Here is a 55,127-nt window from a genome sequence, read left to right as displayed (position 1 = left end):
ACTGGACGCCATCGCGAAGGCCACCGAGGCTGCGCCGAACGTCGATGTGGCGGTCGCGGTGCCCTTCACCCTGATCGCGCCCGCCGCCGAGCGCGTTCCCGGCCTCGCCATCGGAGCGGAGGATGTGCATGAGCGCGATGCGGGTGCGCATACCGGCTGCGTCTCGGCGGCGATGGTCCTGGAAGCAGGGGCCAGCTTCACCATCGTCGGCCATTCGGAACGCCGGGCCGATCAGGGCGAGACCAGTCAGGACGCCTGGGCCAAGGCGGCGGCGGCGCACCGCCAGGGGCTGAACGTCATCCTCTGCTGCGGCGAGACCGAGGCGGAGCGTAATGCCGGGCGCGCCGAGCGGGTGGTGCAGGCACAGATCGAGAAGTCGGTGCCCGACAATGCGGACGGCCGCTGGTTCACGCTCGCCTATGAGCCACGCTGGGCGATCGGGACGGGGCGGACGCCGACCGTGGACGAGATCGCCAGCATCCACGCCATCGCGCGCGCCAAGCTGCGCATGCTGATCGGCGATGCGGCGGACGGGGTGCGCATCCTGTACGGTGGTTCGGTGACGGGCGAAAATGCCGCGACGCTGTTGGCGGTCGAGAATGTCGACGGCGCGCTGGTCGGCGGAGCCAGCCTGACCGCCGCGAAGTTCGTGCCGATCATCGAGGCGGCGGCGGGGTTGTAACGGCGCGTTGGAGCGTGCGCTTCGACTTCGCTCAGCGTGAACGGCTGTCGGGTATAGTCCCCAACCCCCGTTCAGCCTGAGCGTAGTCGAAGGCCAAGCTACAACCTCAACGCCCCGAATACCGCCCCTTCAACATCGCAAACGCCGCGCGCAGCGCATAGGCATCGCCTCCCTTGGGCCGCCCCGGCTTGCCCGAGGGCCGCCATGCGAACACGTCGAGATGCGCCCAGGCCGTGTCCTTCGGCACGAAGCGGCGCAGGAACAGCGCGGCCGTGATCGCCCCGGCAAAGCCGCCGTCCGGCGCATTGACCATGTCGGCGATGTCGGACTTGAGCATGTCGTCATACCCGTCCCAGAGCGGCATCCGCCACACGGGATCGTCCTCGCTCGCCGCCGCCGCAAGCAGGTCCGCCGCCAGCGTCTCGTCATCGGTGAACAGCGGCGGCAGGTCGGGGCCCAGCGCCACGCGCGCCGCGCCGGTCAGGGTGGCGAAGTCCAGGATCAGTTCCGGCTTCTCCTCGCCCGCGCGGGTCAGCGCGTCGCCCAGGATCAAACGGCCTTCGGCATCGGTGTTTGTGTTCTCGACCGTCAGGCCTTTGCGGGTCTTGAGTACGTCGCCGGGGCGGAAAGCCGGGCCCGAAATGGCATTCTCGACCGCCGGGATTAGCAGGTGGAGCCGGACCGGCAGCTTCGCCGCCATGACCAACCCGGCCAGCGCCAGCGCATGCGCCGCACCGCCCATGTCCTTCTTCATCAGCCGCATGCCCGCAGAGGGCTTGATGTCCAGCCCGCCGGTGTCGAAGCACACGCCCTTGCCGACGATCGCGATGCGCGGATGGGCGGGATCGCCCCAGTGCAGCTCGATCAGCCGGGGTGCCCGTTCGCGGGTCGCGGCCTGGCCGACCGCGTGGATCATCGGATAGTCGCGGGCCAGCGTCTCGCCGCCGGTCACCATGATCTGCGCGTGATGGGTACGAGCCAGTGCCTCGACCTCTGCCTCCAGTTCGGCGGGACCGAGATCGCCAGCCCCCGTGTTGACCAGATCGCGGACCTGCGCGGTTGCGGCGGCGAGGCGGATCACCTCGTCCCGGTGCGCGACATCGCGGGTCAGCAGCACGCGAGGGCCGTTGTCATCGCCCTTGCGATAACGGGTGAAGCGATACTGGCCGAGCAGCCAGCCCAGCGCGTTCGCGCCGACCTCTGCGCCGTCGAGCCGATATTGGCCTTCCGGCAGGGTTTCGGACAGCTTGGCCAGCGCCCAAGGGCTGCTGGCCTCCGCAACGCCCGCGATCACCGCCACCTCGCCGTCCTGCGGCACGACCAGATGCGTGTCGGGCTTGGCGGTGAAACGGTGTGCCGTCGCCAGCGCGCGGGTGGCGACGGGCTGGCGTGCGAGCCAGTCGGCGAAGCCCTTGGGGGTCAGCAGGGTGATCGTCCGGGCGGGCTGGCCGCGATCGGGCTGGAGCAGGGGGGCGAAGTCCATCATTCGGCGGGGCTCACGAGGAATTGTTCGATCTTTCCGTTGGTGCCGGGCTCGGCATAGGTGCTGATCCGAAGCGTGCGACCGGGATAGGTGACGCGATAGGAGCGGTTGACGAACCCGCCGCGCAGGCGCGTGCGACCCGCCTGTTCGATCTTGGTCGGCGCACCCAGGGGCGACAGGCTGGTCCGGTAATCGGCCAGCGTCGTCGGCGTGAAATAATAGGCCGCATCCTCGGTCAGCAGCGAACGGTCGAGAGTACCCGCCTGAAGCTGGGCATAGACCCGCCTGGTCCGGTCGAGCGCGGCGGCGTCCTCGGCATTGGCCTGGGGCGCGGGCAGGACGATGTCGGAAATGCCCTTGGCGATCCGGCTCTGCGCATCGGCAAACCAGGCGTTGACCGCGACGACCACGGCGGCCTTGTCGTCCGGGTAGACGATATTCTCGGTCAGGAAGCCGACCGCCTCGCCGCTATGTTCGACGAAGCGGCGGCCATCGGCGGTGCCGACGCCCACGCCCAGTCCGTAATTGGTGTTCGAGCCATCGGCCAGCTTGACCGGCGTCTCCTGCTCGGCCCAGTCCTTTGCGGGGAGCAGCGTGCGGTTCATCCGCGCGACGTCCCATTTGGCGAGGTCCTGCGGCGACATGGACAACTCACCCGCCGCATAGAGCCAGCCGGGGGCAGCGGGCGTCTCGACCCGCACGGGGCCGAGCGCATGGCGCAGATAGCCCTGCGGGAAGCCCGGGCCGACCGCCTTGTCCTGATCCACCGCGCGGATATCCAACGGTTGGAAGACGCGGGTCTGAAGAAACTGGAGGAGCGGCTGGCCCGACACCTTCTCGACGATCATGCCCGCCACGACATAGCCGGTATTGGAATATTGCCACTGGGTGCCCGGCTTGAAGTCGAGCGGCGCCTTGGCCCAGCGGTCGACGATGCCCTGTGGGCCAGTCGGCGTCGCCATCGCCTTGAAGCTGTAATCCTGCGGCCAATAGTCGCGCAGGCCAGAGGTGTGGCTGAGCAGCTGGCGGATGGTGATCGTGTCGCCGTCGGTGATGCCGGGGATATATTTGGACACCGTGTCGTCGAGCGAGAGTTTGCCGTCGTCGGCCAGCAACTGGAGGGCGGTGGCGGTGAACTGCTTGGAGACCGAGGCGATCTGATAGGGCAGCTTGGCGTCGGCGGGGCCGGTCTGCCCCTCGAACTGTTTGCCATAAGCCTTGGTCAGCACGATCCTGCCGCCCCGCACCACCGCGATCGAGGCGGAGGGGACGCCGCTATCGGCCAGCGTCTTCGTCACCAGCGCGTCGATCTTCTGGGTTTCCGCCGGGGTCAGGGCCTGGGCGAGGAGCGGCGCAGGGGCGATGAACGCGATCGCCGCCAGCAAATGGGGGTATCTCATGGGCATCAAGGAAGCAGGTTTGCGGGGGCGGTGCAACGGTTGTGGTTGGGACCTGGCCTTCGACTCCGCTCAGGCCGAACGGGAGATGGGAGGCATCCGGCGCTTTTCTTACGCCACCCCGGCGAGGGCCGGGGTCCAGTTGTCCCGTCCGGCGTTGGGGAAAGCATCGCACGCCTCGGTGAGCGTCGCATCTGGACCCCGGCCTTCGCTTGGGCGGTATCGTAGAGGGAAAAGGGAATGACCACCGAACTGACCATCCTCGGCTGGTCGATCATCCTGCTGTTCGTGCACATCGCGCTGCAATCGCAGCTGGCGACGTTGGACCGGAGTATCGGTTGGAATGCCGGCCCGCGTGACGGGACACCAGCGCCGCTCGGGCGCTATGCGGGCCGGGCCGAACGGGCGTCCGCCAATTTCCGTGAGACCTGGCCGATATTCATCGCACTGGCGCTAGGCCTGGCGGTCACGGGACAGAGCGGCGGGATCGCGGCGACCGGCGCGTGGGTGTGGTTCCTCGCGCGGGTCGCCTATGTGCCGCTCTATATCTTCGGCGTCCGCTATGTGCGGTCGCTGGCCTATCTGGTGTCGATGGCCGGGCTGGTGATGATGCTTACCCGTTTCCTGTGACGGGAACGCCGTAAAGGTCGTGCTCGTCGGCATCCTCAATTGCAACCTTCACGATATCGCCGACCGACAGATGCCCGGCGTCGCGGAGGAAGACTTCGCCGTCGATCTCGGGCGCGTCGGCCTGGGAGCGACCGGTCGCGCCGCCCTCCTCGTCCACCGCGTCGATGATGACGGGCAGGGTGCGGCCGACCTTGGCCTCCAGCTTGGCGGCGGAGATGGCGGCGGTCTTTTCCATGATCCGCGCGTAACGCTCTTCCTTTACCTCCTCGGGGACGTGATCGGGCAGCGCATTGGCGGCGGCGCCCTCGACGGGCTCGAAGCGGAAGGCGCCGACGCGGTCGAGCTGGGCTTCATCCAGCCAGTCGAGCAGATATTCGAAATCCTCCTCCGTCTCGCCGGGGAAGCCAACGACGAAGGTCGAGCGGATCGCGATGTCGGGGCAGATGTCGCGCCACTGGTGGATGCGCTGAAGGACCTTGGCGTCGTTGCCGGGGCGCTTCATACGGCGAAGGGCCGAAGGCGCGGCATGCTGGAACGGGATGTCCAGATAGGGCAGCACCAGCCCCTCCGCCATCAGCGGGATCACCTGATCCACATGCGGATAGGGATAGACATAGTGCAGGCGAACCCAGGGCGCGATCTTGCCCAGTTCGCGGGCCAGGTCGGTCATGTGCGGCACGACCTCCTGCCCCTTCCACATCCGCGGTTCCTTGCGGATGTCGATGCCGTAAGCCGAGGTATCCTGGCTGATGACCAGCAGCTCGCGCGTGCCCGCCGCGACCAGCTTCTCTGCCTCGCGCAGGATCGCGTCGGGCCGACGGCTGACCAGGTCGCCACGAAGCGACGGGATGATGCAGAAGCTGCACCGATGGTTGCAGCCCTCCGAAATCTTCAGATAGCTGTAGTGACGCGGGGTCAGCTTTAGGCCCGCATCGGGGATCAGGTCGATATAGGGCGACAGGTTCGCGGGCGCGGCGGCATGGACCGCCTCCACCACCTGCTCATATTCATGCGCGCCGGTGATCGCGAGCACGTCCGGGAAGCGGGTGCGGATCGCCTCGGCTTCCTTGCCCATGCAGCCGGTCACGATGACGCGGCCATTTTCCTTGATCGCCTCGCCGATAGCCTCCAGGCTTTCCTCCTTGGCGGAGTCGAGAAAGCCGCAGGTGTTGACCAGCACGACATCGGCCCCGGCATAGTCGGGCGACATCTGATAGCCGTCTGCGCGAAGCTGGGTCAGGATGCGTTCGCTGTCGACCAGATTCTTGGGACAGCCGAGCGAGACCATGCCGACACGCGGCGGAGTTGGGAGTTTGGTTGCCATGGGATACGCGCGCACATAGGCCAAAACGCGACGCTTTTCCAGATGGCGCGCGAAGTCCGGTCGACAGGCGCGTGCGATGGCGGCATGGATGGACGTGGAAGCGAGAGGATAGGGCGCGATGCTGGCGATCGGATTGATGTCGGGAACGTCGCTGGACGGCGTGGACGCGGCGCTGATCGAAACCGATGGCGAGGCGCTGGTCCGGCCCATCGCCTTTCGCACCGAAGCCTATTCCGACACCGCCCGCGCCGAACTGGCGGAGGCGACGACGCTCGCCCTGACCTTCGACCGGCCGCGCGCCAGCCCGCCCATCGTCGCGGCGGGCGACCTGATCGTGCGGACCCATGCGATGGTCGTGCAGAAGCTGCTGCGCGACGCCGGAGTCGAGGCGAAGGCGGTCGACGTGATCGGCTTTCACGGCCAGACGGTCGCGCATCGCCCCGACCGTGGCTGGACCTGGCAGATCGGGGATGGACAGGCGTTGGCGGACGCGACCGGGATCGTCACGGTGTCCGACTTCCGCTCGGCCGATGTCGCGGCGGGCGGGCAGGGGGCGCCGCTGATCCCCGTCTATCACGCCGCGCTCGCCGCCGATCTGGAGAAGCCTGTTGCGATCCTGAACCTGGGCGGTGTCGCGAACATCACCTTCATCGGGACCGACGGCGCGTTGGTCGCCTTCGATACCGGACCGGCCAACGGCCTGATCGACAGCTGGATGGAGGCGGAAACCGGCCAGCGTTACGATGCAAACGGGGCGCTGGCGGCGAGCGGGCGGGTCGAGCCGACCGTGCTCGACACGATGATGGACAATGGCTGGTTCGACCTCGCCCCGCCCAAGTCGCTCGACCGCAACGACTTCACCATTCAGCCCGCGCGGGGCCTGTCGGCGGCGGATGGGGCGGCGACGCTGACCGCCTTTACCGCGCAGACCGTGGCGCGGGCGCTTGATCACCTGCCCGAGCGGCCCCGGCGGTTGCTGGTCGCGGGTGGCGGGCGGCACAACGCCACCATGCTGGCGATGATCGCGGCGGCAACAGGGCTGACGCCAGAGCCGACCGATGCGCTGGGCTGGGACGGCGACGCGCTGGAGGCGCAAGGGTTCGCCTATATGGCGGTGCGGCGGCTGGAAGAGCGGGCGATCAGCTTTCCAGGTACGACCGGCGTGCCGAATGCCATGACCGGCGGCCTAGTCCACCGGCCTTCCGTGAGCTGACCCATTGCTCCCCTGCAAGGGGAGGGGAAAATCAGCGCCGCCTGGCTTTCGTTCGCGCCATGGCTGGAACCGGGCAGCCGTCAATCTCGCGTATCACTGCGAACCGTGGCTCGGCGTCTGGCATTTCGTTCAGCTTGCGCAGACCGACGACGGGGGCGGACTGGCTCACCCGCGTTTCTTTCTGCACGCAGCGTTCGGGTAATTGGCCGATGCTGGGCATGGTCGGCGGGGGCGTTCCCCGATCGGTGGACAGCATCAACAGCGCGAGCAACATCATCGATCGTCTCCCGTGGCAGGAGATCAATCTATGTCAGTGGAACCGAGTCTGGCAATCAGCGCGCGACATAGGCGTCGATCAGCGCGCCGACATAATCGGGCTTGTCGCCAGTCAGTTCGGGCGCCGCTTGGCCCTTGCCATAGATGAAGCCGTAAATGGGATAGGTCGAACTGCCCAGGCCTTCGGAATCGCGGAACCAGACCTTTACCACGCTCCAATCATTGCCCGGCGAGACATCGAACAGCGTCACGTCCTGTTCGGCATGGCCGCGCTGGCCGTTCTGGATCGACCAGTTGGCATGGGTCAGCATCAGCACCCGGTCCTCGACCACGCGGCTGACCACCGCGACATGGCCCAGCGGCAGGCGGCTGGTCTTCTCGAACACGACGACTGCGCCGACGCGGGGGGTGCGGCCGCGGGGATATTTGCCCTCCGCCTTGGACCACCAGGTCCAGGCATCGCCATAGATCGCGATGCCCGAGGCCTGCCGAGCGAAGGGCACGCATTGCCCGACATAGTCGAGCAGCGAATGCGCCTCGGCCGCCGGAACGACCGTCAGCGCGCAGAGCGATACGATTGCCTTGGACACCATGCCTCTCATGCCGATCAAGCTATCCGATTTGCGCGAATACCCAACTGTTCAAAATGGTTAATACGGGGCCAGGGGGATCGACGGAGGCGCGGACGCGACCAGTCGAAGACCCAAGGGAGCGCATCAGCCGCGCCGCGCGCTTGCCCGCGCCTCCAGCAGATCCCACAGGCCGCGATGCTGGACGAGCAGCTGCGTCGCCCCGAACCCGCGTGCGCGCGCCAGGCCGATGCCCGACTCGTCGTCCTCCACGTCACATAGCGGCTCGGGCATCTGGCCGGGGGCGGGCGACAGGCCGAAGCGCCGCGCCGCCTGGTCGAGCACTTGCCGGATCGAGCGCCAGTCGAGGATCAGCGCCGAAACGGCGCCCGTTGCGCAGCCCCGCCGATCCGAATTGGCGAGCATTTCCAGCGTATGGCGAAGCTGGGTCAGCGCGGCATCGGTCTGGGCCTGGCCGGGGGTGGAGGGCAGCGGCCCCGCCGCCGAGGTCAGGTTGGCGAGAAAGGCGCGCTCCAGGGCAAAGGCATTGGAGGATCGGATCAGCCAGGGCAGGGTTTCGATCTGGATCCCACGCGCCATGGCGTAATCGATCATGCAGGGATGATTGCCATGGACCGCACAGACCGCATGAACCGCATCGGTCAGGTCATGCAGCAGAACCTGCGGCATCAGCAACGTCTGGACGTGCGGATGCCCGGCGCTGCCCCATCGCGCCAGGATCGCACGGATGTCGCCGCGCCGATCGTCCTGAAATTCCAAAGCGGTACTTGTCGCCATGTCCGTTCCGATAATGGGCCGGGCGCAGGCGACAGAACCGTCATTCGACCGTCGCACCCGAATGACGGCCCTAACGGAATTTCGTTAATGCCGGGTTTACGAAATCTGAAACGCCTCCGTTACGAGTTTAGTTGCTGATTCATTTCGGGAAAGCTGGCGTTGATCCGGCCCGTGCGGGATCGCGCTTGCGGGATGGCAGCGCCCCCGCGATAACGCGCGCCATGGCCGGGCAAGGACCCGGCAATGACAAGGTTCGGAGTGGTATGAATGCGCAAATGGGTGCTGGGTCTGGCGCTGGCGTCGGTCGGGGCGTCGATCGCCATGGGTTCGGGGGCCTCGGCCATGTCGGCTGATGGCCCGACCGGTCAGGAAGCCGAACAGGGCAAGCTGACCCTGCAGCGCGTCTTCGGCAGCCCCGACCTGTCGGGGTCGCAGCCGCGCGGCCTGCGCCTGTCTCCCGACGGCACCCTCCTGACCTCGCTGCGCCCGCGTGCCGACGAGCGTGAGCGGCTGGACCTCTGGGCCCGCGACACCCGCACCGGCGAGGAGCGGATGCTGGTCGACTCCAAGAAGGTCGGCTCGGGCGCGGAACTGTCCGAGGCCGAGAAGATGCAGCGGGAGCGTGCGCGGATCGGCGGGTCGAAGGGCATCGTCGCCTATGACTGGGCCCCTGACGGCAAGTCGATCCTGGTGCCGCTGGACGGCGACCTGTATCTCGCCGGTCTGGACGGGCAGGTCCGTCGCCTGACCAATACGCCCGGCGGCGAGTTGAACCCGATCGTCAGCCCCAAGGGCGGCTATGTCAGCTTCGTGCGCGACCAGAATTTGTGGGCCATGCCGCTGGGTGGCGGCGAGGCGCGCGCGTTGACCAAGGACGGCGGCGGCACCGTCCATTTCGGCGAGGCGGAGTTCGTCGCTCAGGAGGAAATGCACCGCTTCACCGGTTATTGGTGGAGCCCCGACGAACGCTATATCGCGGTCGAGCGGTTCGACGACGCGCCGGTCAAGGTCGCGGTCCGCGCGGCGATCGGCGCGGCGGGGACCAAGGTCTATGAACAGCGCTATCCGGCGGCGGGCACGCCCAATGCGCTGGTCGATCTGTACGTCATGAAGGCGGACGGATCGGGCCGGGTGAAGGTGGACCTGGGCACCAATCTCGACATTTATCTGGCGCGCGTCGACTGGACGCCGGACGGCTCGGCGATGCTGGTGCAGCGCGAGAGCCGCGACCAGAAGACGCTCGACATGCTGCGTGTCGATCCCAAGACCGGCAAGTCGACCGTCCTCTTCACCGAACGTTCGGGCGACCGCAGCTGGCTGAACCTGTCGGACGCCTATCGCCCGATGAAGGACGGCAGCCTGATCTGGCGGTCGGAGCGCGACGGCTATGGCCATCTCTACCGCTTTGCGAACGGCCAGTGGACCCAGTTGACCAAGGGGCCGTGGGTCGTCACCAATCTGGTCGGCGTCGACGAGGCGAAGGGAAGGCTCTATTTCACCGGGCTGAAGGACGATGTGCTCGAACAGCATCTCTACGCCGTCGACATCGCCCAGCCGAACGTCATCACCCGCCTGACCGAGCGCGGCTATACCAACAGCGCGACGATGGACTCCTCGGCCAGCCGCTTCATCGTCTCGCGCTCCAGCCCGAGCCAGCCGACCCAGGTCTATCTGACCGATACGACGGGCCAGCGGCTGAGCTGGATCAACGAGAATGCGATCGTCGCGGGCCACCCCTATGCGCCCTATCTCGCCAGCCACCGCGAGACGAAGTTCGGTACGATCAAGGCCGATGACGGCACGACGCTCTATTGGGAAATGATTACCCCCAAGCTGGTGCCGGGCAAGCGCTACCCCGTCTTCTTCCAGCATTATGGTGGCCCCGGCACCGGCCAGCAGGTCACGCGCGGCTGGCAGGGGGCGTTGCCGCAATATCTGGTCGATCAGGGCTGGATCTTCTTCCAGATCGACAATCGCGGCTCGTATAATCGCGGCAAGGCGTTCGAGGATGCCATCTACCACGCGATGGGCACCGTCGAGGTCGCCGACCAGCTGGCGGGGGCGAACTATCTGAAGACGCTGCCCTTCGTCGATCCGGCGCGGATCGCGACTTATGGCTGGTCGTACGGCGGCTATATGTCGATCAAGATGCTGGAGAAGACGCCGGGCGTCTATGCCGCCGCCGTGTCGGGGGCACCGGTCACCGACTGGCAGCTCTATGACACGCATTATACCGAGCGATATCTGGGCGATCCGCGCACCGACCCGCAGAGCTATGCGGGCTCGCAGGCGATTACCGATGCGGCCAAGATCCGCGATCCGCTGATGCTGATCCACGGCATGGCGGACGATAACGTCTTCCTCGACAACGCGACCGCCTTCGCCGCCGAGATGCAGAAGACCGACACGCCGTTCGAGATGATGCTCTACCCAGGTCAGACCCACCGCGTCGGCGGACCGGGCGTGTCCGAGCATCTGTGGCACACGATCCTGAACTTCCTCGACCGGACGGTGAAGGACAAGTCGAAGAAGAAATGATCCCGTCATTCCTCCCCTGTAAGGGGAGGGGGACCAGCGAAGCTGGTGGAGGGGTGTCCCCGCTGATGGTGACACCCCTCCGTCAGGGCTTCGCCCTGCCACCTCCCCTTGCAGGGGAGGAATAGGATGGGCACCCCATGGCATTCCTGAAGACCTTCCATCTCTGGCCGTTCCTCGACACGTTGGTCAGCTATCTGACCGCGTTCGTGCTGGGCACCGTGATCGGCGCGGAGCGGCAATATCGCCAGCGTACGGCGGGGCTGCGTACCAACGCCCTTGTCGCGATCGGCGCGGCGGCGTTTGTCGATCTCGGCCAACGGCTGGGCGGCGATGTCGAGTCGATCCGCATCATCGCCTATGTCGTCTCCGGCATCGGCTTCCTGGGCGCGGGCGTCATCATGAAGGAGGGGATGAACGTCCGTGGGCTGAACACCGCGGCGACCCTCTGGTGCTCGGCGGCGGTCGGTTCGATTGCCGGCAGCGACATGGTGGCCGAAGCGGTGCTGCTGACCGTCATGGTCCTGATCGCAAACACCGCGCTGCGCCCGCTGGTCGATGCGATCAACCGTATCCCGGTCGAAGGACGCCATGTCGAGGCGACCTATTCGGTCAGCCTGACGACCAGCGCCGCGCAGGCCGGGCCGGTCGGCGACATGCTGGTCGAACATCTGGAGCGTGCCGGGTTGCCCGTGGCCGAGCTCGAAACCGAGGAATTGGGCGAGGATCAGGTGACCGTCGCCGCGACCCTGACCAGCACCATCGTCGAGGCGGGCGAGCTCGACCGGATCACCGACCATTTCCAGTCGGTCCACGGCATCGCGCACGCCACCTGGGCCGCCAGCACGCACGATTGAGGCGGGCTGGATCGTACCGCTCCGGCGTGTGCCCGCAAGAGTCGAGATGCGTCCAAGGGGCTGCGGCCCAACCATGGCCGCCATCCCGGCCTTCGCCGGGATGGTCTAGGGGAGTTGTGGGGATGAGCGATCCCAAATCCCGATTCACCGAACCATCGCGAGGGGCGCCCCTATGCCAACACTATGCGAAACCGGGGAATCGCTCTCGCATTGCTATGGCCGCCGGGCATAGCCGCTGAACCGATCAAGGAGGCGGTATGGCGGTACGGTATCGGACATGGCGGCACGGACTGGCGCTGCGATTGCTGGGTGTCGGGCTTTGTATCCTCGCCTGGCGGGCGATCGCCTATCTGATGGCCATGGCGGGGCATGGCGGCCGTGCCGGGTTGCTGGGCTATGCGCTGGCGACGGCGGGCTTCCTCTTCGCCAGCCTGGGCAGCGCCTTGGCGATCATGGGCGAGCACCTGTTCGACGAGGTGCAGGTCAGTGCCCGCTGGCGGCGGATATGACCGACACTATGCGGGCGCTATGCGTTAGCGGGAAATCGATCTCGAAACCCTATGGGGCGAGGCGTAGCTGATGCGGGCGGGCGATCGAACGCCCGATCGGCAGAGGTTCCCACTATCCATGTGTACCGATTTTCCAATCGCACCCGACCCGCAGGCGCGGCTCATCTATGTCGGCCAGGACCGTGCGGGTCACTGGCTTGTGCAGGATAGCGCTGGCCAGTTGGAAGGGCGCTTCATCTCGCGTGGCGCGGCCATGCGCTATGCGGTCGAGGAAGCCGAAATCTATCATGCCAGTGTCGCGGTCGCGCAAGACGCACTGACCCCGCTGGTGTCGTTCGATCCGGTGGCGGCCGACGCCCCGGTCCTGTCGCGGGCAGCGTGAGGGAGGCGCGACCATGCAGATCGACAGCAGATATCGCCACGACCCCCGCTGGCCCGCCATCGAGGCGGCGCTGGGTTCTCTCCGCGAGCGGCATCGCCATGCGGTGCGGATCGTCGACGCCGATTGCGGCGCGGGCGGCTTCCTGATCGCGGTCGCCGAACAGGCGCGGGCAATGGGCTTTACCGCGATCGAGGCACGCGGACTGGGTGGTTCGCCCGCGATGATCGGCCGGGCACGGGCCGCGGCCAGGCGTCATCGCCATGCCGCGATGGGTCTGGTCTTCGAACGCGGCGACGCGGCCGACGCACTGGCCGGGGAGCGTGACTTTCCCGCCGACATTCTGGTCTGTCATCGGTGTGGCACCCAGATGCACGCCGCCGCGACCTGCGTGATCGGCGATCCGATCGAGGAGATGGCGGCATGAGCGGGCGGGATATGGCATGGCGGTCGCTGGGCGGCCTGATGACGTTGGGTGCGGTCGTCGCGACGCTGAGCGGGCCGTCGGAATCGCTGCTGGCGCTGTTCTGGTTCTTCGTGGCGCTGGGCGGGGTCGTGCTGATGCTGAACGGCAAGCATATGATCCAGGCGCTGCGGGCCGAGCGGCGGGGGCATTATCATACGGCCGAGGCCATTCATGCCGCGCGCCTACGCCGGACGCGTCGGTCATGAGCCGCAATTCAGGCTTTGTGCTGCGGGGCGAGGCGCTTCATGCCGAAGGCGTGGCGCTCAGCCGGATCGCGCGAGCGGTGGGTACGCCGACCTATGTCTATTCGGCAAACGCATTGCGCGCCGCCGCCCGGCGGTTCCGCGAAGCGCTGGCCCCGATTCCGCGCAAGTCGCTGGCCTTTGCGGTCAAGGCCAATCCGTCGCTGGCGGTCCTGTCGGTGCTGCGCGACGAGGGGTTCGGCGCCGATATCGTGTCGGGCGGCGAACTGACCGCTGCGCTGGCGGCGGGCATGGCCGCGGAGGACATCGTCTATTCGGGTGTCGGCAAGACCCCGGATGAACTCGCACAGGCGCTGCGGGCCGGGGTCGGCCATATCAACCTGGAGGGCGAGCGCGAGGGGGATGTGCTGGCGACGACCGCCGTCCGGATGGGCGTCGAGGCGACCGCGCTGCTGCGGGTCAATCCCGATGTCGATGCGGGCACCCATGCCAAGATCACCACCGGCACCATCGACAGCAAATTCGGCGTGGCTTTTGCAGATGCGATCGGCATCTTCGACCGGCTGGCCCGGCGTCCCGGCCTGACGCTGCAAGGCGTCGCGGTCCATATCGGCAGTCAGATCATGGACCTGGGGCCGCTGGAGGCCGCCTATCGCCGGCTCGGCGAACTGGTCGCGGCACTGAGGGCACGTGGGCATCGCATCACCCATGTCGATCTGGGCGGCGGGCTGGGCGTCGATTACCGCGGCGGCCCGGACGGCGATGTCGCCGCCTATGCCGCCATGGTCGCGCGGGTGACGCAGGATTGGGACGTGAGGCTGATGTTCGAGCCGGGGCGCTATATCGCCGCCCATGCCGGGGTGCTGCTGACCCGCGTGCTCTGGGTCAAGCCGGGCGAGGGTTGCCCGTTCGTCGTCATCGACGCGGGCATGAACGATCTGGCTCGGCCCGCGCTCTACGACGCCTGGCATGAGTTCGCAGCGGTCGCCCCGAACGGCGCGACGATGCGGGCGCATGTCGTCGGCCCCGTCTGCGAAAGCAGCGACCGCTTCGCCACGGGCCGGTTGATCGACCGGGTGAAGGAAGGCGACCTGGCCGTCCTGCGCGACGTCGGGGCCTATGGCGCCTCGATGGCGTCCTGCTACAACAGCCGGGCACTGGCGGCCGAGGTCATGGTCGAGGGCGATCGCTTTGCCGTCATCGCGCCACGGATCGATGCGGCGGCTCTCCGGCCGCAGAGCGTGCCCGACTGGCTAGAATCCCATAAGCTAGGCCACGCGGCCTGAGAGGCGGGCGGGGGCCGTTAAACCCCCGCTTGTCCCGGCGAAACGCGCACTTTTCGCAAAGTTGGTGGACGCGTCCACGCAATGACGCTACCGGCTCACGCTTCCGAGTGGAGGATATAATGGGTTATCGCGTGGTGGTCGCCGGGGCGACGGGCAATGTCGGCCGGGAAATGATCAACATTCTGGCGGAGCGGGAATTCCCGATCGACGAACTGGCGGTCGTCGCCTCGTCGCGCAGCCAGGGCGACCAGATCGAATACGGTGAGACGGGCAAGATGCTCACCATCAAGAATATTGAGCATTTCGATCCCACCGGCTGGGACATGGCTTTGTTCGCGATCGGATCGGACGCGACCAAAATCTACGCGCCCAAATTCGCCGCCGCGGGCTGCGTCGTGATCGACAATTCGTCGCTCTATCGCATGGACCCGGACGTGCCGCTGATCGTGCCGGAAGTGAACCCGGACGCCATCGACGGCTACACCGCCAAGAACATCATCGCGAACCCCAATTGCTCGACCGCGCAGATGGTCGTCGCGCTCAAGCCGCTGCACGACAAGGCGACGATCAAGCGCGTCGTCGTCGCCACCTATCAGTCGGTGTCGGGCGCGGGCAAAGCGGGCATGGACGAGCTGTTCGAGCAGAGCCGCAACATCTTCGTCGGCGACCCCGCCGAGCCCAAGAAGTTCACCAAGCAGATCGCCTTCAATGTGATCCCGCACATCGACAGCTTCCTCGACGACGGCTCGACCAAGGAAGAGTGGAAGATGGTCGCCGAGACCAAGAAGATCCTCGATCCCAAGGTCAAGGTGACGGCGACCTGCGTGCGCGTGCCGGTGTTCGTCGGCCATTCCGAGGCGCTGAACATCGAGTTCGAGGATGAGATCTCGGCCCAGGAAGCGCAGGACATCCTGCGCGAGGCGCCCGGCGTCATGCTGATCGACAAGCGCGAGGACGGCGGATACGTCACCCCGGTCGAATGCGTCGGCGACTATGCGACCTTCATCAGCCGCGTGCGCGAGGACTCGACGGTCGATAACGGCCTGTCGCTGTGGTGCGTATCGGACAATCTGCGGAAAGGTGCCGCACTGAACGCCGTGCAGATCGCCGAACTGCTCGGCCGCCGTCACCTGAAGAAGGGCGACTGACTTGTCCATTCCTCCCCTCGCAGGGGAGGTGGCAGGCCGTCAGGCCTGACGGAGGGGTGTCCCGCTCTCGATAGGGCGACACCCCTCCACCAGCTTCGCTGGTCCCCCTCCCCTTGCAGGGGAGGAAAAGGGTTCACCGCCCCATATACAGCCCCGGCCGGTGCCAGGCGAAGAGGATCAGGCTGATCGCCGCCGCGCTGATCGCGGACCACATCATCTGCACGCCCGAAACCACCGGGATCGCCATCGCCAGGATGACGACATCCAGCGCGACCTGGGTCATGCCCATATTCCACCCGCGCTTGCGATAGAGCCAGATGGTGATGACCCCGGTGCCGCCGACCCCCGCCTGATGCCGGGCGAGCGACAGGATGCCCATGCCGATCACCGTGCCGCCGACCAGCGCGGCAAAGGCCGGATGCACCCCGTCGACATGCACCGACACCCGCGTGATGGCCGAGGCCACGCCGATACCGACATTAACCAGCACCGTCTTCACCGCGAACCGTGCGCCCATCACCTTGTGCGCGAACAGAAAGAACGGGATGTTGACCAGCGTGAACAGCACGCCGGCCGGTAACGGCAACAGATAGGACAGCAGCAGCGCGACGCCCGCGATCCCGCCCGTCACCAGTCCCGCCGCTTTCAGGAACATCAGCCCGACGACCAGCAACGTCACACCGATGAAGATCGCATAGGCGTCTTCGAGCAGGCTGTGCGGACGCCCGATCGGGCTGGGCGGCAGGGTTTCGGCAGGGGAGGCGGTCGCTGCGGTCATCGAGGGTCCGGATCAAGGGTCCGGCATCCGCTCCCGATTGGCCTGCTTCTTGGCGGCAGAGAACGGTCCCATATCGCAATCGTGGCGAAACGCCAATCGCCTGGCTCAGCCCAGGAACAACCAGCCCAGCGCGATCATCACCACCAGCGCATAGAAGCCGCCCTTGGTCCTCAGCAAATAGCTGGCCCCCAGGACGCCCGTCGCGGCGAGCGCGCAGGCCGCCACCCGGTCGGCGGCGATCCATTCCAGGATGACGAACGCGCCGACCATGTTCGCCGCCGCATTGACCGCGATCCAGATATAGGACGGAAAGGCCCCGATCGATCCGATCAGCGGGATCTTGATCGTGGCGAAGCCGCGCATCGTGCCGGGAAACAGGTCCGCCGCCAGATGGAAGCCCACGCCGAACCCCAGCCCCGCCGCGACCGGCCAGGTGCGCAGGTCGAGCGTGGCGACGTAGAAGGGCAGGACGCTGTGCACCAGCGCGCTGCGATGCTGGAGCTGGAGCGGCGTATCGAGATCGGGCAGCCGCGTCCCCGCCGCCGTCGCCGCCGCGACCGTGGCGATCAGCATCCACGGCCCCCCTCCACCGGCGAACGCCAGGATCACCGCCAGAAGAAGGAATAGGGATGCTGCCATGGGCGGCGGCTAACCACTTGTACCCCTTTTGTCCATGCGTGCGACTCGCGTGGAATCACAAAAAAGCACGGATTCCCGCCATTTTGTCGCGGGCTGGTGAGAATGGGACTCAAGGCACCCCTTCGGCCCGTACCGACACGGTCAAGGTACAATTTTTTGAGGGTGGTCGGCGGGCCCGGCTCCGGCATAGTCGGCGCCATGACCATGCAGGCCAAAGCGGGTATCGGCGCGCTGACCGACCGGGAAAAACAGACGCTGCGACTGATCGTCCGAGGGCATGACGCCAAGTCGATCGCACGCGAGCTGAACCTGTCGGTCCACACCATCAACGAACGGCTGCGCGACGCCCGCCGCAAGCTGGCCGTGTCGAGCAGTCGCGAGGCTGCGCGGATGCTGCTGGAGGTGGAGGGCGACGCATCGCTGCCGACCCCCGATTATGTGGGGGACATGAGGATCGGGGAGGACCGATCCGAGCCGATGGCGGATGAAAGCCCGGCGCCGATCGTCGGCGTGGAGACCGGCATCCGCCGTCCCCGGATCATCATCGGAGCGATACTCATGACCCTCGCCCTCAGTCTGCTTGCCCTTGGCGGCCTGACCCATATGGCATCCGCGCCGCATTCAACAGCGTCGACCGTGGTGAGCGATCCCGCAGCGGTCGAAGCGGCACAGCGTTTCGTACAACTGATCGACCAGGGCCGCTGGGGCGAAAGCTACCGTCTAACCACGAGCAGCTTCCGCAAGCTCAATACCGAACAGGTCTGGGCCGCCACCTCGGAAAAGGTACGGATGCCGCTGGGCAGGATGGTGTCGCGGACCTTGCTCAGCCAGGACGATGTTCCCGCGCCGCCTGCCGGTTATCAGATGGTGCGGTTCAATACGCGCTTCGGCACCTCGGCGCCCATTGTCGAAACCGTCACGTTGGAGCGGGAAAATGGCGAGTGGCGGGTCGCCGGTATTTATGTCGGCTAGGAGGCCACCCTCACCCTTCCGGCGCTTCGCGCCTCCCTCCCTCTCCCGGCGGGAGAGGGAAGGGGCCCGCCCGCGTTAGTGGGTGGGAAGGGTGAGGGCCGCTTGGCCGGATGAGAGTTCCACATCCCGGGCGATCCGTATTAGGAGACGCTGCTACAGCTTGCCTTCTGGAGACCGAACCCTTGGCCGACACCGCCCCCGAAACCCGCTTCTTCGACAGCTTCGACGGCACCCCGATCGCGTGGCGTGAAATGGGGGAGGGGCGCGCCCTGGTGCTGATCCATGGCTATTTCTCCGATGCCTATACCAACTGGATCCGCTACGGCCATGCCGCCGCCATCGCGGCCAAGGGCTACCGCGTCATCATGCCCGACCTGCGCGCGCATGGGGAAAGCGGCAAGCCGCACGACCCCGCCGCCTACCCCAAGGACGCGCTGACCCGCGACGGCCATGCGCTGGTCGAGCATCTGGGGCTGACCGATTACGATCTCGGCGGCTATTCGCTGGGCGCGCGGACGGTCAGCCGGATGCTGGCGACGGGGGCGGAGCCGGGCAAGGCGATCTTTGCGGGCATGGGGCTGGAGGGACTGCTCCACACCGACCGCCGGGTCGCGCATTTCACCAATATCCTGACCCGGCTGGGCGAACATCAGCGCGGCACCCCCGAATGGATGGCCGAGGCGTTCCTGAAGACCACCGGCGGCGATCCGGTGGCGCTGCTCCACATCCTGCAGACCTTTGCCGACACGCCGCTCTCGGCGATTGAGGGTTTCGACCTGCCGACGCTGGTCGTGGCGGGCGTCGACGACTTCGACAATGGCGCAGCCGTCGAGCTGGCCGAGGCCTTGCCGCGTGGCCGCTATGTCGAGATTCCGGGCAACCATATGGCCTCGGTGACCAAGCCTGAGCTGGGCGCGGCGATCGCGCAATTCCTCACCGCTTGACGGCGGCGGCCAAAGCCGCGCAACTGCGCGCCATCCGCCCCGTTTCGAGGGCGTTTCAGAACGTTAGGGGGATAGCATGATCCGTTCCGCCGTTTCCGGCACCGTACTCGCCTTTGTATTGGCCGGTGCCGCACAGGCCCAGACTGCCGCGCCTGCTACGCCGGCGACCCAGCCGCCCGCGACCGTCGCCGGGGCGGATGCCTTCGTGGCCGAGGCCGAGAAGACGCTGGCCGAAAAATCGGTCGGGGCGCAGCAGGTGGCCTGGGTCAATGCGACCTATATCACCGACGATACCGATGCGCTCGCCGCCGCGTCGGGCGCGGAGATGACCGATCTCGCCGTCCGCTACGGCTTGGGGGCGGCCCGCTATCAGGCATTGCCGGGCCTGTCCTATGACACCAAGCGCAAACTCGACCTGTTGCGCGGCGGGATCACCTTGCCCGCGCCGACCACGCCGGGAGCCTCGGCGCAGCTGTCGATGCTGACCACGCGCATGTCCTCCTCCTATGGCAAGGGCAAGGGCGTGCTGAACGGCCAGCCGATGAACGGATCGGATATCGAGGCCGCCATGGGCAGCGAGCGCGATCCCGCCCGCTTGAAGGAGATGTGGGTCAGCTGGCATGACAATGTCGGCGCGCCGATGCGGGCGGATTATGCCCAGATGACCGCGCTGGCCAACCAGGGCGCCAAGGAACTGGGTTATGTCGATGCCGGATCGCTGTGGCGCTCGGGCTATGACATGTCGCCGGAGCAGTTCGCGCAGGTCACCGACCGTATCTGGGGCGAGCTGGAGCCGCTGTACAAGGCGCTCCACACTTATGTCCGCTGGAAGCTGAACGAAAAATATGGCGACGCGGTGCAGGCCAGGACCGGCCCGATCCGTGCCGACCTGCTCGGCAATATGTGGGCGCAGGAATGGGGCAATATCTATGACCTGGTCGCACCCAAGGGGGCGGGCGATGTCGGATACGACACCGGCGACTTGCTGAAGGCCAAGGGGTATGACCCGATCAAGATGGTGAAGGCGGGCGAGGGCTTCTACTCCTCGCTGGGCTTCGCGCCCCTGCCGCAGACCTTCTGGCAACGCTCGCAGATCGTGAAGCCCGCCGACCGCGAAGTAATCTGCCACGCCTCGGCCTGGGATATCGACAACAAGGACGATATCCGGATCAAGATGTGCACGAAGGTCAATGCCGACGACTTCGTGACCATCCATCACGAGCTGGGGCATAACTATTACCAGCGCGCGTACAAGGATCAGCCCTTCCTCTACAAGAACGGCGCGAATGACGGCTTCCACGAAGCGATCGGCGACACCGTCGCGCTGTCGATCACGCCCGATTATCTGGTGAAGATCGGCCTGCTCGACCCTGCCAAGGTGCCGAGCGCCGACAAGGATATCGGTCTGTTGCTGCGTCAGGCGATGGACAAGGTGGCGTTCCTGCCCTTCGGCCTGCTGATCGACAAGTGGCGTTGGGGCGTGTTCTCCGGCCAGATTCCGGCCAGCCAGTATCAGGCGGGCTGGGACGCGCTGCGCCTGAAATATCAGGGCGTGGTGCCGCCGGTCTCGCGTGACGAGACGAAGTTCGATCCGGGTGCGAAGTACCACATTCCGGCGGGCGTGCCCTATGCGCGCTATTTCCTGGCGCGGGTGCTGCAATTCCAGTTCTACAAGGCGGCGTGCCAGCAGGCCGGGTGGAAGGGGCCGCTCTACCGCTGCTCCTTCTATGGCAACAAGGAGGTCGGCAAGAAGCTGAACGCGATGCTGGCCATGGGCCAGTCCAAGCCCTGGCCGGACGCGCTTCAGGTGTTCACCGGCAGCCGCGAGATGTCGGGCAAGGCGCTGGTCGAATATTTCGCCCCGCTGAAAGTCTGGCTGGACCAGCAGAACAAGGGCAAGCCGCAGGGTTGGTGAGGCCGGGGAGGGGGCGCCCCTCCACCACTCGCTTTCGCGAGCGGTCCCCCTCCCCATCGGAGATGGGGAGGATTGATCGTGGGCTACCGCCATTCCTCCCCAAGCCGTGCTTGGGGAGGGGGACCGCCGCGAAGCGGTGGTGGAGGGGCAATTGAACCAACCTCCGTTCAGGCTGAGCGAAGTCGAGGCCTACGCTGGAAATGTGCCAAGAGCACATGCCTTCCCGTAGCCTTCGACTTCGCTCAGGCTGAACGGAGGAGGGGAATGGTGGCCACGCGTAACAACAGCCGTTCACGCTGACGCACGCCGGGACCTGCGCCACGGACACACTCTCTGCGCCCTCCGCGCCTCTGCGCGCAAAAAAAAGGCGGCAGGGTCCACCCCCGCCGCCCGGAAAATCACCGCGCCGCCACTGCGTACAGCGCGATCGCCGCCGCGTTGGAGACGTTCAGACTCTCCACCTTCGGGCTGATCGGCAGCTTGGCGAGTTCGTCGCAATGCGCCTCGGTATTCTGGCGCATGCCTTCGCCCTCGGCGCCCAGCACGATGCAGATGCGCTGCGTACCCATCGCCTGGGCCAGCGTCTGGTTCGCATGGCCGGTCAGGCCGATGCGCCAGAAGCCCGCTTCCGCGATCTCCTCCAGCGCGCGCGCCAGGTTCACCACGCGCACCCACGGCACCGTTTCCAGCGCGCCGCTGGCCGAGCGGGCGACCGTGCCCGATTCGGGCGGCGCATGGCGGTCCTGGGTCACGATGCCCACCGCGTCGAAGGCGGCGGCCGACCGCAGGATCGCGCCGACATTGTGCGGGTCGGTCACCTGGTCCAGCACCACCAGCGGCCGCTGGTTATCCTGTGCCTCATGCAGCAGGTCGCCCAGCCAGATATCCTCCAGCGGATCGACCTCGGCCACCAGCCCCTGGTGCGGCGCGTCGGCGGGGACCAGACGGCCCAGATCGGCGACATCGGCAAAGGTGACCGGCAGGACCGGCGGCAGGTTGAGCGCGGCCAGCGCCTCGCGCGTGCCCCAAATCTTGCGCACCGTCCGGTTCGGGTTGGCGAGCGCCGCCGTCACCGCATGCCGTCCCCAGAAGCGGGGGCGGTTGGATGAAGCCTGGCTGGGGCGATGTCCTCGGCGTGCCATCAGTCGTCGTTGTCCGTGTAGTCAAAGGGCTTGGTCGTCGCCGGTTGCGTCGGCACCGGCGGGCGCGGCAATGCCTTGTCCGCATTCGCCGCCGCGAGCAAGACCCCGGCGAGCACGACCGAGGCCTGGCGCATATCGTCGGCCTTCAGATGATCGAAGGTATCGGCCGAGCTGTGATGCGTGCGGCTGCCATAATCCAGCGGATCCTGGATGAACTGGAAGCCCTGCACGCCGACCGCCTGCATGAAGACATGGTCGGTGCCGCCCGTTGTCCGCTGCACGACGTTACCCGCGCCCAGCGACGCATAGGGCGACAGCCATTCCTTCAGCATCGGCACCGCCGCCGGGTTGTTCTCGGCATAGATCCCGCGCAGCTTGCCCGAGCCATTGTCGATGTTGAAATAGGCCGCCAGGTCGCCGTAACCCGGCTTCGGCGTGATCGGCCAGCGATTGGTCCAGCCATAATAACGCTTCAGGCCCGATTGCGGCGCGTCGTCGGGGCGACCGCGCGACGCCAGATGCTGCTCGACATAGGCCATGGAGCCCAGGATGCCCTGCTCCTCGCCCGACCAGAGCGCGAAGCGGATAGTGCGCTTGGGACGCTGGCCGGTGGCGGCCAGGATACGCGCGGCCTCCATGATCATCGCGCTGCCCGCCGCATTGTCGGAGGCGCCGTCGCCCGCGACCCAGCTGTCGAGATGCGCGCCCGCCATCACATAACCCGCCTTGGGGTCGGTGCCCGGGATTTCGGCGATGATGTTGTAGGCGTTGACGTCGCTGTCGTCGTAGCGGACGTCGCTCAGCACCTCGATCGTCGGCGCGGGGCCGGTCCTGGTCAGGCGCGCGAGCCGGCGATAATCCTCTGCGGCCAGCTCGATGCCGGGGACGGCGGGCGTCTCGCCACGCCCGAACAGATAGCCCTCGCCGTGGACCAGCTTGCCGTCGCGGTAGCTCTGGGTGACGTACGCCACCGCGCCCTCGGCCTTCAGGAAGGCGTCGAGCTTCTGCGCGAAGTCCAGCCGCTTCAACCGCCGGTCGGCGCTTTCCGGATCATGCTCGGGCTGTACATAGACGTCGAGCTTCGAGATGTCCTCGCCGGTCAGACGGCGGAAGGGGGCGCTGGTCTGCTCGTCGCCGGTGCCGGGCATCGACACCATGACGATCTTGCCGCGCAACTGGCCGCGCCATTTGTCGAAGTCGCGCTCGCGCTTCATCGGCGCGACGATGACGGGGGCGGTCACCGCGCCGTTGGTGCCGGGCGTCCAGGCGATGGGGATGGCGGTCAGCTGCAGCGGGCGGGGCGATACCATGCGCACGCTGGCCCGCTCGATCGACCAGCCGCGCCCGAAGGCGAAGCCTTCCTTGTGGACGTTCTTCAGCCCCCATTTCGCGAACTGCTCGGCGGTCCAGCCTTCGGCGGTGCGCATCGCCGGGCTATTGGTCATGCGCGGCCCGATCACGTCGGTCAGATGCTGCACGGTCTGCATGACCTGGCTGTGGTTCATACCCTCGTCGATCAGCCGGTTGGCGGCATTTCGGTCCTGCGCGTCCGCCATCGCGACAGGCAACAACGCGGCCGCCGCGACCGCGGCGAGCAAGGATGGGCGCATCATGATATTTTCCCCCGGTGTCTTCCTGAATGGGTCAAAGGCTATGTCCCGATTGCGCGACATGCAAGCAACCCGATCAGGCATGGCTGACGAAAATCGTACAAATCGGCGTTGACAGGCCGCGCGAGCTTCGGCATTGGGCGCGCCTCGCTCCGATGGAGTGACACCCCGGAAGGGTGGCCGAGTGGTTAAAGGCAGCAGACTGTAAATCTGCCCGCGTGAGCGTACACTGGTTCGAATCCAGTCCCTTCCACCATCCCCGCCAATCGGCTAGGGTCGATCAGCGGCGCTGGACTTGAGCGGGTATAGCACAATGGTAGTGCAGCAGCCTTCCAAGCTGAATACACGGGTTCGATTCCCGTTACCCGCTCCAACTTCCGACATATTCGGAATGTGCGAGTGATATAATATTTCGTCGCACGCTCTTGACCCCCATGGCAATCCCGGTCACTCGAACCTCATTCCCGAATGAGAAAGAGTTTCTACTGATGGCATCGGTCAATTTCGACATCCCCCACTCTCTGGGTCATGCCGAAGCGCGGCGCCGGATCGAGCAGGGGCTCCCCAAGCTGGAAGCGAAAATTCCCGGTGGCGGCCAGGTGTCGTCGGAATGGCCCGCCGAGGATCGCCTGATCCTGACCATCATCGCCATGGGCCAGACGGTGAAGGCGGATATGGAGATCGCCGACACGGCGCTTCGCGGCACGGTGGCGATCCCGATGATGCTGTCGATGATGGCGGGGCCGATCGGCGAATTCGTGAAGACCAGCGCCGAAAAGATGCTGAGCAAGGCGTAAGCCCGCTCGACTGGGCCTATGGCTGATCGCGACGGGGTAAATGCCGTGTCGCGACCCCGACGAGCACGGCCGTCGACAACAGAATCGAAGAGACGAGCCCGCCGACCGCCAGCAATCCGCCACTGGTGAGGTGCAGCTTCAGCCGCATGTCGACCGCGCGCCCGACGGACAGGCGCAGCGTTCCCCTCTGGTAAACGGGGCGTCGATGGGGCGGCGGCGGGGACATGGCGGATCAACGTCCCGATCGCCCGACGGTTCAGCGAAGGTCGGCGATCGGCCGAAGCGAAGGCGGGGGCGCGGAACTCGCCACGGCGATGCGACAAACACTGGCATCCCCGACCAAGCGTCCTTAAGTCCTGACCCATGCTGACCCCCGAACAGGCCCGCGACCGGGCCGCCGACATCGTTGCCCGTGCCCGCGCCGCCGGAGCCGACGCCGCCGACGCGGTCTTTGCCGCCGACGCCGCGCTGGAAGTTTCGGTGCGCCTGGGCGCATTGGAGGATGTCGGCCGGTCGGAGAGCGAGGAACTGGGGCTGCGCGTCTTTGTCGGGCGGCGCTCGGCCAGCGTCTCGACCTCGGACCTGTCGGGCGATGCGATGACCCTCGCCGTCGAGCGCGCCGTCGCCATGGCGCGGGAAGCGCCGGAGGACCGCTGGGCCGGACTGGCACCCGAAGAGCGGCTGATGCACGGTGCTCCGCCAATGCTCGACCTGGACGATGGCGGCGAGGTCGCGCCCGAGGCGTTGCGTGCCGCCGCGCTGGAGGCGGAGGAAGCGGCCCGTGCCGTAGCGGGCGTGACCAATTCGGAAGGGGCGGGGGCGTCGGCCTCGCGGGTCGTCTCGGCGCTGGCGACCAGCCATGGCTTCGCGGCGGGCTATGCCGCCACCGGCTACGGCGTGTCGGTCAGCGTGGTGGCGGGCGAGGGTGCGAACATGCAGCGCGACTATGCCCATCATGGCGCGCGCCTGCGCCGCCTGCTCGAAAGCCCCGAGGCGATCGGCATCCGTGCGGGCGAGCGGACCGTGGCGCGGCTCAACCCGGCCAAGCTGGCGAGCGGCGCGATGCCGGTCGTCTATGACCCGCGCGTCGGATCGTCGTTGGTCGGTCATCTCGTCTCGGCGATCGCGGGGGCGGCGATCACGCGGCGAACCAGCTTCCTGCTCGACTGTCTGGGCGAGCGGGTGATGGCGGCGGGCATCCGGATCGAGGACGATCCCCATCGCCCGCACGGCCTGCGCTCGCGCCCCTTCGATGGCGAAGGGCTGGCGGTGTCGCCGACCGCCATCGTCGAGGACGGGGTGCTGGAAACCTGGCTGCTCGACTCCGCCTCGGCCCGGCAGCTGGGGCTGGAGCCGACCGGCCATGCCGCACGTGGCACAGGCGGCGGGCCGGGCGTGTCGACCAGCAACCTGTTCATGGCGCCGGGCCGCGTACCGGTGGACACGCTGATCGCCGACATCGCCGACGGCGTCTATGTCACGGAACTGATCGGTAGCGGCGTGAACCCCGTCACCGGGGACTATAGCCGGGGCGCGGCGGGCTTTCGGATCGTGAACGGGCGGATCGCCGAGCCGGTTGCGGAGTTCACCGTGGCAGGCAATCTGAAGGATATGTTCCTCGGCATGACCCCGGCCAACGATCTGGAATTCCGCTACGGCGTCAATGTGCCGACCCTGCGCATCGATGGAATGACGGTTGCCAGCAGCTGAGCTGATCCCGCCGGACCTTATCTCGGCCGTCGTGGCGGCGGCGCGTGAGGCGGCGGCGATGGCGCTCGCCCGCTGGCGCACCGATTTCCGGCAATGGGAAAAGACGCCGGGAAGCCCGGTGTGCGAGGTCGACCTGGATGTCGACCGGATGCTTTATGCCCGGCTCCACGCGCTGCTCCCCGACGCGGGCTGGCTGTCGGAGGAGACGGCGGACAAGCCCGACCGGCTGGCGGCGCGGCGGGTCTGGGTGGTCGACCCCATCGACGGCACCCGCGACTATATCCGGGGGCGCGAGGGCTGGGCGGTGTCGGTGGCGCTGGTCGAGGACGGTGTGCCGGTGATCGGCGTGCTGGCCGCGCCCGCGCGCGGCGAGCTGTGGCTCGCGCAGGCGGGGCATGGCGCGACCCGCAACGGCAGTGCGCTGAGCGCGGGCTATTGCCACCAGATGCCGGGCGCGCGCGTGCCCGTCGATGCGCTGCCCAAGGCGGACCGCGATCTGGTCGCGGTGTTCAAGCCCAATTCGATCGCTTTGCGCATCGCCATGGTCGCCGCCGACGAGGCCGATCTGGTCGCGACGCTGCGCTGGGGCAATGAGTGGGATATCGCCGCCGCCGCGCTGATCGCGTCCGAAGCGGGGGCAGGGGTCGCCGATGCACTGGGCCAGCCCCTGCTGTTCAACAAGCCCGATCCGCGCGCGTTCGGCGTGCTGGTGACCGCGCGTGGTCTTCTGGGCCCGGCGGTCGAGCGGCTGGCGCCGCGTGCCCGCGAGGTCATCGTGCCGGTCACCGGCTGAGCATCTCCTCCACCCATTGGGGTACCAGCTGGCTGGCGGGGCCCAGGCGGCTCTCGTCGAACCAGCCGCTGCCCTCCGACCGTTCGAGATTAAGCTCCAGCGTCGCCGCGCCGTAAGCGCTCGCCAGCCGAACGAACCCGGCTGCCGGATAGACCGCACCCGAGGTGCCGATCGACACGAATAGATCGGCCTGCGCCAACGCCGCCTCGATCCGGTCCATATGGTACGGGATCTCGCCGAAGAACACGATGTCGGGCCGCAGGCGCGGCGCGGCACAGGCGGGACAGGATGTGCCGGGCGGCAGGTCGTCCGCCCAGTCGAACCGCGCGCCGCACGCCGCACACAGCGCCTGCTTCAGTGCACCATGCATATGCAGCATCCGCTGCGCCCCCGCCCGCTCGTGCAGGTCGTCGACATTCTGCGTGACGATCAGCAACGCGCCCGGCCATTCCCGGTCCAGCCGCGCCAGCGCCGCGTGTGCTGCGTTGGGCTCGACGCTGGCCAACCCCGCCCGCCGCAGATCGTAGAACTGGTGGACAAGCTCAGGATCGGCGGCAAGCGCCTCGGGCGTGCAGACATCCTCGACCCGGTGTCCCTCCCACAGGCCGCCCGGTCCGCGAAAGGTGGCGATACCGGACTCGGCGGAGATACCCGCGCCGGTCAGGATGACGATGTTGTGGGTGGCGCGTATCTGCATCGGCCTTTCGCTTTGCTTCTTCCCGATCATTCTCGTGCTTCGCGTATCGCATCCAACTCTGCCAGCCTTACAGGATCGTCTGCTGCGAGTACCTCTTCAAGATAGAAGCTGTACGGGATGTCGCGCACCACCTGTTGGGCTTCACCGCTATAATCGGCGGCAATGACCGCAAACGCGTCGACCAGCTGACGGAGAAAACCTCGATCCAGTTCTTCGAGTTGGCCGGCAAGGCTTTCCATCATCTTCACGGCGATATCCGGATCGAGTTCATCGTCATCGGTAAGGTCGAGGAACACGACGTAATCGGCTATGATATGGGCAATCTGCATGGCGATCATGGCTTCACCACCTTTACGCGAATGTTGGTCACATTCATCTTCTTGAGCAATGTGGCCTTAACAGCCGCAACTGTCCCATTCCTGACATCATAAATTCCTTCGTTAATACCTCCGATGAATTCCGTGACGGGGTTCGGCTTGCGAGGTTGGGGGTTGTGGTGATCCAGAAGCAGGGACCTTACTGGACATCTCGCGTTTTCGACAGTCGATGAGTGGCAGTGGACGCTTTTCATCACGGACCATCGGCTCGGCAGCGGGTTTGGCAATAAAAAGTTATCCGACCCGCAGCGCCAATGATCGCCGATCCGTTCCGCCATGGCTAACCGTCGGTTTCCCTTCGCCCGGACCTGTGCCAAGGAACGCCGCATGACGATCTTCTACCGCTTCGCCACCGGAATCCCCGCATGACCGCCATCGGTATCTACGGCAGCGCCGGGCGCATGGGCCGGGCGATCGCGGACCTGATCGAGGGTGAGGGCGCAACGCTGGCGGGTGGCTGCGATTCGCGTGACGACCCGGACGCGCTGGCCAAGGCCGCCGATGTGCTGGTCGACTTCTCGATCGCAGGCGCGCTCGACGTGCATCTGGCGGCCGCACGGGCGGCGCGGACCCCCATCGTGATCGGCACCACCGGCCTTTCCCCTACGCAGCATGCTGCGATCGACGCCGCGGCGACCGAGATCGCGGTGCTCCAGACCGGCAACACCTCGCTCGGCATCACGCTGCTCGCCAATCTGGTGCGCGAGGCGGCGGCGCGGCTGGGCACCGACTGGGATATCGAGATCACCGAGATGCATCATCGGCACAAGGTCGACGCGCCGTCGGGCACCGCACTGCTGCTGGGCGAGGCGGCGGCGGCGGGGCGGGGGCATCCGCTGTCCGAGCTGCGCGTCGATGGCCGCGCCGGACTGGTCGGCGCGCGCACCGAGGGCACGATCGGCCTGGCGGCTTTGCGCGGCGGCTCGGTGATCGGCGACCATGAGGTGATCTTCGCGGGCGAGGGCGAGCGGGTGACGCTCGGCCATTTCGCGCAGGACCGCACCATCTTCGCGCGCGGCGCGGTGCGCGCGGCGCTGTGGCTCGCGGGGCAGGCGCCGGGCCGCTATCGCATGGGCGACGTGCTGGGGCTGTAAGCGCCATGAAGAAGGCGGACATCGTCGAATTCTATCACCGGCTGGCGGAGGCGAACCCGCATCCCGAGACCGAGCTGGAGTATCGCAATCCCTACACGCTGGTCGTCGCGGTCGCGCTGTCGGCGCAGGCGACCGATATCGGGGTGAACAAGGCGACGCGCGCCCTGTTCGCTGAGGTCGATACGCCGCAGAAGATGCTCGACCTGGGCGAGGAAGGGCTCAAAGCACACATCAAGACGATCGGCCTGTTCAACACCAAGGCCAAGAACGTCATCGCCCTGTCCCAAATGCTGGTCGACGACTATGGCGGCGAAGTGCCCGAGGATCGCGCGGCGCTGGAGCGGCTTCCCGGCGTCGGACGCAAGACCGCCAATGTCGTGCTGAACACCGCCTTCGGGCACGAGACCTTTGCGGTCGACACCCATATCTTCCGCGTGTGCAACCGTACCGGCCTGGCCAAGGGAAAAACCGTGCTGGCGGTCGAACTGAAGCTGGACAAGGCGACGCCCGCTCCGTTCCGGCTCCACGCGCATCACTGGCTGATCCTGCACGGCCGCTATATCTGCAAGGCCCGGCGGCCCGAATGCTGGCGCTGTCCGGTCGAGGATCTGTGCGCCTACCGTCCCAAGACGCCTGCCCCTGTCGCCAAGAGCGGAAAAGCGGCCGCCGCATAAAAAGGACTGGCGCAGGGTAGCGGGCGATGCTAACCGGCCAGCCCACGCACCCGTAGCTCAGCTGGATAGAGCGCTGCCCTCCGAAGGCAGAGGCCACAGGTTCGAATCCTGTCGGGTGCGCCATCCCCCCTATCTTCGACGCTTCATCCCTCACAGGTCTGCCTGTTGCAGGTCGAGGAATAGCGGCGTCGGTACGGCGGGCAGCGGTCCGGGCAGCAGCTTGACGAAGGGGCGTTCGCGCTGATCGGGACACCCCTCCGTCAGTCCGTGCACCTCGCAGGCCTTCTCCCTGCCCCGACGGTGCCGCCTCAGCGCGGCATCTGTTGCAGCATCTGGATATGCTGCTGGACGATGGGCACCGCGGCCTGCGCACTGGCTTTCAGCGCGGGGCGGTCGCCGTTCGCGGCGAAGCTCTGGTGCAGATCGAGCGCGGCCTGATGCGCGGGCAGTTGCTGGCCGATATACAGGCGGTCGAATGCGTCGGCCGAGGCGCGACGAAGCTCGCTGATCGAGGCTTCCGCTCCGCCGAGCCTGGGCGGGGTCGGGGGCAGGCCGTCCTGGCGGGCGGCGCGAACGGTGGCCGCGGTCGTCCGGGTGTGATGGTCGATCATCATCTGGGCGAATCGCCGGACATCGTCGTTGCGCGACCTTTGCAGCGCCAATTTGCTGGAGGTGATCTCGTACAGGTCACTCATGCCCGCCGCCTTCGCATAGGCGGTCGCCTGCGCCTTGGCAGCGGCCGGAGGCGGGGGTGGTGGAGTCTGTGCGGCGACCGGCGTGGCGGCTATCCCCCGGACCAGGGCGACGGATAGGATTTTAGGCATGATGCTCTCCCGTGACGAACCTGGGAGGCAACCGACCATATGGTCCGCTGTTCCCGTTAAACTATTGATTTGTAATGCAGATCAGCGTGTTGGTCTGAACGGTCGCCATCAAAAGGCACGCACGTGCAATATTAGCGCATGACACCGCCGCATTCCGTCTGTTAGCCCTATGTCCATGCCCGTTTCGGCCGCCGCATCCGCCCGCGAGATCCTCGTTCGTCTGCACGACGTCATGGCGTCGCGCACCCCCGCCCAGGCCAAGCTGAATCAGGTGGTCCAGATCATCGGTGAGGCGATCGGGAGCGAGGTCTGCTCGATCTACCTGCTGCGCGAAGGCGTGCTCGAACTGTTCGCGACGCGCGGTCTGGCCGAGGAGGCGGTCCACGTCACCAAGCTGGCGATGGGTGAGGGGCTGGTGGGCACGATCGCCGAGGATGTCGAGGTGCTGAACCTCGACGAAGCGGCCAGCCATCCCGACTTCGCCTATAAGCCCGAGACGGGCGAGGACCGTTTCCACAGCTTTGCGGGCGTGCCGATCATCCGGCGCGAGCGGGCGGTGGGCGTGCTGGCGGTCCAGCACAGCGAACCGCGCAAATATGCCGATGTCGAGATCGAGGCGCTGCAGACCGTCGCGATGGTCCTGTCCGAATTGATCGCCAATGCCGGGCTGATCGACGCGGCGGGGGCGGCGGGCACGCGGCCGCAGATGACCGCGACGATCCGGCTGTCGGGCCAGAAGCTGGTCGAGGGCATGGGCAGCGGCTTTGCCGTCTATCACCAGCCACGCATCGTCGTCGAACATACCGTCGCCGAGGACATCGATGCCGAACGTCGCCGCGTCTATGCCGCGTTCGACAAGATGCGCGAACAGATCGACCGCATGGCGCGCGAGGCCGAGTTCGGCGTCGCGGGCGAGCATGTCGAGGTCATCGAGACCTATAAGATGTTCGCCTATGACGAGGGGTGGGCGCGTCGCATCAACGAGGCGATCGACAGCGGCCTGACCGCCGAGGCGGCGATCGAGCGTGTGCAGCAGCGGACGCGCCAGCGGATGCGCCAGATCGACGATCCGCTGCTCGCCGACCGGATGCACGACCTGGAGGACCTGTCCAACCGGCTGCTGCGCATCGTGTCGGGCCAGATGGGCACGGCGGCACAGCTGGGCCTGCGCCAGGACACCATCCTGATCGCGCGCAACCTGGGCCCGGCCGAGCTGCTGGAATATGACCGGCGGCGGCTGAAGGGCGTGATCCTGGAGGAAGGGTCGCTGACCGCGCATGTCATCATCGTCGCGCGGGCGATGGGTGTGCCGGTGCTGGGCCGGGTCAGCGACGTGCGTCGCCAGATCGCGGACGGCGACCAGTTGCTGCTCGACGTGTCGGAGGGCAGCGTGCTCGTCCGGCCCTCGTCGGCGATGGAAGAGGCGTTCGACGCCAAGCTGGAGCTGCGGCAGAAGCGCCGTGCGGCCTTTGCGGCGCTGCGCGACGTGCCGCCGGTGACGAAGGACGGCCACCGTGTCACCCTGATGGTCAATGCGGGCCTTCGCGACGATGCCGCCGCGCTCGACACGACGGGGGCGGACGGGATCGGCCTGTTCCGCACCGAGTTCCAGTTCCTGGTGTCCGCCACCCTGCCTCAGCGCGAGCGGCAGCAGCGGCTCTACCGCGACGTGATGGAGGCGGCGGGCGACCGGCCGGTCGTGTTCCGCACCATCGATATCGGCGGGGACAAGGCGTTGCCCTATCTCAACACCGATCCGGGCGACGAGGAGAACCCGGCGATGGGCTGGCGCGCGCTGCGCCTAGCGCTGGAGCGCGATGGCCTGATGAAGGCGCAGGCGCGCGCGCTGATCGAGGCGGGGGCGGGGCGCACCCTGCACGTCATGTTCCCGATGGTGTCCGAGGCCTGGGAATTCGACGAGGCCAAGGCCCTGTTCGAGGCGCAGCGGGCCTGGCTGGGTTCGCGCGGGCGCCGCCTTCCGCTGGAGGTGCGCTATGGCGCGATGCTGGAAGTGCCCGCGCTCGCCGAACAGCTCGACCTGATCCTGCCGAACGTCGATTTCCTGTCGATCGGCACCAACGACCTGACCCAGTTCCTGTTCGCCGCCGACCGTGCGAACCCCAAGCTCGCCGAGCGCTATGACTGGCTGAGCCCCTCGATCCTGCGCTTCCTGCGCCGGGTGGTCGAGCCTGCGCGTGCGGCGGGGGTGCGGGTCGGCGTGTGCGGCGAGATGGGCGGGCGTCCGCTGGAGGCGATGGCGCTGATCGGGCTCGGCATCGACCGGCTGTCGATCACCCCGGCGGCGGTCGGTCCGGTCAAGGCGATGATCCGCTCGCTCGACCGGGACGCGATCACGGCCGAGATGGCCCGGCTGCTCGCCCATCCGGTGCGTGACATGCGTGGGGCGCTTGGTGCCTGGGCTGCGACGAACGGTGTGGAATTGGCCTGATCCAGGTCAGGTGTCCGCGTTGACTTGATCCCAGCCGTCTGAAAGAACGACCGCGATCATGGGGTGGGCCATGGTCGCTTCGGAGTTGAGAATGGACGAGGTCAATCCCGGCCACGATGCCGCACCGGCGGCACCTGCCCGCGCCGGTGACGTCCTGCGCACGGCGCGCGAGGCGCAGGGGCTATCGCTGGGCGATATCGGTGCGCGCACGCGCATCCCCAGCCGCCATCTCGCGGCGATCGAGGCATCCGATTATCAGAGCCTGCCGTCGGCCACCTATGCGGTCGGCTTCGCCAAGGCCTATGCCCGCGCGGTCGGTGCGGACGAGGTCGCGATCGCGCAGGCGGTGCGCGCCGATGTCGACAGGCTGGGCCGCCGCGTGACCGAATATGTGCCGCAGGACATCGCCGATCCGGCGCGCGTGCCGTCGCGCGGACTGGCAATCGTCGGGGTCGGCCTGGCGCTGGCGCTGCTCGTCATTGCGGGGCTGTGGTACGGAACCGATCTGTTCCGCCGCGACCGCACCGCGCAGGAGGTGCCCGCCGCGACCCCGCTGACCAATACCTCCGCGCCCGCCCCCACGCCGGCACCCAGCCCAACTCCGGTGACGACGGGCAAGGTCGTACTGACCGCCAATGGCGAGGTGTGGCTGCGCGTCTATGACGCCGACAATGTCACGCTGAAGATGGGCACGCTGAAGCCCGGCGAAAGCTATGAGGTGCCCGCCACCGCCAAGGGGCCGCTGCTGAATGTCGGTCGCCCCGACAAGCTGAGCGTGACGCTGGACGGCAAGCCGATCCCGCCGCTGGGTGACGGCTCGCGCGCGATCAAGGATGTGCGGCTCGATCCGCAGGCGATCGGTGCGCGGCTGTCGGGTGCTCCCGCACCGGCCGCCGTGCCGACGCCGACCGTGCTTGCCCCGCTGCGCGAACGGACGGAGCGTCGTTCGACGCGCAGCACGAGCGGCGAGACGGGCGGCAATGCCCTGACGGCACCTGCGCCGTCGCCTTCGCCGGCCGCCACGGCACCGGCGGATCTGTAAGAAGCGGAAATCTTCAGGCTGGAGACAGCCGGGGCAGGGCAGGGTGGCCCTGTCCCTTTCATAATCAGCCCACCGGGGGGTGAAACCGATGCGTAACCTGTTGCTGGCCGGGGTCGCGGCCGTGATGATCCTGCCGACCGCCGCCATCGCCCAATCCAATGTCGAGGGCCGGGTCGGCAAGCTGGAAAGCGAGATGCGCGCGGTCCAGCGCAAGGTCTTCCCGAACGGCGCGGGCGGCTATGTCCAGCCGGAGATCACCGCGCCGCAGACCCAGGCCCAGGCGCCGGGCGTTCCCGCCTCCAGCGCGCTGTCGGACCTGACCTCCCGGGTCACGTCGCTGGAGGAGCAGATGGCCGGACTGACCGGCCAGATCGAGCAGAACGGGTATCGCACCCGCCAGCTTCAGGATCAGTTCGACGCCTATAAGCGCGCGACCGAAGCACGGTTGAAGGCGCTGGAGTCCGGCCCCGCGCCGATCGCCCCGGCCGGGCAGAGCGCACCGCTCGACGCGACCGCGCCTGCCGCGGCCAGCGGATCGACGCGCCCGACCAAGACCCCGGCGGCACCCTCGGTCGTCACGGGCGATACTGCGACCTCGACCCCGGCGGCGGCGGTCGACAAACCCTCGACCGGCGATCCGGCGGAAGACGCCTATCTCTATGGCTATCGTCTGTGGCAGGCCAAGCGCTATCCGGAAGCGGAAGCCGCGCTGAAGAAGATGGTCGCCGACTATCCCAAGAGCCGCCGCGCCAGCTTTGCCCAGAACCTGCTGGGTCGCACCTATCTCGACTCCGGCAAGCCCAGCCTGGCGTCGATGGCCTTTTACGAGAATTACAAGAAATTCCCGGACGGCGAGCGCGCGCCCGACAGCCTGCTCTATCTGGGTCAGGCGCTGACCAAGCTCAACAAGGCGGCCGATGCCTGCAAGGTCTATGACGAGTTGAGCGACGTGTACGGCGCGAAGCTGTCCGCCGCGATGAAGAGCCAGATCGCCAGCGGGCGCAGCGCGGCGAAGTGTCAGTAATGTATAGTCCTCCCCTGCGAGGGGGGGACATCGTCTTGAACCAATGCGAGCCCTTCCCCTGCGAGGGGAGGAAAGCACAAAGCCACGAAACCTCTTGCACTGGTGCGGCGGAAGGGCCAGAGCGCGCGCATCCCTGACCAGTTTTGAGAGCATCATGGCCACCGATGCCACGGCCGACGATCAGATTGCGCGCTTCGTCGCCGATCTGACGCTTCTTCACGATCCCCATGCCGATGCGGCACCGCTGTTGCTGGCGGTGTCCGGCGGGCCCGACAGCATGGCGATGCTGACGCTGGCAGCGGCAGCCTTTCCCGGGCGGATCGCGGTCGCGACGGTCGACCATGGACTGCGGCCCGAGGCGGCGGACGAAGTGCGGATGGTGGCCGATCATTGCGCCAGATTGGGCGTGCCGCATCACGCCCTTTACCCCGAAACGCCGATCGCCGGGGCGAGCATCCAGTCCCAGGCACGCGAGGTCCGCTATGCCCTGCTTGCCGCACAGGCCCGCGCGATCGGGGCGGCGGCCATCCTGACGGCGCACCATGCCGACGATCAGGCCGAGACCTTCCTGATGCGCGCCGCGCGTGGGGCAGGGCTGTCGGGCCTGTCGGGCGTGCGGGCGCGGACGGTGATCGCCGATATGGCCGTGCTGCGCCCGCTGCTCGACTGGCGGCGTGCCGAGCTGCGCCGGATCGTGCGCCGTGCCGAGGCTCCGTTCGTCGACGATCCCGCCAATCACGACCCGCGCCACGACCGCACGCGCTTCCGGCAGTTGCTCGACGGCCATGAATGGCTGGGCGTCGCGCAGCTGGCCCGGGCGGCCGCGCAATTGGCTGAGGCGGATACCGACCTGCGCGCGACGGTCGACTGGCTCTGGCAGGACCGGGCGCAGATCGATGGCGACAATGTCCGCATCCAGGCGGCCGACCTGCCGCGCGAGCTGGGCCGCCGTCTGGCCCGCCGCGCGATTGGCACGGTCCGTGCCGCCGCCGGGATCGAAAGCCCGGCATGGAGCGAGGGCAGCAATATCGAAAAGCTGCTCGAATCGCTTTCGCAGGGCAGCCGCGCGACCCAGGCCGGCGTGATCGCCAGCGTTCGTTCCGGCGTCTGGCGCTTCCGCCCGGCCCCGCCGCGCAAGACGGGCTGACCCCATTCCTCCCAAGCATAGCTTGGGGAGGAATGCATCCACCGCGATCACATTGATCGGTCTTGTTCCATTGCCATTAACCTCGCCATGCCTATCTTGGCAGCGAAAGGTATCCGGCACCGATGAACGACAACGACAAGCAGCAGAGCCCCGATCCCAATGGGGGCGGCAACCCCTGGATGAAGAGCCTGTTGATCTGGGTGGGCATCCTGATGGCGCTCGCCCTGTTCGTCAGCCTGTCGGGCGCGGGGTCCTCGGCCCAGAGCGGCAACCAGATCGAATATTCGACCTTCCTGGACAAGGTGGACGAAGGCACGGTGAAGACCGCGACGATTTCGCGTGAGTCGATCACCGGTACGCTGTCCTCGGGCGAGAAGTTCCGCACCACCCCGGTTCCCGACTCGCAGCTGATTCCGCGTCTGCGCGAAAAGGGCGTGACCTTCACGGCGAAGACCGAGGAAGGGCCGTCCATCTGGATGCTGATGCTCTATAATTCGCTGCCGTTCCTGCTGTTCATCGGCATCGCCTTCTTCGTGCTGCGCCAGATGCAGAAGGGCGGCGGCGCCAGCGGCGCGATGGGCTTCGGCAAGAGCCGCGCGCGCATGCTGACCCAGAAGGAAGGCAAGGTGACGTTCGACGATGTGGCCGGCATCGACGAAGCGCGCGAAGAGCTGCAGGAAATCGTCGAATTCCTGAAGGACCCGTCGAAGTTCGCCCGGCTGGGCGGCAAGATCCCGAAGGGCGCGCTGCTGGTCGGCTCGCCCGGTACCGGCAAGACGCTGCTCGCCCGCGCGATCGCGGGTGAGGCGGGCGTGCCCTTCTTCACAATTTCGGGTTCGGACTTCGTCGAGATGTTCGTCGGCGTCGGCGCCAGCCGCGTGCGCGACATGTTCGAGCAGGCCAAGAAGTCGGCGCCGTGCATCGTCTTCATCGACGAAATCGACGCTGTCGGCCGTCATCGCGGTGCGGGCCTGGGCAATGGCAATGACGAGCGCGAGCAGACGCTGAACCAGCTTCTGGTCGAGATGGATGGTTTCGAGGCCAATGAAGGCATCATCATCATCGCCGCGACCAACCGTCCCGACGTGCTTGACCCGGCGCTGCTTCGTCCGGGCCGCTTCGACCGCCAGGTCGTGGTGCCGCGTCCCGATATCGACGGCCGCGTGAAGATCCTCGAAGTCCATATGAAGAAAGTACCGCTGGCCCCCGACGTCGACGCCCGTGTCATAGCGCGCGGCACGCCGGGCTTCTCGGGCGCCGATCTGGCCAACCTCGTCAACGAGGCTGCGCTGATGGCGGCGCGCAAGGGCAAGCGCCTGGTCGCCAATGCCGAGTTCGAGGAAGCCAAGGACAAGGTCATGATGGGCGCGGAACGCCGCTCCATGGTCATGACCGAGGACGAAAAGCGGATGACCGCCTATCACGAGGCGGGCCATGCGATCATCGCACTCCACGAACCGGCATCGGACCCGATCCACAAGGCGACGATCATCCCGCGCGGTCGTGCGCTGGGCATGGTGATGCGCCTGCCGGAGCGTGACTCGTATAGCTATCACCGTGACAAGATGTACGCGAACCTGGCGGTGGCCATGGGCGGCCGCGTCGCCGAGGAGATCATCTTCGGCTATGACAAGGTGTCGAGCGGCGCGAGCGGCGACATCCAGTACGCCACGGGTCTGGCCCGCGACATGGTCACCAAATGGGGTATGTCGGACAAGGTCGGCCCGGTCGAATATGCCCAGCCGGAGGGCGAGAGCTTCCTGGGCTATTCGTCCAGCCAGCCGGTGCGCATGTCCAACCAGACCGCGCAGCTGATCGACGACGAGATCAAGTCGATCGTCGAGGGCGGTCTGCACCGCGCCAAGCATGTGCTGACCGAGCATGTCGACCAGCTTCATCTGCTGGCCGGGGCGCTGCTCGAATATGAGACGCTGTCGGGCGACGAGATCAAGAAGCTGATCGCGGGCGACGATATCGGTCGCGACGACCCGAAAGCCAAGGCGACGCCGATCGCCAAGGCGGGGACTTCGATCCCCAAGACGCGGCGCGGCAGCGGGCCGTTCGGCTCGCCGAGCCCGCTGGGGGCGTGATCGCGTCGATAGGCTGATAACAGGGCCGCTCCCGGTGAGGGGGCGGCCCTTTTGTTTGAGTGTCGTCCCGTGGCCCCGAAAGCCTAGCCGCAAGCGCCACGCCCCGTTAATCTCCTCGCCTGGATCGCAAAAAATACCGGCATCCGTGCCGGACCCGCGACCATGAGTGGAGGATGCCTGCATGTCCGATTCGTTGCGCGACCGCGCAGTCCAGATTTACGACGCCTTTACTCATGAGCATCACGACCGCCGCACCCTGTTGCGCCAGATGACCGCACTGGCCGGATCGGTTGCCGCCGCCGAAGCGCTGATTCTGGGTATCGCCGCCAGTCCCGCCGCTGCCGCACGGACAGATCCCCATGACACCCGGCTGCGCATCGACCGTCGCGAGGGGATGGAGGCGGGGGCGCGCTCGGCCGCCTATCTCGCCAGTCCGAAGGGCGTGAAGAAGCGCCTCGGCACGGTGCTGGTCATCCATGAAAATCGTGGGCTGACGCCGCATATCGAGGATGTGGCGCGCCGCGTGGCGCTGGCCGGGTTCCACGCGATCGCGCCCGATCTGCTCGCCCCGCAGGGTGGAACTCCGGCGGACGAGGACCGTGCGCGGACGCTGATCGGGACGCTCGACTATGATCTGGCACTGGCCCAGGCGCGCGCGATGATGGCCCATGCCGCCACCGACAAGTCCGGCACCGGCCGTGTCGGCGCGGTCGGCTTTTGCTGGGGCGGGGCGTTCGTCAACCGGCTGGCGGTGGCGGCAGGCCCGGCGCTGTCGGCGGGCGTGGCCTATTACGGCCCCGCACCCAGCCCCGGCGAAGCGGCGAAGGTCCGGTCGCCGCTGATGCTGCATTATGCGGGCAAGGATGCGCGCGTGAACGCGACCGGCGAGCCCTGGGTCGCGGCGCTGAAGGCGGCGGGGCGGCCGGTCGAGGCCTTTACCTATCCGGGCGTCGACCATGCCTTCAACAATGACAGCTCGGCGGAGCGCTATAATGCAGCGGCAGCGGCCCAGGCCTGGTCGCGGACCATCGCCTTTCTGCACCGCCATCTCGACCACGCCTGATCGCGCCCCTCGCACCGCCATGGAGAGCCTGATGACCGCCGACCTGACGCTGTATACCAACCCCCAGTCGCGCGGCCGCATCGCGCGCTGGATGCTGGAGGAAACGGGGGCGACCTACGACACGGTCGTACTGGATTACGGAACGACGATGATCGCGCCCGACTATCGCGCGATCAATCCGATGATGAAGGTGCCCGCCATCGTCCATCGCGGTCAGGTGGTGACGGAGACGGCGGCGATCTGCGCCTATCTCGCCGAGGCCTTTCCCGATGCCGAATTGTCGCCCTTGCCGCAGGAGCAGGCGCGCTATTATCGCTGGCTGTTCTTTGCGGCGGGACCGCTAGAGGCCGCGATCACCAATCGTGCGATGGGCGTGGAGCCGACCGCCGAGCAGCAGCGTATGGCGGGCTATGGCGATTTCGATCGGGCCGTGGGCGTCATCGGCGCGGCGGTGGCCGAGCATTCCTATATCGCCGGCGAGCGCTTTACGGCGGCGGATGTCTATCTGGGATCGCAGTTGATGTGGTCCACCCAGTTCGGGCTGATCGCGAAAACCGATGCGATCATGGCCTATATCGGCCGTTTGCAGGATCGTCCCGCCCATCGGCGTGCCACCGCACTGGATGACGGCAAGAGCGCGGACGACGCCTGACGATCAGGCCGAGGCGGTGCCCCCGGCCTGCTGATGGGCGTTGCGGAGCATTTCAAGCCCGGCGGCAATGTGGTTGCCCGCCAGCGGCTGGTTCAGCGCATCCGCGCCGTCCATCGCGGCCTTTGCGAAGGCGATGACCTGCTCGAACGTAACGCTATGTTCACTCATCTTCGGTTCCATTTTCACCGCAACGCCTCTGTTCCCACGCCCTAGCGACTCGACGTGAACACAATCCTAAGCCGCAATAACGTTTAGCGCGATATGCAATAAGCCCTGTTATCTCTCCGGATGCCCCCCGGTGGGACACCGGGGGGCATTCTAGCCTTCAGCGCATCAGAACCAGTTCCTCCGACATGGTCGGATGCAGAGCGACGGTGGCGTCGAACTGCGCCTTGGTCAGCCCGGCCTTTACCGCGATCGCGGCGGCCTGAAGGATTTCGGGCACGTCAGGACCGATCATGTGCAGGCCGACCACGCGGCCTGTGTCCCCGTCGCACACCATCTTGTAGAGCGCGCGCTCCTCGCGGCCGGCCAGCACGTTCTTCATCGGGCGGAAATCGGAGGTATAGACCTGCACCGAACCCAGGGTCTGCCGCGCCTGCGCCTCGGTCATGCCGACGCCCGCCATCGGCGGATGGCTGAAAACGGCGGCGGGTATGCAGTCGTAATCGACGCGGGTCGGCTTGCCGCCGAACACGGTGTCGGCAAAGGCCTGTCCCTCGCGGATCGCGACGGGGGTCAATTGGACCCGGTTGGTGACGTCGCCGACCGCATAGATGCTGGGGCAGGTCGAGCGGTTGTCCTCATCCACCTTGATCGCACCATGATCGTCCAGCTCGACGCCCGCCGTTTCCAGCCCCAGGCCATGGGTATTGGGCAGGCGGCCGGTCGCGAACATCACCAGGTCGACGATCATCGGCTCGTGGTTGGACATGGATACCTTCAGGCAGCCATCGTCCATCTTCTCGATCCCTTCGAACGTCGCGTCGAAGCGGAACTCGATGCCCTTCATCATCGAAATCTGGAGTAGCCGGTCGCGGATCGTCAGGTCATAGCCGCGCAGGATATCCTTGCTGCGGTTGATCAGCGTGACGTGCGCGCCGAACTGGTGGAACACGCCCGCAAATTCATTGGCGATATAGCCCGCACCCGCGATCAGCACGCGTCTGGGGATCGCGTCGAGATGGAACGCCTCGTTGGAGGTGATGCCATGCTCATGGCCGGGGCAGGACGGGACGGCCGGATGCGCGCCGACCGCGATCAGGATACGCTCGGCGGTCTTTTCGGTCCCGTCGGCCAGGCGGACGCTGTTCGGGCCGGTGACGACGGCACGCTGGTCGATGATCTCGACATTGTGGCTTTCCAGCGTCTTCTTGTACGCACCGTTCAGCCGGTCAACCTCCGACAGGACATTGTCGCGCAGCGTCTCCCACGAAAACTCGCAGTCGCTCGGCACCTGCCAGCCGAAGCGGCGGGCGTCCTTCAGATCCTCGGCGAAATGCGCGCCGTAGACGAGCAGCTTCTTCGGGACACAGCCGCGAATGACGCAGGTGCCGCCGACGCGATATTCTTCGGCCACCGCCACGCGCGCACCATGCGCCGCCGCGACCCGCGAGGCGCGCGTACCGCCTGAACCCGCCCCGATGACGAACAGGTCATAGTCATAGTCAGCCATGGGATCGGTTTCTCCGGGAAGTCAGAAAGCGCGGGTGTGCAGCCCGCCTAAAAGCACAACGGGGGACGCCGAGCCAAGTTCAGCGTCCCCCTGACAGTGATCGGAAATTCAAAATTCCTCCCCTTGCAGGGGAGGGTTGTTATTCGCCAAAGGCCCGCTTGATCAGATCCTCGGTCGAGGGATCGAAATCCTGCCCGCCCTGGTCGGCGGCCTTGGCCATTTCCTTGCCCAGCTCGACGCCGAACTGGTCGAAGCTGTTGATGCCCAGCAGCACGCCGTTCACGAACACGCGGTGCTCGTAGAAGGCGATCAGCGCGCCCAGCGTGCGCGGGTCGAGCGTGTCGAGCAGGATGGTCGAGGACGGACGATCGCCCGAATAGCTGCGCGCCGGGTCATCGACCGTCTTGCCCTTCATCAGCGCCGCACCCTGCGCAAAGGCATTGAGCAGCAGCTGGCGGTGATGATCGTCGCTCAGCACATCGCCCGGCTCGATCACCGCGATGAACTCGACCGGGACGAGGTGCGTGCCCTGGTGAAGCAGCTGGAACACGGCATGCTGCGCATCGGTGCCGACGCCGCCCCAGGTGATGGCGGCGGTCGGGCGGCCGACCGGCTGGCCGTCGACGGTCACGCCCTTGCCGTTCGACTCCATCTCCAGCTGCTGGAGATAGGAGGGGAGCAGGCGCAGCCGCTCGTCATAGGCGAAGGGCGCACGCGTCTCGGCATGGCGGACCTGGGTGTAATAGAGGTCGGCAAAGGCGGCGAGCGCGGGGGCGTTCTGCGCCAGATCGGTCAGGCGGAAATGGCGGTCCATCTCGGCCGCACCTTCCAGCAGTTCCTCGAACGCGTCCCAGCCCAGGCCTAGCGCCGCCGGGAAACCGATCGTCGACCAGAGCGAATAACGGCCGCCGACCGACTCGGCGAAGGGCAGGATGCGCGTCTCGTCCACGCCCCACTCGACCGCCTTTTCGGGATTGGCGGTCAGCGCGATGACCTTGCCATAAGGGTCCTCGACACCGCTCTCGGTCATCCACTGGAGCGCCGAGGTGGCGTTCAGCATCGTCTCGGTGGTGGTGAAGGTCTTGGACGCGACGACCAGCAGCGTGGCGGCCGGGTCGAAGCGCTTGAACACCTCCTCCAGCGCGACGCCGTCGACGTTCGACACGATCGCCACGTCATAACGGTCGCTGTCGCGGCCCAGTGCGTCGACCAGCAGATCGGGGCCGAGCGCCGAGCCGCCGATGCCGATGTGCAGGACATGGCGGATCGGCCCCAGCGCTTCCGCCTCGATCGCGTCGATCAGCGCGCGCATCCGGGCGTGCGACTGGCGCGCCACCGCGACGCTCTCGGGATTGCCCTCGCCGCGCTCGGCGGTGTGCTCGACCGCGCGACCCTCGGTGACGTTGACGACCTCACCGCCGAACAGCGCATCGCGCTTGGCGGCCAGCCCGCTCGCCTTGGCGAGGTCGGCAAAGGCGGCGACGGCCTCGCGCGTCAGATGGGTCTTGGACCAGTCGAAATGGATACCCGCCACGTCCAGGCTGAGCGAGGCCAGCCGGTTGGGATCATTCGCGAAAAGATCGAGAAGCGGGGTCTGCGGGAGCGATTCGATCGTCGACCAGTCGGCAGCCATGATGCCTGTTCCTTCCTTGCGCGTGCCCCGGGGGGCTTCCCTTACGGCGTTAGCCAAAGCGGGTACGCAAAGCCAAGCCTTAGATTGGTATTGTATGTTGGGCCGCTCAACTATGGCACGGAGAGGCCGGCTCGGTGGCTACGATCCATTGCCCATAGAGGCGCAGCCCGCACGCGGTCGCCAGCGCGACGGACGCGCTATTGCCGACCTGACAGCGATATTGCGGTTCGAGGCCCTGTCCTCGTATGAAGTCGAGCATCGCCATAACGACCGCGCGGGCAGCGCCTTTGCCCCGCGCGTCGGGCAGGGTCAGAACGCCCAGATCGGCAAACGGGCTGTTCTCCCACAGGATCGCGCTGGCCGCGCTGATCAGCCGATCGCCGTCGAAGCAGCCGAAGACGGCCCAATGATCCCATTCGACGAACGCATCCTCGTGGTCAGCCTCGGGCGCTTCATAATGAAAGATATCGAAGGCGCTGCGGTCGTCCGGCGTCAGCTTGCGTGCCGACCGCGCGGGCGTGGGGATGGGCTCGTCCTCGGGCAGGTAGAACAGATGGTCGGGATCGTGGAAGGCGATGCCGGACCGGATCAGCGCTGCTCTCCGGTCTTCGATCGACGGGGACTTCGGCGTGAGTTGTCCAAGACACGCTGCAAGTTCGGGACGGACCGTCATCTGCGAGGGGGCACCATCCCTTGTCAGGATCATGGCAGGCCGCTTGTGCGACAGGGAAGGATTGACCGTACAGCTTTTCGGACCCAGCGCATCGCCTGCGAACTGGGCCTGCCAATATTCCGGGATACGTGGCGAAAAGTCCGTCATTCTGTCAGCTTCCGCGCAGGCGTAGGTCGGCCCTACCGATGCTTCACCGCCACCGGATCGCGCACGACGCCAACATCGGCGAAGCGCTTCGGTTCGGCGGGGTGGGGGGCGGGTTCGGCGAGTTCGCGCTGCCAGTAACCGACATCGATCCAGCGGCCATGCTTGTGGCCGACCTCGCGGAAGACGCCCGCGCGGCGGAAGCCGACCGCTTCGTGCAGCTTGATCGATCCATCATTGGGCAGGGCGATCACGCCCATCGCCTGGGTGAAGCCTTGCGCGGTCAGCGTGTCGACCAGCGCCTCGTAAAGCAGCCGTCCGATGCCCGAACGCTGCGACACGTCGGCGACATAGATGGTCGTCTCCACCACCCAGCGATAGGCCTCGCGCTCGCGGAAGCGCGCGGCATAGGCATAGCCGATGACGGCGTCTTCGCGGCCTTCTTCATCGGCCAGCGTCGCGACGATCCAGGGATAGAGGCCATCCGCCCCCTCCATTCGCGCGCGCATCGTGTCGGCGTCGGGGGCCTGAGTCTCGAAGGAGACGACGCCCGCCAGGACGTGCGGCGCATAGATGGCGGCGATGGCGGCGGCGTCATCGGGGCGGGCGGCGCGGATGGCGATCATGGGGGCAGCGTCTCCTGAAGCGATAGGCTTGGGTAGCGCGGCGATGCGCGGTTCGGAAGGGGCCAACGTTCCCCCTGTCGGTTTGCACCACCTCCCGCCCTCCGTTCGCACTGAGCGAAGTCGAAGTACACGCCCCACGCTTTGCGGCGAGGGGATTCCCTTGGCCTTCGACTTCGCTCAGGCTGAACGGGCGATGGGGATCAGTTCAATGGAGATCTGATCAGAGCCCCAACCGCGCGATCAGCAGGTCGAGCAGCCGCTCGTCGCTGGCCGTACCGACCGGGCCCAGCGCCCCGCATTCCAGACACCTCGCCTGCACAGACCCGCCCCGCGCCAGTCGCGCGACATCGCCCAGCGCGCGGGCCGCCACCGCGCGGCGTTCGGCCGCCGCGATGGCGAAGACGTCGCCGCCCTGCTGGCTGTCGTCGTCGCTGTCGAACCCTTCGGCCAGCATTGCCGCGAAGCCCGGCTTCTTTTCCAGATATTCCGGATAGACCTTCGCCGGGTCCAGCTTAGCGCGGCGGGCGGCTTCGGCAATGGCGTCGGACAGGGTGCCGAAACGGTCGACCAGCCCGATCTGGCGCGCGGTGCCGCCGTCCCACACACGGCCCTGCGCGATGGTGTCGACCTTTTCCGGGGTCATATGGCGCGCTTCGGCGACGCGGGTCAGGAACTGACGATAACCATTCTCGATCCCCGCCTGAAGGATGGTGTCGAGCATCGGCGTCGTCCCGCCCAGCACGTCGGGCTGGCCGGTCAGCGGCGTGGTCTTCACCCCGTCGGTGGTCACGCCGATCTTGGCCAGCGTGTTCTCGAAGGTCGGGATGATGCCGAAAATGCCGATCGAGCCGGTGATCGTGCCCGGCTCGGCAAAGATCAGGTCGGCCGGGGTCGAGACCCAATAGCCGCCCGACGCCGCCAGACCGCCCATCGAGACGATCACGGGCAGCTTCTGCCGCTTGGCCTCCAGGATCGCCTGGCGGATTTGCTCCGAGGCCAGCACCGAGCCGCCCGGCGAGTCGACGCGTACGACCAGCGCCTTCAGGTTCTTCTTGGCCAGGCCGTCGAGCAGCGCCTTGGACACCGTCTCGCCCGCCGCCGTGCCGGGCCCGGCCTCGCCGTCGACGATATTGCCCGCGATGGTCAGCACGCCGATCGCATCGCCCTTGGTCGGCAGCGGGTTGGCGCGCACCCAGGACGCATAGGAGATGGTACGGAACGAGCCCGCAGGCTTGTTCGCCTCGGCCCCGGCAATCTCGGCCACGCGCTTGCCGAAGGCCAGCTTGTCGCCCAGCTTGTCGACCAGTCCGGCCTTCAGATTGGCGTCGGCGATACTGCCGTTCGCGGCCAGCACGGCGCGGTCGGGCTGGGTCAGGAAGGTATCGATCTGTGCCTTGGGTCGTGCCTTGGCCACGGCCTCGCGCCACTGGGCGAACAGCGTGCCGTAGAGCGCCTGCGACGCGGCGCGGGCATCGGGGCTCTGGTCGCTGCGGATATAGGGCTCGACGAAGGATTTGAACTTGCCGACGCGATAGACATGGGTGGTGACGCCCAGCTTGTCGATCAGGCCCTTGTAATAGAGCTGGTTGCCGCCCGGCCCGGTGAACAGCGTGCCGCCCAGCGGATTGACCCAGATTTCGCTGGCATTGGCGGCCAGGCGATAGGCGCCATCGGTATAGGCGGTGGCATAGGCCAGCACCGGCTTGCCGCCCTTGCGGAAACGCTGGATCGCGTCGCCGACCTCCTGAAGGGTCGCGGGGTAAGCGCCGCCGAACGCGTCCAGGTCGAGGACCAGCAGCTTGACCCGGCCGTCATCCTTGGCGGCATCGATCGCGCGAACGAGATCGCGGAGGCGATATTCGTGCGGCACGCTGCGCCCCGACAGCATGGCGAGCGGGGCGATCGCTTCGGGCTGTTCGACGATCGGGCCGTCCAGCTTCAGCAGCAGCGCCCCGTCGGTGATCGCCTTGGTCCCCGGCCGGGCGTTGAGCGCCGCGAAGATCAGGCCGAAGAACAACAGCATCGCGGCCAGCACCAGGAAATCCTTGATACCGACCAGCAGTCGCCAGGCGCCGCGCACCAGCCGCCAGCCGCTACGCCGTCCGGGCTTGCGCCCCGGTCGGCTGAAATCCTGATCGAGCGGGGAGGCGGGGGGGATTGCGTCGGCGCGGGCGTCGGTCATCCCCTATCGCTAGCCCAGCGACGGATGCTCGGCAATGGTCCGTATTACCGGGCCAATACGCAGCAGGGTTGCCGGGATTTGTTCCCGCCCGCGCCACGGTCCGTCGAAATTTTTTGCGCGCGGGCGTTGACTGCCTGAATGCCGGTTCACATATCCGGGGCGTTGGCACTCGCATGGCTCGAGTGCCAGAAAAGTGTAACACGCCAGATTAAAGGGACATGGCAATGAACTTTCGTCCGTTGCACGACCGCGTTCTCGTCCGTCGCGTCGAGGCCGAGGAAAAGACGGCCGGCGGGATCATCATCCCGGATACCGCCAAGGAAAAGCCCCAGGAGGGCGAGGTCGTCGCTGCCGGCACCGGCGCCAAGGCCGAAGACGGCAAGGTGACGCCGCTCGACGTGAAGGCGGGCGACCGCATTCTGTTCGGCAAGTGGTCGGGCACCGAGGTCAAGGTGAACGGTGAAGACCTGCTCATCATGAAGGAATCGGACATCCTCGGCATCATCGGCTGAGACTGATCCTTCTCCCGTTTTTCTGACAATTCCAGATCGAAAGGGTAGCCACCATGGCAGCCAAGGAAGTCAAGTTTTCGCGCGACGCGCGTGAGCGCATCATGAAGGGCGTCGACATCCTCGCCGATGCCGTCAAGGTCACGCTGGGCCCCAAGGGCCGCAACGTCGTGATCGACAAGTCATTCGGTGCCCCGCGCATCACCAAGGACGGCGTTTCGGTCGCCAAGGAAATCGAACTGAAGGACAAGTTCGAGAACATGGGCGCCCAGATGGTGCGCGAAGTGGCGTCGAAGACCAACGACATCGCCGGTGACGGCACCACCACCGCGACCGTCCTGGCCCAGGCGATCGTCCGCGAGGGCATGAAGTCGGTCGCGGCCGGCATGAACCCGATGGACCTGAAGCGCGGCATCGACATCGCCGTCGCCAAGGTGACCGAGGACATCAAGTCGCGCTCGAAGCCCGTGTCGGGTTCGTCGGAAGTGGCGCAGGTCGGCATCATCTCGGCCAATGGCGACCGTGAAGTCGGCGAGAAGATCGCCGAAGCCATGGAAAAGGTCGGCAAGGAAGGCGTGATCACCGTCGAGGAAGCGAAGGGCCTCGATTTCGAGCTCGACGTCGTCGAAGGCATGCAGTTCGACCGTGGTTACCTGTCGCCCTACTTCATCACCAACCCGGAAAAGATGACGGTCGAACTGAACGACCCGTACATCCTGATCCACGAGAAGAAGCTGTCGAATCTGCAGGCGATGCTCCCGATCCTGGAAGCCGTCGTCCAGTCGGGCCGTCCGCTCCTGATCATCGCCGAGGACATCGAGGGTGAGGCTCTGGCCACGCTCGTCGTCAACAAGCTGCGCGGCGGCCTGAAGGTCGCAGCGGTCAAGGCTCCGGGCTTCGGCGATCGTCGCAAGGCGATGCTGGAAGACATCGCCATCCTGACCGCGGGCGAGCTGATCTCGGAAGACCTGGGCATCAAGCTCGAAACCGTCACCGTCGGCATGCTGGGCACCGCCAAGCGCGTCACGATCGACAAGGACAACACCACCATCGTCGATGGTGCGGGTGAAGCCGACGCGATCAAGGGCCGTACCGAGGCGATCCGTGCGCAGATCGAGAACACCACCAGCGACTACGACCGCGAGAAGCTCCAGGAGCGTCTGGCCAAGCTCGCTGGCGGCGTGGCCGTGATCAAGGTCGGCGGTGCGACCGAGGTCGAGGTCAAGGAGCGCAAGGACCGCGTCGACGACGCGCTGCACGCGACCCGCGCGGCTGTCGAAGAGGGCATCGTCCCCGGCGGTGGTACGGCGCTGCTGTACGCGACCAAGGCGCTGGACGGCGTCAAGGGCGTCAACGACGACCAGACCCGTGGTATCGACATTGTTCGCAAGTCGCTGACCGCGCTGGTTCGCCAGATCGCTCAGAACGCGGGTCATGACGGTGCCGTCGTGTCGGGCAAGCTGCTCGACCAGGACGACACCTCGTTCGGCTTCAACGCGTCGACCGACACCTATGAGAACCTGGTGGCCGCCGGCGTCATCGACCCGACCAAGGTCGTGCGCACCGCGCTCCAGAACGCGGCGTCGGTCGCAGGGCTCCTGATCACCACGGAAGCCACCGTGGCCGAGCTGCCCGAAGACAAGCCCGCCATGCCCGCCGGTGGCGGCATGGGCGGCATGGGCGGCATGGACTTCTAAGTCGGATCGGGGACCGGCGGGGCTTGCCCGCCGGGAACCGGACCGGCCTTGTCCTTGCGGCACAGCCAAAAGAGGCCCGGGGAGCGATCCCCGGGCCTTTTTCGTGTGCGCTTTACCTTCCCCAACCGCCGTTCAGCCTGAGCGAGGTCGAAGGCCATGAACCTCGCTCGGGGTTGCAGGCGGGGCATGCACTTCGACTTCGCTCAGTGCGAACGAATGTGGGGTGGGGAGGCTATGAAAACTCCCGTGCCCCGGCGGAGGCCGGGGCCCAGTTTCGATGTGCTGGAGAGCGAATGGAACATCGCGTGGGAGGCCCGACGGCCCGCTTCGTCATTGCCTCCCCGCATCCGCCCCGCGTGCCATCGGCCACACGGTAACTGGGCCCCGGCCTCCGCCGGGGTACAGAAGGGGCATGAAAAAAGGCGGCCGAGCCTTCGTCCGACCGCCTTTCCCGTAATCCGAAAACGCCCCGCTTACGCGCCGGCGTTCTTCAACGCCGCCTGCACGTCCGGCCAGCTGACCGCGCCCTTCAGCGGCTTGCCGTTCAGGATGAAGGTCGGGGTGCCCGTCACGGTGCCGTCGGCACCGCGATCCTGGGTCTGCTTGGTCAGGCGGTCGATCTGCGTCATGTCGCTCAGGCACTGACGCGCCTTGGCTTCGGGGATGCCGCGCTGCTTGACGAAGTTGACCAGGTCCATCTGGTCGGCCAGCGCCTTGATGACGTCGACCGGCTTGGCGGTCTGCAGCGCCTTTTGCTGCTCGGGGCTCATCGCCTGGAGCTTGTCGTTGAAGCCCTGCTGCGACTGGTACATCTGCTCCAGCACTGGGAAGAAGGTCGCCTCGCCTGCGCAGATGCCGAGCAGCGCCGGGGGAAGATCGGGCGCGCCGTGGATCAGGAATTCGCGGAATTCCCAGCTGACCTTGCCCGACTTGACGTAATTGTTGGTCAGCGGCTCATAGCCCTCCCGCGCGAACGCGCCGCAGGCCGGGCACAGGCGCGAGCCATATTCGACCAGCTTGATGGGCGCATTGGGGTTGCCCATCACATAACCCTCGGCGGTCTTGCTGACGACCTGGGTCCAGTCCTGGCCCGCAGGTGCAGGCACCGCGGCCACCGGCGAGGCGGCGGGGGCGCTGCTGTTGGCGTCGCCGTTGCCGCCGCCGCAGGCGGCCAGCGCGAGCGGAAGGGCGAGGAGGAGGAGACGAGACTTCATCGACATATGCTCCGAGGGAAAAGAAGGATTTAGCGGGCGCCGCCTGCGCGCAACAGCGGCAGCAGCTTGTCCCAGGAAAACACGCCCATGGCCTGTTTGCCGTTGATGAAGAAGCCTGGCGTGCCCTCGATCGAGTCGGGGGCGGCGGTGGTCATCGCGACGATCCGGTCGGTGGCGGCGCGGTCCGACAGGCAGGCGGTGATCTGCGCATCGCTCAAGCCAGCGCTCTTGCCGATCGCAGTCAGCCCCGATCCGTCCGCTTCCGCCCGCATCTGCGCGGCGGCGGGATAGGCGGCGATCCGCTGGCCATTGGCTTGGTCGAACTCCATGCCGCGCTTCAACCAGTCGCGCTGCTGTGCAAAGATCGTGTCGCTCAGCCCGGCGAACTTGGCCGCTCCGCCACACCGCGCGATGAGGGCGGCGGCCAGGTCCAGCCGGTCACGGATGAAATGGCGAATCTCGATGCTGGTCGAACCCGACCGGACCATCTGTCCTTTCAGCACGGGGGCGGATTCGGTGGTGAAGACGGCGCAATGGGGACAGGTATAGCTGACATATTCGACCAGCTTCACCCGTGCCGCCGGATTGCCGATGACATAGGCCCCGGCGGGCGTCTGGGTGACATGGTTGGCCCAGTTCACGCCCTTGCGCTGGGCCTGGGCGGCCTGGACCGAACCGGCAGACACCGCGAGGCCGAGCGCGGCCAGCGACAGGAAAAGACGCATCACGACACCTTGGGAAGGCCGCGCGTCGCAGCGACGCCCGCGGCAAGCGATTCGAGCACGGCGCGAAGCTCCGGATCGGCGATCTGCCGCAAACCGTCGCCCATTTCCGGCGGCACCGGCTGCGGCTTGCGCGGCGCGGCCCGTCGGGGCGCGGCCATGGGCAGTTCACCCTGCCGGATCTGGAGCCGGGCGACCGCCGGATAGCCGAAGAAGCGATTCACCCGTTCGATGATCTCGGGCGCAATATGCTGCATCATCGGCGCGTGGGCGCCGCGCACGACCAGGGTCAGTACGCCGTTCTGCTTCTCGCCCTGGGGAAAGCGAATCGATTCGGGCGCACTGGCGGTCGACAGGCGCGGGCCGACGATATCGGGCCAGCGGCTGACGATTGCGCTCTGCACGAAGCCGAAGCGGCGAAAGGCCGCGCCGCCGATGGCGGGCAGCAGTTCGGATACCGCGCGGGGGCGGTTGGAACGGGGGGGCGGCTCCTGGGGGGCGCGGACGCGCTTGCTCATATCCATCCCCATGCCATAGCGGGCGGGTGGACGCCAAGTATTCATCATCGCCAGATAATCCCGCCGCCCGGCTGCTCGCCTGGTACGACCGGCACGCCCGTGACCTGCCGTGGCGCAGCAAGCCTGGCGAAGTCGCCGATCCGTACCGGGTCTGGCTGTCCGAGGTGATGCTGCAACAGACGACGGTGGCGGCGGTCGCGCCCCGCTTCACCACGTGGGTGGCGCGCTGGCCCGATGTCGCCAGCCTGGCGGCGGCATCGGACGAGGACATCATGGCCGCCTGGGCGGGGCTGGGCTATTATGCCCGCGCCCGCAACCTGGTGAAGGCCGCGCGCGCGGTGGTCGCCGAGCATGGCGGGCGCTTTCCCCGGACCGAGGCGGGTTTGCGCGCGCTGCCGGGGCTGGGCGCCTATACGGCGGCGGCGGTGGCGGCGATCGCGTTCGGCGAGCGGGCGGTGGTGGTCGACGCGAATGTCGAGCGGGTCGTCGCCCGGCTGTTCGCCATCACAACCCCGCTGCCCGCCGCGCGACCCGCGATCCGCGAGGCCACCGACCGGATTACCCCCGACACCCGCGCGGGCGATTTCGCGCAAGGAATGATGGATCTGGGCTCCTCCATCTGCACGGTGAAGAAGCCGCAATGCCTGCTCTGTCCCATCGCGGTGGATTGCCGGGCGCGGGCAGAGGGGATCGCCGAGATGCTACCCGCCAAGGCGCCCAAGAAAGCGCGGCCCTATCGTCACGGCACCGTCTTCTGGATCGAGCAGGAGGGGCGCGTCTGGCTGGTCCGCCGCCCGGACAAGGGAATGCTGGGCGGCATGCGCGCACTGCCGACCGGGCCCTGGGCCGATGAGCGGCCCGGGCTGGCCGGTGCGCCGGGGCAGGGGCCGTGGACGATGCTGAACGAGACGGTCGTGCATGGCTTCACCCATTTCGAGCTCGAACTCGCGCTGGCCCGTACCGATGGTCAGCCAGATGATGGCAGCGCGGGGGAATGGTGGCCGATCGCCGATCTGGGAACCGCAGGGCTGCCCACCTTGTTCGCGCGGGCAGCCGATCTGTTGAAAAGGGTCTGATAGTGATGAAGCGTCGAGTGATGATGACGGGCGGGGCGATGCTGGCCCTGCTAAGTGCCGCCGCCCCCGCGCAGGTGGCGCAGGCCCCGAGGGCGCAAGCCACGCGCGCGCTGCCCGCCACCCAAGCGCTGTTCGATGGCTATGTGAAGTCGGGGAAGATGCCCGGCATCGTCGCCGCCATCGGGCTGCCGGGACGACCGCCCATGTTCGTCGCGGCAGGCCGGACCGCGATCGAGCCCAACGCACCCGCCGTCACCCCCGATACGCTGTGGCGGGTCTATTCGATGACCAAGCCGATCACCGCCATGGCCGCGATGATCCTGGTCGAGGAGGGCAAGCTGACGCTCGACCAGCCGCTGTCCGATATCTATCCGGCCTATAAGACCATGCGGGTGCTGACCAATCCACAGGCTTCGCTCGACAGCCGCCCGGCCACCAACCCGATCACCATCCGCGAGCTGATGACCCACACGGCGGGGCTGGGGTACAGCTTCACCGCCAAGGGGCCGCTGCTTCAGGAATATGAGCGGCTGGGTCTGGTGCCCTTCGCCGCGAATGCGCAGGTCGAGGCCAAGGTCCGCCCGACCCGTCCCGCGACGCTCCAGCAGTTCGCCGAACGCGCTGCGACCGCGCCGCTGATCGCCGAGCCGGGCACGCGGTGGAGCTATTCGATGGGCCTCGACGTGCTGGCGGCGGTGGTCGAGAAAGTGTCGGGCATGCCGTTCGAGCGGTTCGTCCAGACGCGTCTCTTCACGCCGCTGAAGATGAACAGCAGCTATTGGCAGGTGCCCGCTTCGGCCGCGAACCGGCTGGTCACCAACTACACTTTCCTCGGCGACCGGATGGTGCCGGTGGACCCGGCGGCGACCTCGGTCTTTCGCCAGGCCCCCAGCTTTCCCTATGGCGGCGCGGGGCTGGTCATGTCGGCGCGCGATTATGACCGTTTCCTCCAGATGCTCCAGAATGAGGGGCAGGTCGACGGCGTCCGGGTGATGAAGCCCGAGACCGTGCGGCTGGCCATGTCCAACCTGCTGCCCGCCGGTGTCACCTATGGTTCGGTGACGGGCGCGAGCGGCGGCAGCGGGGGCGAAGTGCCGACGGGTTATGGCGCGGGCGGATCGGTGACGCTGGCCGATACGCCGGGCGGGCCGGGCAAGGGCACCTATGGCTGGGGCGGGGCGGCGGGCACCATCGCCTATGTCGATCCGACCCGGCATGTGCGGGGCACGGTGATGGTCAATTACTTCCCCGCCGACCGCTATCCGTTGCGCAGCGATCTGGCGGCGGCGCTTTACAAGGATCTGGGACGGATGACGAAGTGACGACCCTGGGTTTTACCGGCGGGCGGCTGGATCGTGCCGACCCGCTGCGCCACGATCCGGCGGGTTTCGCAGCGGCGCTGGTCGATCCGGCGGCACGGCTGCTGGTGCTGAACGACTATCAGCCGGTAATGGACGGCGGACGGCTGGGCTGGACGGCGATCGATACGGACGCGGCCTCCGAAGACCATGTGCTGCTCGGCATCGAGGACGGCGTGCCGCATTTCGCGCGCTTGACCGGTGAACCGGCAGTCGGCCGGTCGTTCGAGATGATCGCGGCGCTCCATGCGTTGGAGGCGGGCGAGGCGGCGACCTATGCGGCGGCGCGTTCGGTGCTCGACTGGCATGCGCGGCACGGCTTCTGCGCGAAATGCGGGGCGGCGACAGCACCGTTCCGGGCTGGCTGGGGGCGGCATTGCCCCGCATGCGGGACCGAGCATTTCCCGCGCGTCGATCCGGTCGTGATCATGATCGCCGAACATGACGGCCGTGCGCTGCTGGGCCGCCAGCCCGCCTTCCCGCCGGGGCGTTATTCGGCGCTGGCGGGATTTCTGGAGCCGGGCGAATCGATCGAGGAAGCGGTGGCGCGCGAACTGTTCGAGGAAGCGGGCGTGCGGGTGAGGAATGTCCGCTACATCGCCAGCCAGCCCTGGCCGTTCCCCTCGTCGCTGATGATCGCCTGCGTGGCGGAGGCGGTGGACGACCGGCTGACCATCGACACGACCGAGTTGGAGGACGCGATCTGGGTGTCGCGTGATGAGGTTCGCGCGGCGCTGGCCGGGGACGGATCGCGGTTCGGCGTGCCGCCATCTTACGCGATCGCGCATACGCTGCTGGAGGCGTGGGCGAAATAATCCTCCCCGCTCGCGGGGAGGTGGCAGGCCGAAGGCCTGACGGAGGGGGGCTTCGGCGAGGGATGTCCCTCGGGGCAATCCCCCTCCACCACCGCTT

54 protein-coding genes and 3 tRNA genes (1 of these 57 running past the window's edge) are annotated in these 55,127 nt (G+C 67.0%); 34 read left to right on the top strand and 23 right to left on the bottom strand.

Annotated elements, in window-relative coordinates:
• On the top strand, positions 1–682 hold the 3' portion of the coding sequence (gene tpiA / locus NS355_RS11905; RefSeq protein WP_058745907.1) for a triose-phosphate isomerase. It extends 65 nt beyond the left edge of the window; only the last 682 of its 747 coding nucleotides appear in the window; its start codon lies off the left edge, out of view; it ends in the stop codon at positions 680–682.
• A gap of 106 nt (positions 683–788) precedes the next feature.
• On the opposite strand, the gene NS355_RS11900 is transcribed toward tpiA, so the two are convergent.
• Positions 789–2,168 carry a leucyl aminopeptidase family protein gene (locus NS355_RS11900; RefSeq protein WP_058745906.1) on the bottom strand — a complete coding sequence of 460 codons (1,380 nt, stop codon included), beginning with the start codon at positions 2,166–2,168 and terminating at the stop codon, positions 789–791.
• On the bottom strand, positions 2,165–3,565 hold the full coding sequence (locus tag NS355_RS11895) for a serine hydrolase domain-containing protein (protein ID WP_058745905.1): 1,401 nt from the start codon (positions 3,563–3,565) through the stop codon (positions 2,165–2,167). The genes NS355_RS11900 and NS355_RS11895 overlap by 4 nt, the downstream gene beginning before the upstream one ends.
• Positions 3,566–3,802: 237 nt before the next feature.
• Here NS355_RS11895 and NS355_RS11890 point away from each other — a divergent pair, with 237 nt between their 5' ends.
• Positions 3,803–4,192 carry an MAPEG family protein gene (locus NS355_RS11890; RefSeq protein ID WP_058745904.1) on the top strand — a complete coding sequence of 130 codons (390 nt, stop codon included), beginning with the start codon at positions 3,803–3,805 and terminating at the stop codon, positions 4,190–4,192.
• Here NS355_RS11890 and rimO read toward each other — a convergent pair.
• Positions 4,176–5,516, bottom strand: a complete 1,341-nt coding sequence (rimO, locus tag NS355_RS11885) for a 30S ribosomal protein S12 methylthiotransferase RimO (RefSeq protein WP_058745929.1) — start codon at positions 5,514–5,516, stop codon at positions 4,176–4,178. The genes NS355_RS11890 and rimO overlap by 17 nt on opposite strands.
• Before the next feature lie 118 nt (positions 5,517–5,634).
• On the opposite strand from rimO, the gene NS355_RS11880 reads away from it, so the two are divergent.
• Positions 5,635–6,729 carry an anhydro-N-acetylmuramic acid kinase gene (locus NS355_RS11880; protein ID WP_084787879.1) on the top strand — a complete coding sequence of 365 codons (1,095 nt, stop codon included), beginning with the start codon at positions 5,635–5,637 and terminating at the stop codon, positions 6,727–6,729.
• Between the two features lie 31 nt (positions 6,730–6,760).
• Here NS355_RS11880 and NS355_RS11875 read toward each other — a convergent pair whose 3' ends face one another.
• The 3 genes from NS355_RS11875 to NS355_RS11865 all read right to left on the bottom strand — a co-directional run bounded on the left by NS355_RS11875 (position 6,761) and on the right by NS355_RS11865 (position 8,372).
• The gene (locus tag NS355_RS11875; protein WP_058745903.1) at positions 6,761–7,006 is read right to left on the bottom strand and encodes a hypothetical protein; all 246 of its coding nucleotides are present in this window, start codon (positions 7,004–7,006) and stop codon (positions 6,761–6,763) included.
• 55 nt (positions 7,007–7,061) lie between these two features.
• Positions 7,062–7,598, bottom strand: coding sequence for a CHAP domain-containing protein (locus NS355_RS11870; protein WP_244489664.1), 537 nt, complete (start codon positions 7,596–7,598; stop codon positions 7,062–7,064).
• A 123-nt stretch (positions 7,599–7,721) separates the two neighbouring features.
• The gene (locus NS355_RS11865; RefSeq protein ID WP_058745902.1) at positions 7,722–8,372 is read right to left on the bottom strand and encodes a DUF6975 family protein; all 651 of its coding nucleotides are present in this window, start codon (positions 8,370–8,372) and stop codon (positions 7,722–7,724) included.
• A 267-nt stretch (positions 8,373–8,639) separates the two neighbouring features.
• Between NS355_RS11865 and NS355_RS11860 the strand changes: the two genes are divergently transcribed.
• From NS355_RS11860 to NS355_RS11825, 8 genes are all read left to right on the top strand, one after another.
• Entirely contained in the window at positions 8,640–10,910 is a 2,271-nt protein-coding gene (locus tag NS355_RS11860) for a S9 family peptidase (RefSeq protein WP_153008205.1), read from the top strand.
• 137 nt (positions 10,911–11,047) lie between these two features.
• Positions 11,048–11,764, top strand: coding sequence for an MgtC/SapB family protein (locus tag NS355_RS11855; protein WP_058745901.1), 717 nt, complete (start codon positions 11,048–11,050; stop codon positions 11,762–11,764).
• A 257-nt stretch (positions 11,765–12,021) separates the two neighbouring features.
• A complete protein-coding gene (locus NS355_RS11850) occupies positions 12,022–12,273 on the top strand; it encodes a hypothetical protein (RefSeq protein WP_058745900.1) in 252 nt (83 codons plus the stop codon).
• Positions 12,274–12,391: 118 nt separating this feature from the next.
• Positions 12,392–12,655: a hypothetical protein gene (locus NS355_RS11845; RefSeq protein ID WP_058745899.1), complete on the top strand. Its 264-nt coding sequence runs from the start codon at positions 12,392–12,394 to the stop codon at positions 12,653–12,655.
• 13 nt (positions 12,656–12,668) lie between these two features.
• Complete coding sequence (locus NS355_RS11840; protein ID WP_058745898.1) at positions 12,669–13,079, top strand: hypothetical protein; 411 nt, start codon at positions 12,669–12,671, stop codon at positions 13,077–13,079.
• Positions 13,076–13,324 (top strand): hypothetical protein, encoded by a 249-nt coding sequence (locus NS355_RS11835; protein ID WP_153008204.1) that lies wholly within the window; start codon positions 13,076–13,078, stop codon positions 13,322–13,324. Before NS355_RS11840 ends, NS355_RS11835 begins: the two co-directional genes overlap by 4 nt.
• Positions 13,321–14,607: a diaminopimelate decarboxylase gene (lysA, locus tag NS355_RS11830; protein ID WP_058745896.1), complete on the top strand. Its 1,287-nt coding sequence runs from the start codon at positions 13,321–13,323 to the stop codon at positions 14,605–14,607. Before NS355_RS11835 ends, lysA begins: the two co-directional genes overlap by 4 nt.
• Before the next feature lie 119 nt (positions 14,608–14,726).
• Positions 14,727–15,755, top strand: coding sequence for an aspartate-semialdehyde dehydrogenase (locus NS355_RS11825; protein ID WP_056437978.1), 1,029 nt, complete (start codon positions 14,727–14,729; stop codon positions 15,753–15,755).
• Between the two features lie 133 nt (positions 15,756–15,888).
• On the opposite strand, the gene NS355_RS11820 is transcribed toward NS355_RS11825, so the two are convergent.
• Together NS355_RS11820 and NS355_RS11815 are read right to left on the bottom strand one after the other, a co-directional pair.
• Positions 15,889–16,533, bottom strand: coding sequence for a YitT family protein (locus NS355_RS11820; protein ID WP_058745895.1), 645 nt, complete (start codon positions 16,531–16,533; stop codon positions 15,889–15,891).
• Between the two features lie 105 nt (positions 16,534–16,638).
• On the bottom strand, positions 16,639–17,172 hold the full coding sequence (locus NS355_RS11815; protein ID WP_153008203.1) for a hypothetical protein: 534 nt from the start codon (positions 17,170–17,172) through the stop codon (positions 16,639–16,641).
• A gap of 198 nt (positions 17,173–17,370) precedes the next feature.
• Here NS355_RS11815 and NS355_RS11810 point away from each other — a divergent pair, with 198 nt between their 5' ends.
• From NS355_RS11810 to NS355_RS11800, 3 genes are all read left to right on the top strand, one after another.
• Entirely contained in the window at positions 17,371–18,144 is a 774-nt protein-coding gene (locus tag NS355_RS11810) for a helix-turn-helix domain-containing protein (RefSeq protein WP_058745893.1), read from the top strand.
• A gap of 182 nt (positions 18,145–18,326) precedes the next feature.
• Positions 18,327–19,088, top strand: a complete 762-nt coding sequence (locus tag NS355_RS11805; protein ID WP_058745892.1) for an alpha/beta fold hydrolase — start codon at positions 18,327–18,329, stop codon at positions 19,086–19,088.
• Positions 19,089–19,164: 76 nt separating this feature from the next.
• On the top strand, positions 19,165–21,003 hold the full coding sequence (locus tag NS355_RS11800) for a M2 family metallopeptidase (protein ID WP_058745891.1): 1,839 nt from the start codon (positions 19,165–19,167) through the stop codon (positions 21,001–21,003).
• A 398-nt stretch (positions 21,004–21,401) separates the two neighbouring features.
• Here NS355_RS11800 and rlmB read toward each other — a convergent pair whose 3' ends face one another.
• Positions 21,402–22,145 (bottom strand): 23S rRNA (guanosine(2251)-2'-O)-methyltransferase RlmB, encoded by a 744-nt coding sequence (gene rlmB, locus NS355_RS11795; RefSeq protein ID WP_058745890.1) that lies wholly within the window; start codon positions 22,143–22,145, stop codon positions 21,402–21,404.
• Positions 22,145–23,755, bottom strand: coding sequence for a M20/M25/M40 family metallo-hydrolase (locus tag NS355_RS11790; RefSeq protein WP_058745925.1), 1,611 nt, complete (start codon positions 23,753–23,755; stop codon positions 22,145–22,147). The genes rlmB and NS355_RS11790 overlap by 1 nt, the downstream gene beginning before the upstream one ends.
• Before the next feature lie 170 nt (positions 23,756–23,925).
• On the opposite strand from NS355_RS11790, the gene NS355_RS11785 reads away from it, so the two are divergent.
• From NS355_RS11785 to NS355_RS11765, 5 genes are all read left to right on the top strand, one after another.
• Positions 23,926–24,011 (top strand) — tRNA-Tyr (locus NS355_RS11785).
• A 43-nt stretch (positions 24,012–24,054) separates the two neighbouring features.
• Positions 24,055–24,128 (top strand) — tRNA-Gly (locus NS355_RS11780).
• A 115-nt stretch (positions 24,129–24,243) separates the two neighbouring features.
• Positions 24,244–24,552, top strand: coding sequence for a polyhydroxyalkanoic acid system family protein (locus NS355_RS11775; RefSeq protein ID WP_042484120.1), 309 nt, complete (start codon positions 24,244–24,246; stop codon positions 24,550–24,552).
• Between the two features lie 363 nt (positions 24,553–24,915).
• Positions 24,916–26,262 (top strand): TldD/PmbA family protein, encoded by a 1,347-nt coding sequence (locus NS355_RS11770; RefSeq protein WP_058745889.1) that lies wholly within the window; start codon positions 24,916–24,918, stop codon positions 26,260–26,262.
• Positions 26,249–27,055, top strand: a complete 807-nt coding sequence (locus tag NS355_RS11765; RefSeq protein WP_058745888.1) for a 3'(2'),5'-bisphosphate nucleotidase CysQ — start codon at positions 26,249–26,251, stop codon at positions 27,053–27,055. Before NS355_RS11770 ends, NS355_RS11765 begins: the two co-directional genes overlap by 14 nt.
• Here NS355_RS11765 and NS355_RS11760 read toward each other — a convergent pair.
• Positions 27,045–27,746: an NAD-dependent deacylase gene (locus NS355_RS11760; RefSeq protein WP_058745924.1), complete on the bottom strand. Its 702-nt coding sequence runs from the start codon at positions 27,744–27,746 to the stop codon at positions 27,045–27,047. The two genes, NS355_RS11765 and NS355_RS11760, sit on opposite strands and share 11 nt — an antisense overlap.
• A gap of 32 nt (positions 27,747–27,778) precedes the next feature.
• Positions 27,779–28,090, bottom strand: coding sequence for a hypothetical protein (locus NS355_RS11755; RefSeq protein WP_058745887.1), 312 nt, complete (start codon positions 28,088–28,090; stop codon positions 27,779–27,781).
• 404 nt (positions 28,091–28,494) lie between these two features.
• Between NS355_RS11755 and dapB the strand changes: the two genes are divergently transcribed.
• The 3 genes from dapB (at position 28,495) to NS355_RS11740 (ending at position 30,020) form a co-directional block, all read left to right on the top strand.
• On the top strand, positions 28,495–29,223 hold the full coding sequence (gene dapB, locus NS355_RS11750) for a 4-hydroxy-tetrahydrodipicolinate reductase (RefSeq protein WP_058745886.1): 729 nt from the start codon (positions 28,495–28,497) through the stop codon (positions 29,221–29,223).
• 5 nt (positions 29,224–29,228) lie between these two features.
• A complete protein-coding gene (gene nth, locus NS355_RS11745; RefSeq protein WP_058745885.1) occupies positions 29,229–29,897 on the top strand; it encodes an endonuclease III in 669 nt (222 codons plus the stop codon).
• 46 nt (positions 29,898–29,943) lie between these two features.
• A tRNA-Arg gene (locus NS355_RS11740) sits at positions 29,944–30,020 on the top strand.
• Between the two features lie 27 nt (positions 30,021–30,047).
• On the opposite strand, the gene NS355_RS19420 is transcribed toward NS355_RS11740, so the two are convergent.
• Positions 30,048–30,170: a hypothetical protein gene (locus tag NS355_RS19420; RefSeq protein ID WP_275934725.1), complete on the bottom strand. Its 123-nt coding sequence runs from the start codon at positions 30,168–30,170 to the stop codon at positions 30,048–30,050.
• Positions 30,171–30,205: 35 nt separating this feature from the next.
• Positions 30,206–30,721, bottom strand: a complete 516-nt coding sequence (locus tag NS355_RS11735; protein ID WP_058745884.1) for a DUF4142 domain-containing protein — start codon at positions 30,719–30,721, stop codon at positions 30,206–30,208.
• 175 nt (positions 30,722–30,896) lie between these two features.
• Here NS355_RS11735 and ptsP point away from each other — a divergent pair, with 175 nt between their 5' ends.
• The 7 genes from ptsP to NS355_RS11700 all read left to right on the top strand — a co-directional run bounded on the left by ptsP (position 30,897) and on the right by NS355_RS11700 (position 40,188).
• Positions 30,897–33,170, top strand: a complete 2,274-nt coding sequence (ptsP, locus tag NS355_RS11730; protein ID WP_058745923.1) for a phosphoenolpyruvate--protein phosphotransferase — start codon at positions 30,897–30,899, stop codon at positions 33,168–33,170.
• Between the two features lie 70 nt (positions 33,171–33,240).
• Positions 33,241–34,212, top strand: a complete 972-nt coding sequence (locus NS355_RS11725) for a helix-turn-helix domain-containing protein (RefSeq protein ID WP_153008202.1) — start codon at positions 33,241–33,243, stop codon at positions 34,210–34,212.
• A gap of 88 nt (positions 34,213–34,300) precedes the next feature.
• Positions 34,301–35,236 carry a tetratricopeptide repeat protein gene (locus tag NS355_RS11720; protein WP_058745882.1) on the top strand — a complete coding sequence of 312 codons (936 nt, stop codon included), beginning with the start codon at positions 34,301–34,303 and terminating at the stop codon, positions 35,234–35,236.
• A gap of 154 nt (positions 35,237–35,390) precedes the next feature.
• Positions 35,391–36,383 (top strand): tRNA lysidine(34) synthetase TilS, encoded by a 993-nt coding sequence (gene tilS / locus NS355_RS11715; protein WP_058745881.1) that lies wholly within the window; start codon positions 35,391–35,393, stop codon positions 36,381–36,383.
• Positions 36,384–36,505: 122 nt separating this feature from the next.
• Positions 36,506–38,473, top strand: coding sequence for an ATP-dependent zinc metalloprotease FtsH (gene ftsH / locus NS355_RS11710; RefSeq protein WP_058745880.1), 1,968 nt, complete (start codon positions 36,506–36,508; stop codon positions 38,471–38,473).
• A 181-nt stretch (positions 38,474–38,654) separates the two neighbouring features.
• A complete protein-coding gene (locus NS355_RS11705) occupies positions 38,655–39,536 on the top strand; it encodes a dienelactone hydrolase family protein (RefSeq protein WP_058745879.1) in 882 nt (293 codons plus the stop codon).
• A gap of 31 nt (positions 39,537–39,567) precedes the next feature.
• On the top strand, positions 39,568–40,188 hold the full coding sequence (locus NS355_RS11700; RefSeq protein ID WP_058745922.1) for a glutathione S-transferase family protein: 621 nt from the start codon (positions 39,568–39,570) through the stop codon (positions 40,186–40,188).
• Positions 40,189–40,191: 3 nt separating this feature from the next.
• On the opposite strand, the gene NS355_RS19020 is transcribed toward NS355_RS11700, so the two are convergent.
• The 6 genes from NS355_RS19020 to sppA form a co-directional block, all read right to left on the bottom strand.
• Positions 40,192–40,356, bottom strand: coding sequence for a hypothetical protein (locus NS355_RS19020; RefSeq protein WP_167345445.1), 165 nt, complete (start codon positions 40,354–40,356; stop codon positions 40,192–40,194).
• 157 nt (positions 40,357–40,513) lie between these two features.
• The gene (gor, locus tag NS355_RS11695) at positions 40,514–41,863 is read right to left on the bottom strand and encodes a glutathione-disulfide reductase (protein ID WP_058745878.1); all 1,350 of its coding nucleotides are present in this window, start codon (positions 41,861–41,863) and stop codon (positions 40,514–40,516) included.
• Positions 41,864–42,002: 139 nt separating this feature from the next.
• Positions 42,003–43,496, bottom strand: a complete 1,494-nt coding sequence (pgi, locus tag NS355_RS11690) for a glucose-6-phosphate isomerase (protein WP_056431875.1) — start codon at positions 43,494–43,496, stop codon at positions 42,003–42,005.
• Positions 43,497–43,602: 106 nt separating this feature from the next.
• Positions 43,603–44,316 (bottom strand): GNAT family N-acetyltransferase, encoded by a 714-nt coding sequence (locus NS355_RS11685; protein WP_153008201.1) that lies wholly within the window; start codon positions 44,314–44,316, stop codon positions 43,603–43,605.
• 32 nt (positions 44,317–44,348) lie between these two features.
• Positions 44,349–44,939 carry a GNAT family N-acetyltransferase gene (locus NS355_RS11680; RefSeq protein WP_058745876.1) on the bottom strand — a complete coding sequence of 197 codons (591 nt, stop codon included), beginning with the start codon at positions 44,937–44,939 and terminating at the stop codon, positions 44,349–44,351.
• 220 nt (positions 44,940–45,159) lie between these two features.
• Positions 45,160–47,121 carry a signal peptide peptidase SppA gene (sppA, locus tag NS355_RS11675; protein WP_084787877.1) on the bottom strand — a complete coding sequence of 654 codons (1,962 nt, stop codon included), beginning with the start codon at positions 47,119–47,121 and terminating at the stop codon, positions 45,160–45,162.
• 224 nt (positions 47,122–47,345) lie between these two features.
• Between sppA and groES the strand changes: the two genes are divergently transcribed.
• Both groES and groL read left to right on the top strand, forming a co-directional pair.
• Entirely contained in the window at positions 47,346–47,633 is a 288-nt protein-coding gene (groES, locus tag NS355_RS11670; protein ID WP_007405746.1) for a co-chaperone GroES, read from the top strand.
• A 53-nt stretch (positions 47,634–47,686) separates the two neighbouring features.
• Positions 47,687–49,327, top strand: a complete 1,641-nt coding sequence (gene groL / locus NS355_RS11665; protein WP_058717392.1) for a chaperonin GroEL — start codon at positions 47,687–47,689, stop codon at positions 49,325–49,327.
• Between the two features lie 473 nt (positions 49,328–49,800).
• Here groL and NS355_RS11660 read toward each other — a convergent pair whose 3' ends face one another.
• Genes NS355_RS11660 through NS355_RS11650 form a run of 3 tightly spaced genes read right to left on the bottom strand, consistent with a single transcriptional unit; the run spans position 49,801 to position 51,781 of the window.
• Entirely contained in the window at positions 49,801–50,541 is a 741-nt protein-coding gene (locus NS355_RS11660; protein WP_058745920.1) for a DsbA family protein, read from the bottom strand.
• 29 nt (positions 50,542–50,570) lie between these two features.
• Positions 50,571–51,266, bottom strand: coding sequence for a thioredoxin domain-containing protein (locus tag NS355_RS11655; protein WP_058745875.1), 696 nt, complete (start codon positions 51,264–51,266; stop codon positions 50,571–50,573).
• Complete coding sequence (locus NS355_RS11650; protein WP_084787883.1) at positions 51,266–51,781, bottom strand: DUF721 domain-containing protein; 516 nt, start codon at positions 51,779–51,781, stop codon at positions 51,266–51,268. The genes NS355_RS11655 and NS355_RS11650 overlap by 1 nt, the downstream gene beginning before the upstream one ends.
• A 26-nt stretch (positions 51,782–51,807) precedes the next feature.
• On the opposite strand from NS355_RS11650, the gene NS355_RS11645 reads away from it, so the two are divergent.
• From NS355_RS11645 to nudC, 3 genes are read left to right on the top strand one after another with little or no spacing between them, the layout of a single operon-like run.
• Complete coding sequence (locus tag NS355_RS11645; protein WP_209445074.1) at positions 51,808–52,857, top strand: A/G-specific adenine glycosylase; 1,050 nt, start codon at positions 51,808–51,810, stop codon at positions 52,855–52,857.
• A 5-nt stretch (positions 52,858–52,862) separates the two neighbouring features.
• Positions 52,863–54,179, top strand: coding sequence for a serine hydrolase domain-containing protein (locus NS355_RS11640; RefSeq protein WP_058745873.1), 1,317 nt, complete (start codon positions 52,863–52,865; stop codon positions 54,177–54,179).
• Positions 54,176–55,030 carry an NAD(+) diphosphatase gene (gene nudC / locus NS355_RS11635; RefSeq protein ID WP_058745872.1) on the top strand — a complete coding sequence of 285 codons (855 nt, stop codon included), beginning with the start codon at positions 54,176–54,178 and terminating at the stop codon, positions 55,028–55,030. Before NS355_RS11640 ends, nudC begins: the two co-directional genes overlap by 4 nt.
• Positions 55,031–55,127: the final 97 nt, after the last annotated feature.

It is taken from the genome of Sphingomonas yabuuchiae (genome assembly GCF_001477495.1).
Taxonomy (GTDB): domain Bacteria; phylum Pseudomonadota; class Alphaproteobacteria; order Sphingomonadales; family Sphingomonadaceae; genus Sphingomonas; species Sphingomonas yabuuchiae_A.
The sequence above is the reverse complement of the archived record's forward strand: the minus strand, read 5'-3'. Positions and strand labels throughout refer to the sequence as shown.

What these genes read in the sequence shown, in the direction of transcription:
- NS355_RS11720 (WP_058745882.1), top strand. Translation starts at nt 34,301, where the DNA reads ATGCGTAACCTGTTGCTGGCCGGGGTCGCGGCCGTGATGATCCTGCCG.
- NS355_RS11660 (WP_058745920.1), bottom strand. Translation starts at nt 50,541, where the DNA reads ATGAAGTCTCGTCTCCTCCTCCTCGCCCTTCCGCTCGCGCTGGCCGCC.
- NS355_RS11870 (WP_244489664.1), bottom strand. Translation starts at nt 7,598, where the DNA reads ATGGTGTCCAAGGCAATCGTATCGCTCTGCGCGCTGACGGTCGTTCCG.
- NS355_RS11810 (WP_058745893.1), top strand. Translation starts at nt 17,371, where the DNA reads ATGACCATGCAGGCCAAAGCGGGTATCGGCGCGCTGACCGACCGGGAA.
- ptsP (WP_058745923.1), top strand. Translation starts at nt 30,897, where the DNA reads ATGCCCGTTTCGGCCGCCGCATCCGCCCGCGAGATCCTCGTTCGTCTG.
- groES (WP_007405746.1), top strand. Translation starts at nt 47,346, where the DNA reads ATGAACTTTCGTCCGTTGCACGACCGCGTTCTCGTCCGTCGCGTCGAG.
- NS355_RS11790 (WP_058745925.1), bottom strand. Translation starts at nt 23,755, where the DNA reads ATGCGCCCATCCTTGCTCGCCGCGGTCGCGGCGGCCGCGTTGTTGCCT.
- NS355_RS11770 (WP_058745889.1), top strand. Translation starts at nt 24,916, where the DNA reads ATGCTGACCCCCGAACAGGCCCGCGACCGGGCCGCCGACATCGTTGCC.
- NS355_RS11875 (WP_058745903.1), bottom strand. Translation starts at nt 7,006, where the DNA reads ATGATGTTGCTCGCGCTGTTGATGCTGTCCACCGATCGGGGAACGCCC.
- NS355_RS11700 (WP_058745922.1), top strand. Translation starts at nt 39,568, where the DNA reads ATGACCGCCGACCTGACGCTGTATACCAACCCCCAGTCGCGCGGCCGC.
- NS355_RS11850 (WP_058745900.1), top strand. Translation starts at nt 12,022, where the DNA reads ATGGCGGTACGGTATCGGACATGGCGGCACGGACTGGCGCTGCGATTG.
- NS355_RS11725 (WP_153008202.1), top strand. Translation starts at nt 33,241, where the DNA reads ATGGTCGCTTCGGAGTTGAGAATGGACGAGGTCAATCCCGGCCACGAT.
- NS355_RS11655 (WP_058745875.1), bottom strand. Translation starts at nt 51,266, where the DNA reads ATGCGTCTTTTCCTGTCGCTGGCCGCGCTCGGCCTCGCGGTGTCTGCC.
- NS355_RS11650 (WP_084787883.1), bottom strand. Translation starts at nt 51,781, where the DNA reads ATGAGCAAGCGCGTCCGCGCCCCCCAGGAGCCGCCCCCCCGTTCCAAC.
- NS355_RS11640 (WP_058745873.1), top strand. Translation starts at nt 52,863, where the DNA reads ATGAAGCGTCGAGTGATGATGACGGGCGGGGCGATGCTGGCCCTGCTA.
- gor (WP_058745878.1), bottom strand. Translation starts at nt 41,863, where the DNA reads ATGGCTGACTATGACTATGACCTGTTCGTCATCGGGGCGGGTTCAGGC.
- NS355_RS11890 (WP_058745904.1), top strand. Translation starts at nt 3,803, where the DNA reads ATGACCACCGAACTGACCATCCTCGGCTGGTCGATCATCCTGCTGTTC.
- NS355_RS11840 (WP_058745898.1), top strand. Translation starts at nt 12,669, where the DNA reads ATGCAGATCGACAGCAGATATCGCCACGACCCCCGCTGGCCCGCCATC.
- rimO (WP_058745929.1), bottom strand. Translation starts at nt 5,516, where the DNA reads ATGGCAACCAAACTCCCAACTCCGCCGCGTGTCGGCATGGTCTCGCTC.
- ftsH (WP_058745880.1), top strand. Translation starts at nt 36,506, where the DNA reads ATGAACGACAACGACAAGCAGCAGAGCCCCGATCCCAATGGGGGCGGC.
- nth (WP_058745885.1), top strand. Translation starts at nt 29,229, where the DNA reads ATGAAGAAGGCGGACATCGTCGAATTCTATCACCGGCTGGCGGAGGCG.
- groL (WP_058717392.1), top strand. Translation starts at nt 47,687, where the DNA reads ATGGCAGCCAAGGAAGTCAAGTTTTCGCGCGACGCGCGTGAGCGCATC.
- NS355_RS11865 (WP_058745902.1), bottom strand. Translation starts at nt 8,372, where the DNA reads ATGGCGACAAGTACCGCTTTGGAATTTCAGGACGATCGGCGCGGCGAC.
- tilS (WP_058745881.1), top strand. Translation starts at nt 35,391, where the DNA reads ATGGCCACCGATGCCACGGCCGACGATCAGATTGCGCGCTTCGTCGCC.
- rlmB (WP_058745890.1), bottom strand. Translation starts at nt 22,145, where the DNA reads ATGGCACGCCGAGGACATCGCCCCAGCCAGGCTTCATCCAACCGCCCC.
- NS355_RS11825 (WP_056437978.1), top strand. Translation starts at nt 14,727, where the DNA reads ATGGGTTATCGCGTGGTGGTCGCCGGGGCGACGGGCAATGTCGGCCGG.
- lysA (WP_058745896.1), top strand. Translation starts at nt 13,321, where the DNA reads ATGAGCCGCAATTCAGGCTTTGTGCTGCGGGGCGAGGCGCTTCATGCC.
- NS355_RS11855 (WP_058745901.1), top strand. Translation starts at nt 11,048, where the DNA reads ATGGCATTCCTGAAGACCTTCCATCTCTGGCCGTTCCTCGACACGTTG.
- NS355_RS11775 (WP_042484120.1), top strand. Translation starts at nt 24,244, where the DNA reads ATGGCATCGGTCAATTTCGACATCCCCCACTCTCTGGGTCATGCCGAA.
- dapB (WP_058745886.1), top strand. Translation starts at nt 28,495, where the DNA reads ATGACCGCCATCGGTATCTACGGCAGCGCCGGGCGCATGGGCCGGGCG.
- NS355_RS11705 (WP_058745879.1), top strand. Translation starts at nt 38,655, where the DNA reads ATGTCCGATTCGTTGCGCGACCGCGCAGTCCAGATTTACGACGCCTTT.
- NS355_RS11895 (WP_058745905.1), bottom strand. Translation starts at nt 3,565, where the DNA reads ATGAGATACCCCCATTTGCTGGCGGCGATCGCGTTCATCGCCCCTGCG.
- pgi (WP_056431875.1), bottom strand. Translation starts at nt 43,496, where the DNA reads ATGGCTGCCGACTGGTCGACGATCGAATCGCTCCCGCAGACCCCGCTT.
- NS355_RS11685 (WP_153008201.1), bottom strand. Translation starts at nt 44,316, where the DNA reads ATGACGGACTTTTCGCCACGTATCCCGGAATATTGGCAGGCCCAGTTC.
- NS355_RS19020 (WP_167345445.1), bottom strand. Translation starts at nt 40,356, where the DNA reads ATGAGTGAACATAGCGTTACGTTCGAGCAGGTCATCGCCTTCGCAAAG.
- sppA (WP_084787877.1), bottom strand. Translation starts at nt 47,121, where the DNA reads ATGACCGACGCCCGCGCCGACGCAATCCCCCCCGCCTCCCCGCTCGAT.
- NS355_RS11900 (WP_058745906.1), bottom strand. Translation starts at nt 2,168, where the DNA reads ATGATGGACTTCGCCCCCCTGCTCCAGCCCGATCGCGGCCAGCCCGCC.
- NS355_RS11815 (WP_153008203.1), bottom strand. Translation starts at nt 17,172, where the DNA reads ATGGCAGCATCCCTATTCCTTCTTCTGGCGGTGATCCTGGCGTTCGCC.
- NS355_RS11820 (WP_058745895.1), bottom strand. Translation starts at nt 16,533, where the DNA reads ATGACCGCAGCGACCGCCTCCCCTGCCGAAACCCTGCCGCCCAGCCCG.
- NS355_RS11845 (WP_058745899.1), top strand. Translation starts at nt 12,392, where the DNA reads ATGTGTACCGATTTTCCAATCGCACCCGACCCGCAGGCGCGGCTCATC.
- NS355_RS11755 (WP_058745887.1), bottom strand. Translation starts at nt 28,090, where the DNA reads ATGATCGCCATGCAGATTGCCCATATCATAGCCGATTACGTCGTGTTC.
- NS355_RS11835 (WP_153008204.1), top strand. Translation starts at nt 13,076, where the DNA reads ATGAGCGGGCGGGATATGGCATGGCGGTCGCTGGGCGGCCTGATGACG.
- NS355_RS11735 (WP_058745884.1), bottom strand. Translation starts at nt 30,721, where the DNA reads ATGCCTAAAATCCTATCCGTCGCCCTGGTCCGGGGGATAGCCGCCACG.
- NS355_RS11680 (WP_058745876.1), bottom strand. Translation starts at nt 44,939, where the DNA reads ATGATCGCCATCCGCGCCGCCCGCCCCGATGACGCCGCCGCCATCGCC.
- NS355_RS11860 (WP_153008205.1), top strand. Translation starts at nt 8,640, where the DNA reads ATGCGCAAATGGGTGCTGGGTCTGGCGCTGGCGTCGGTCGGGGCGTCG.
- NS355_RS11880 (WP_084787879.1), top strand. Translation starts at nt 5,635, where the DNA reads ATGCTGGCGATCGGATTGATGTCGGGAACGTCGCTGGACGGCGTGGAC.
- NS355_RS11800 (WP_058745891.1), top strand. Translation starts at nt 19,165, where the DNA reads ATGATCCGTTCCGCCGTTTCCGGCACCGTACTCGCCTTTGTATTGGCC.